The 57,671-nt window shown below is 47.0% G+C and carries 44 protein-coding genes and 3 pseudogenes (2 of these 47 cut by a window edge); 32 read left to right on the forward strand and 15 right to left on the reverse strand.

Going from position 1 to position 57,671, the window contains the following annotated elements; all coding sequences use genetic code 11:
* The 5 genes from uvsE to CZ379_RS03845 form a co-directional block, all read left to right on the forward strand.
* On the forward strand, positions 1-623 hold the 3' portion of the coding sequence (uvsE, locus tag CZ379_RS03825) for a UV DNA damage repair endonuclease UvsE (protein ID WP_110930396.1). The gene continues 379 nt to the left of window position 1, outside the view; the window shows 623 of its 1,002 coding nt (coding positions 380-1,002); the start codon falls outside the window, past its left edge; its stop codon occupies positions 621-623.
* A gap of 120 nt (positions 624-743) precedes the next feature.
* On the forward strand, positions 744-1,514 hold the full coding sequence (gene fabI, locus CZ379_RS03830) for an enoyl-ACP reductase FabI (protein WP_110930397.1): 771 nt from the start codon (positions 744-746) through the stop codon (positions 1,512-1,514).
* Between the two features lie 210 nt (positions 1,515-1,724).
* Positions 1,725-2,576: an inositol monophosphatase family protein gene (locus CZ379_RS03835; RefSeq protein ID WP_110930398.1), complete on the forward strand. Its 852-nt coding sequence runs from the start codon at positions 1,725-1,727 to the stop codon at positions 2,574-2,576.
* Positions 2,577-2,636: 60 nt separating this feature from the next.
* Positions 2,637-2,888, forward strand: coding sequence for a hypothetical protein (locus tag CZ379_RS03840; RefSeq protein WP_110930399.1), 252 nt, complete (start codon positions 2,637-2,639; stop codon positions 2,886-2,888).
* 88 nt (positions 2,889-2,976) lie between these two features.
* Positions 2,977-4,278 carry an SGNH/GDSL hydrolase family protein gene (locus tag CZ379_RS03845; RefSeq protein WP_110930400.1) on the forward strand — a complete coding sequence of 434 codons (1,302 nt, stop codon included), beginning with the start codon at positions 2,977-2,979 and terminating at the stop codon, positions 4,276-4,278.
* Between the two features lie 108 nt (positions 4,279-4,386).
* Here CZ379_RS03845 and CZ379_RS03850 read toward each other — a convergent pair whose 3' ends face one another.
* Both CZ379_RS03850 and CZ379_RS03855 read right to left on the reverse strand, forming a co-directional pair.
* The gene (locus tag CZ379_RS03850; RefSeq protein ID WP_110930401.1) at positions 4,387-5,700 is read right to left on the reverse strand and encodes a glutamate-1-semialdehyde 2,1-aminomutase; all 1,314 of its coding nucleotides are present in this window, start codon (positions 5,698-5,700) and stop codon (positions 4,387-4,389) included.
* A gap of 43 nt (positions 5,701-5,743) precedes the next feature.
* The gene (locus CZ379_RS03855; protein WP_110930402.1) at positions 5,744-6,865 is read right to left on the reverse strand and encodes an LCP family protein; all 1,122 of its coding nucleotides are present in this window, start codon (positions 6,863-6,865) and stop codon (positions 5,744-5,746) included.
* A gap of 132 nt (positions 6,866-6,997) precedes the next feature.
* On the opposite strand from CZ379_RS03855, the gene bcp reads away from it, so the two are divergent.
* The 6 genes from bcp to guaA all read left to right on the forward strand — a co-directional run bounded on the left by bcp (position 6,998) and on the right by guaA (position 15,248).
* Positions 6,998-7,483: a thioredoxin-dependent thiol peroxidase gene (gene bcp, locus CZ379_RS03860; protein WP_110930403.1), complete on the forward strand. Its 486-nt coding sequence runs from the start codon at positions 6,998-7,000 to the stop codon at positions 7,481-7,483.
* Between the two features lie 93 nt (positions 7,484-7,576).
* Positions 7,577-8,962 (forward strand): polysaccharide deacetylase family protein, encoded by a 1,386-nt coding sequence (locus CZ379_RS03865; RefSeq protein ID WP_234404797.1) that lies wholly within the window; start codon positions 7,577-7,579, stop codon positions 8,960-8,962.
* Positions 8,963-9,066: 104 nt separating this feature from the next.
* Positions 9,067-10,035, forward strand: a complete 969-nt coding sequence (locus tag CZ379_RS03870; RefSeq protein WP_110930404.1) for an AAA family ATPase — start codon at positions 9,067-9,069, stop codon at positions 10,033-10,035.
* Entirely contained in the window at positions 10,035-11,309 is a 1,275-nt protein-coding gene (locus CZ379_RS03875; protein ID WP_110930405.1) for a DUF58 domain-containing protein, read from the forward strand. The genes CZ379_RS03870 and CZ379_RS03875 overlap by 1 nt, the downstream gene beginning before the upstream one ends.
* The gene (locus tag CZ379_RS03880; RefSeq protein ID WP_199925436.1) at positions 11,296-13,632 is read left to right on the forward strand and encodes a DUF4129 domain-containing transglutaminase family protein; all 2,337 of its coding nucleotides are present in this window, start codon (positions 11,296-11,298) and stop codon (positions 13,630-13,632) included. The genes CZ379_RS03875 and CZ379_RS03880 overlap by 14 nt, the downstream gene beginning before the upstream one ends.
* Positions 13,633-13,709: 77 nt before the next feature.
* Positions 13,710-15,248, forward strand: a complete 1,539-nt coding sequence (gene guaA / locus CZ379_RS03885) for a glutamine-hydrolyzing GMP synthase (RefSeq protein ID WP_110930407.1) — start codon at positions 13,710-13,712, stop codon at positions 15,246-15,248.
* 662 nt (positions 15,249-15,910) lie between these two features.
* Here the strand turns inward: guaA and CZ379_RS03895 are convergent.
* Entirely contained in the window at positions 15,911-18,220 is a 2,310-nt protein-coding gene (locus CZ379_RS03895) for a GH36-type glycosyl hydrolase domain-containing protein (RefSeq protein WP_110930409.1), read from the reverse strand.
* Positions 18,221-18,295: 75 nt separating this feature from the next.
* On the reverse strand, positions 18,296-19,327 hold the full coding sequence (locus CZ379_RS03900; protein ID WP_199925437.1) for a LacI family DNA-binding transcriptional regulator: 1,032 nt from the start codon (positions 19,325-19,327) through the stop codon (positions 18,296-18,298).
* A 213-nt stretch (positions 19,328-19,540) separates the two neighbouring features.
* Between CZ379_RS03900 and CZ379_RS03905 the strand changes: the two genes are divergently transcribed.
* The 12 genes from CZ379_RS03905 (at position 19,541) to CZ379_RS03965 (ending at position 38,130) form a co-directional block, all read left to right on the forward strand.
* A complete protein-coding gene (locus CZ379_RS03905; RefSeq protein WP_234404798.1) occupies positions 19,541-20,485 on the forward strand; it encodes a carbohydrate ABC transporter permease in 945 nt (314 codons plus the stop codon).
* A 21-nt stretch (positions 20,486-20,506) separates the two neighbouring features.
* Positions 20,507-21,340, forward strand: coding sequence for a carbohydrate ABC transporter permease (locus CZ379_RS03910; RefSeq protein ID WP_110930411.1), 834 nt, complete (start codon positions 20,507-20,509; stop codon positions 21,338-21,340).
* 103 nt (positions 21,341-21,443) lie between these two features.
* Positions 21,444-23,162, forward strand: a complete 1,719-nt coding sequence (locus CZ379_RS03915) for a sensor histidine kinase (RefSeq protein ID WP_110930412.1) — start codon at positions 21,444-21,446, stop codon at positions 23,160-23,162.
* Between the two features lie 29 nt (positions 23,163-23,191).
* A complete protein-coding gene (locus CZ379_RS03920; RefSeq protein ID WP_110930413.1) occupies positions 23,192-24,802 on the forward strand; it encodes a response regulator transcription factor in 1,611 nt (536 codons plus the stop codon).
* Positions 24,803-24,814: 12 nt separating this feature from the next.
* Entirely contained in the window at positions 24,815-26,170 is a 1,356-nt protein-coding gene (locus CZ379_RS03925) for an FAD-dependent oxidoreductase (RefSeq protein ID WP_110930414.1), read from the forward strand.
* A 173-nt stretch (positions 26,171-26,343) separates the two neighbouring features.
* Entirely contained in the window at positions 26,344-27,699 is a 1,356-nt protein-coding gene (locus CZ379_RS03930; RefSeq protein WP_110930415.1) for an ABC transporter substrate-binding protein, read from the forward strand.
* 170 nt (positions 27,700-27,869) lie between these two features.
* Positions 27,870-34,280 (forward strand): S-layer homology domain-containing protein, encoded by a 6,411-nt coding sequence (locus CZ379_RS03935; protein ID WP_199925438.1) that lies wholly within the window; start codon positions 27,870-27,872, stop codon positions 34,278-34,280.
* Between the two features lie 25 nt (positions 34,281-34,305).
* Positions 34,306-34,914 carry an SGNH/GDSL hydrolase family protein gene (locus CZ379_RS03940; RefSeq protein WP_110930417.1) on the forward strand — a complete coding sequence of 203 codons (609 nt, stop codon included), beginning with the start codon at positions 34,306-34,308 and terminating at the stop codon, positions 34,912-34,914.
* Between the two features lie 248 nt (positions 34,915-35,162).
* A complete protein-coding gene (locus CZ379_RS03945) occupies positions 35,163-35,675 on the forward strand; it encodes a PQQ-binding-like beta-propeller repeat protein (protein ID WP_110930418.1) in 513 nt (170 codons plus the stop codon).
* 340 nt (positions 35,676-36,015) lie between these two features.
* Entirely contained in the window at positions 36,016-36,519 is a 504-nt protein-coding gene (locus tag CZ379_RS03950; RefSeq protein WP_110930419.1) for an Ig-like domain-containing protein, read from the forward strand.
* Between the two features lie 1,104 nt (positions 36,520-37,623).
* A complete protein-coding gene (locus tag CZ379_RS03960) occupies positions 37,624-37,881 on the forward strand; it encodes a hypothetical protein (RefSeq protein WP_110930421.1) in 258 nt (85 codons plus the stop codon).
* A gap of 45 nt (positions 37,882-37,926) precedes the next feature.
* Complete coding sequence (locus tag CZ379_RS03965; protein WP_267890467.1) at positions 37,927-38,130, forward strand: MerR family transcriptional regulator; 204 nt, start codon at positions 37,927-37,929, stop codon at positions 38,128-38,130.
* A gap of 161 nt (positions 38,131-38,291) precedes the next feature.
* On the opposite strand, the gene CZ379_RS03970 is transcribed toward CZ379_RS03965, so the two are convergent.
* On the reverse strand, positions 38,292-38,696 hold the full coding sequence (locus CZ379_RS03970; RefSeq protein WP_234404799.1) for a hypothetical protein: 405 nt from the start codon (positions 38,694-38,696) through the stop codon (positions 38,292-38,294).
* 611 nt (positions 38,697-39,307) lie between these two features.
* Here CZ379_RS03970 and CZ379_RS27120 point away from each other — a divergent pair.
* Positions 39,308-39,461, forward strand: a pseudogene (locus tag CZ379_RS27120) (transposase); the annotation flags it as partial.
* Between the two features lie 187 nt (positions 39,462-39,648).
* Here the strand turns inward: CZ379_RS27120 and CZ379_RS03980 are convergent.
* The gene (locus tag CZ379_RS03980; protein WP_110930423.1) at positions 39,649-41,250 is read right to left on the reverse strand and encodes a response regulator; all 1,602 of its coding nucleotides are present in this window, start codon (positions 41,248-41,250) and stop codon (positions 39,649-39,651) included.
* On the reverse strand, positions 41,243-43,060 hold the full coding sequence (locus CZ379_RS03985; RefSeq protein ID WP_110930424.1) for a sensor histidine kinase: 1,818 nt from the start codon (positions 43,058-43,060) through the stop codon (positions 41,243-41,245). Before CZ379_RS03985 ends, CZ379_RS03980 begins: the two co-directional genes overlap by 8 nt.
* A gap of 188 nt (positions 43,061-43,248) precedes the next feature.
* On the opposite strand from CZ379_RS03985, the gene CZ379_RS03990 reads away from it, so the two are divergent.
* The 6 genes from CZ379_RS03990 (at position 43,249) to CZ379_RS04015 (ending at position 51,164) form a co-directional block, all read left to right on the forward strand.
* Positions 43,249-44,589 carry an ABC transporter substrate-binding protein gene (locus CZ379_RS03990; protein WP_110930425.1) on the forward strand — a complete coding sequence of 447 codons (1,341 nt, stop codon included), beginning with the start codon at positions 43,249-43,251 and terminating at the stop codon, positions 44,587-44,589.
* Positions 44,590-44,661: 72 nt separating this feature from the next.
* On the forward strand, positions 44,662-45,552 hold the full coding sequence (locus CZ379_RS03995) for a carbohydrate ABC transporter permease (RefSeq protein ID WP_110930426.1): 891 nt from the start codon (positions 44,662-44,664) through the stop codon (positions 45,550-45,552).
* 10 nt (positions 45,553-45,562) lie between these two features.
* A complete protein-coding gene (locus CZ379_RS04000) occupies positions 45,563-46,387 on the forward strand; it encodes a carbohydrate ABC transporter permease (protein WP_110930427.1) in 825 nt (274 codons plus the stop codon).
* A gap of 154 nt (positions 46,388-46,541) precedes the next feature.
* Positions 46,542-48,548 (forward strand): beta-galactosidase, encoded by a 2,007-nt coding sequence (locus tag CZ379_RS04005; protein WP_110930487.1) that lies wholly within the window; start codon positions 46,542-46,544, stop codon positions 48,546-48,548.
* Positions 48,549-48,682: 134 nt separating this feature from the next.
* Positions 48,683-49,144, forward strand: a complete 462-nt coding sequence (locus CZ379_RS04010; protein ID WP_110930428.1) for a discoidin domain-containing protein — start codon at positions 48,683-48,685, stop codon at positions 49,142-49,144.
* 484 nt (positions 49,145-49,628) lie between these two features.
* Positions 49,629-51,164, forward strand: coding sequence for a GH35 family beta-galactosidase (locus tag CZ379_RS04015; protein ID WP_110930429.1), 1,536 nt, complete (start codon positions 49,629-49,631; stop codon positions 51,162-51,164).
* Positions 51,165-51,452: 288 nt separating this feature from the next.
* Here the strand turns inward: CZ379_RS04015 and CZ379_RS26570 are convergent, their stop codons facing one another.
* The 7 genes and pseudogenes from CZ379_RS26570 to CZ379_RS04045 form a co-directional block, all read right to left on the reverse strand.
* Complete coding sequence (locus CZ379_RS26570) at positions 51,453-51,788, reverse strand: hypothetical protein (protein ID WP_110930430.1); 336 nt, start codon at positions 51,786-51,788, stop codon at positions 51,453-51,455.
* A 6-nt stretch (positions 51,789-51,794) separates the two neighbouring features.
* Complete coding sequence (locus CZ379_RS04025; RefSeq protein WP_110930431.1) at positions 51,795-52,253, reverse strand: ExeA family protein; 459 nt, start codon at positions 52,251-52,253, stop codon at positions 51,795-51,797.
* Entirely contained in the window at positions 52,246-52,545 is a 300-nt protein-coding gene (locus tag CZ379_RS25905; protein ID WP_199925466.1) for a hypothetical protein, read from the reverse strand. Before CZ379_RS25905 ends, CZ379_RS04025 begins: the two co-directional genes overlap by 8 nt.
* Positions 52,428-52,818, reverse strand: a pseudogene (locus CZ379_RS04030) (AraC family transcriptional regulator). Before CZ379_RS04030 ends, CZ379_RS25905 begins: the two are co-directional and overlap by 118 nt.
* Before the next feature lie 244 nt (positions 52,819-53,062).
* A complete protein-coding gene (locus tag CZ379_RS04035) occupies positions 53,063-54,454 on the reverse strand; it encodes a DHA2 family efflux MFS transporter permease subunit (RefSeq protein ID WP_110930432.1) in 1,392 nt (463 codons plus the stop codon).
* 10 nt (positions 54,455-54,464) lie between these two features.
* The gene (locus tag CZ379_RS04040) at positions 54,465-55,055 is read right to left on the reverse strand and encodes a TetR/AcrR family transcriptional regulator (protein WP_199925440.1); all 591 of its coding nucleotides are present in this window, start codon (positions 55,053-55,055) and stop codon (positions 54,465-54,467) included.
* 331 nt (positions 55,056-55,386) lie between these two features.
* A complete protein-coding gene (locus CZ379_RS04045; protein ID WP_110930434.1) occupies positions 55,387-55,695 on the reverse strand; it encodes a YolD-like family protein in 309 nt (102 codons plus the stop codon).
* An 87-nt stretch (positions 55,696-55,782) separates the two neighbouring features.
* On the opposite strand from CZ379_RS04045, the pseudogene CZ379_RS27125 reads away from it, so the two are divergent.
* Positions 55,783-56,100 (forward strand): annotated as a pseudogene (locus tag CZ379_RS27125) (peptidoglycan-binding domain-containing protein); the annotation flags it as partial.
* 16 nt (positions 56,101-56,116) lie between these two features.
* Positions 56,117-56,269, forward strand: a complete 153-nt coding sequence (locus CZ379_RS25910) for a hypothetical protein (protein WP_199925441.1) — start codon at positions 56,117-56,119, stop codon at positions 56,267-56,269.
* Positions 56,270-57,166: 897 nt separating this feature from the next.
* Here the strand turns inward: CZ379_RS25910 and CZ379_RS04055 are convergent.
* Positions 57,167-57,671, reverse strand: partial view of a S8 family peptidase gene (locus tag CZ379_RS04055; RefSeq protein ID WP_110930436.1) — the 3' end only. Its footprint extends 998 nt past the window's final position; only the last 505 of its 1,503 coding nucleotides appear in the window; the start codon falls outside the window, past its right edge; the stop codon is at positions 57,167-57,169.

Raw genomic sequence — 57,671 nt, forward strand, 5'->3', positions numbered from 1 at the left:
TGCAGAACTCGATTCGCGATCTTCGGCATCATGTGGCGATGCTGGATGCCATGGGGTTGAATGGACGAACGAAGAATAATATTCATGTAGGCGGGGCCTACGGAGACAAGCCATCAGCCGCTACGCGGTTTCGGGAGAACGTCTCCGCGCTTTCGGACAGCATCAAGCAAAGGCTCATGTTCGAGAATGACGACAAGACGTTTAATGCTCCCGAGACGCTGGAGCTGTGCGAAGCCCTGGGCATTCCGATGGTGCTTGATATTCACCATCAATGGGTGAACAATGAGGGAGAGCAGCCCGGCGATCTATGGCCGCGCATAATGCGTACATGGCAATCGACGTATGCTCAGTCCGGTTCCTTGGGCACCGATCCATTGCCGCCAAAAATTCACGCTTCCAGTCCCAAAAGCGCGAGTGATCCAAGAGGACACGCTGATCACGTCAGCGCCCTGCCGCTGCTTGGCTTCCTCAGAGCCATCGCTCCTATGACAAAGCGGCTGGATGTAATGCTGGAGGCGAAGCTTAAGGACGGCGCATTATTTGCGCTCATGGAAGATTTGCGCAAGTATGAAGGCGATGGCGTTAAAATTCTGAATGAGGCAAGCGTGCAAATCATGCCTTAAAACTTGAAAATAACGCCGAAATAAGGTAAGTTGAACAAAAATAATCTGAACTAGATGATTTGAACCTGATGTTGTTGAAGTTACACCAAAATTAGCGTTTCGTTGGAGGTATGTTCTATTATGGGAGATTTACTCGCAGGAAAAAATATTATCGTAATGGGTGTGGCTAATGATCGCAGTATCGCCTGGGCCATCGCTCAAAGCTTGGCGGAGCAGGGGGCACGATTGGCCTTTACATACGAAAATGAGCGGGTGGAAGGCCGGGTACGCAAACTGGCCGAAACGATACCAAATTCGCTGATTCTTCCTTGTAATGTGACGGTTGATGAAGATATCGACAAGCTGGCTGATGCACTGAAGAGTGAGTTCGGCGTACTGCATGGCGTGGTGCACAGCATCGCATTTGCGAAAGCGGAGGACTTGGCCGGAGAATTCGCGGATACATCCCGGGAAGGCTTCGCGCTGGCGCATGACATTAGCGCTTACTCGCTGGTGGCTGTGTCGAAACGACTAGCTCCTCTGATGACAGAAGGCGGCAGCATTATGACAATGACGTACATGGGATCTGAGCGTGTTATGCGCAATTACAACGTCATGGGCGTTGCCAAGGCTGCACTGGAAGCCTCCGTTCGCTATTTGGCGAATGATCTCGGGCCGAAGAACATCCGCGTCAATGCGATTTCAGCGGGGCCGATCCGCACGCTTGCAGCGAAAGGCATTAGCGACTTCAACTCGATTCTGAAGCAAGTCGAAGAGAAGGCTCCTTTGCGGAGAACGACTGAAACGGCAGAAGTGGGCGACACTGCGATGTTCCTGATCAGTCATCTCTCCCGCGGCATAACCGGAGAGGTTATCTTTGTGGATGGCGGTTACAATATCGTCGGTGCATAATGTCACTTCATGTTGAAGAAAGTTCGTTTCCGGAGCAGGTACCGTACCTGCGCTGGTCACGGGCTTTTTCCATAAGGGAAGGCATATTTGGTCAAGCTGCCCGAATATAGCTCTAACTGGGGTAATGGATGCAACTTTACAGTACTCAGGACGTATAGTTTTAAAAGGCAAAGAATTACAAGATTAAGATAGAAAGTAGAGTGAAATCTAGTGGAACCAAACGACAACGTGGTGGGCAGTAAAAGTCCGACAGCTGTAGCGATCAACTCCGCCTCCAAAGCGGGTGAGTGGATTAAGAGCAGGCTTGGCATGTTCAAGCAATTAGATACGAAGCTATCGCCACAGGATTTGGTGACGGATGTAGATAAAGGTGCGGAGCTCATGATCCGCAAGCTGATACTTACTCATTTCCCGGATCACGATATTCTAGGGGAAGAAGGGGTGCCGCCAGGCGCGGCTGCTTCGGAAGCAGCTTTAGCCAAGGCGAGATCTTCAGAGTACTTATGGATCGTTGATCCGGTGGATGGTACAACGAATTTCGTCCATAGCTTTCCATTCTTCTGCGTATCGATCGCTTTGGCTTATCGTGGCGAGGTGGTCGTGGGCGTAATTTATGATCCGATTCGGGACGAATTGTTCGTAGCCGAGAAGGGAAAAGGGGCCTATGTGCACGGCAATCCGACTCTAGTCTCGGAGGATGCGGATTTATCGAGCAGCGTGCTGGCCGTCGGATTTAATCCGGACCGCGAGTTCGCATTGCCGGCGAATATGAAAGGCATCAATGCGCTGGCTCTGGAGACGCGCAGTATTAGAGCGGGAGGCTCCGCCGCGCTGCATCTTGCTTATGTGGCAGCAGGCCGCTTGAGCGGGTATTATGAAGTAGGGTTGAATGCTTGGGATGTGGCGGCGGGTGCCCTGCTTGTGAAAGAATCTGGAGGAATCGTAACGGATACGGCGGGGAATCCTTATGATCTCGGCGTTCGCCATCTAGTGGCAACCAACGGAAAAATTCACGATGAGCTGCTTCAATCTCTCGCAGCGGCGGACGCCACGGGCATCTAGCACATGATTTTCTATTCTGTAATTCCTTAACGTATTTTCAGGATGAAGGAGTGTATCAGGATGAGTGAAGATCGCGAGAAGTTGGAGAAGGAGCTAAGCGAATTGCTAAGCGAAGTCGAGGAGAAGAGTGAGAGGGAGCGGCTGGAGGAAACGCGAAGAAGCCTTCCGCATAAGTATGAAATCCGTATTCAGACAGAGTTGGATCCGATCGTGGAGGAAACGCTGAAATATCGCAGCATGGCTAAAGAAATCGATGGACGGTATGATGAGTATTTGAAGAAAACAGTGCGTGGCGACAAGGGCCCTGAGTAATTCGGGGCCTTAATTGCCCTAAAAGCACCTGTGTGGATTCTGATAGAACCTTACATGGGCTGGGCATATTGGGGAGTGAAATGGTAAATTGTTCTCACATAGATGGAGTATTCGATGTTTAACAGCCGCTTTGCTCGCGGTAGCAGTGCTGCTGTGTTTCCCGGTAAATTACTTGATTGCCGCCTCTCGATCCATTTCGGAGGGAAATGCTCTCGAACACGCTATCTCGATTCAGATGGAGGAGAAGGCATACCGCATTGTGGCTCTAGGTGATTCGATTAGCGCGGGGTATGAGCCAGGCATGAATGAGAGCAGTGTTCCCTATGGCTATGTTGAACGACTTAGAGAGCAAGGCTTGTATCATGGCCGGACTAAAGTATACAATTACGGAATTCTCGGGCTGACCAGCAGCGGGCTGAAAAATTACGTCTCTGCCATTCAAGAAGGAGTAGCGGTAAAGCCCGAAACGATCCAGCGAGGCTTGCCTGATCCGCGCATCTCCGCCTTTGCGGCAGGGATAGTCGATGCTCGGGCTGCTCTGGAGCAGGCAGATTTGATTACCATTACGATCGGCGGCAACGACCTGTACAGTCTGATCTCGGAGATAGAGAACTATAGCTCGGTCGAGATCGAGGCGAAAGGCCGGGAGTTGATGAATGCTTATACGCTGAACGTGCGGGAGATTATCGATGATTTAACGGCGATGAACCCTCATGCGGAAATCATATTGATGGATCAATACCAGCCGGTGCCAAAAATCATCATCGGCTCGGCGTACAGCTACTTGCAGAGCGCGGCAGATACATTTACGACAGCGGTTGAAGGGCTTGCCGGCGAATATGCTAGGCAGGGCAAGCACGTCAAAGCTGTGCATGTGGCCCAGGTATTTAAGGGCCGGGAAATCGCGTTGACGCATATTTTTCCCAGGGGAGACATCCACCCGAACCAGGCTGGGTACGAGATGATCGCCAAGGTCGTTGCCGAAGAGGTATGGGGAGCCTATCAGGAGAATGAGGCTTTGCAGGAAGGCGTTCCGGTTCAAGTTGTCGTGAAAGGCAAGAGGGTGCAATCTCCCTATGCCCCGGTGCTTCGCCAAGGTCAGACCTTTCTGGCACTAAAGGATATTACAGAGGCTATTGGAGCTTCATCCTCATGGGACAGCCGCAACAGCACGGCTTTTGTAACCTACAATGGACGGAAGGTGAGCATTCCCATCGGCTCCAGTAAAATTATTGCTAATGGTGAAGAGATCCCCACGAACAGTCCGGCTTTTCTGAACAAGGTCGGGCAAGAATCCAAAACCTATGTTCCGCTGGCCCTGCTTGCTCACGGGCTGGGTCTGGATGTGCAGTATATAGAGAAGAGCAAAACGGTATTCATTAATTTATAGTTCTTAGCTTTAGCCATTATAGATAGAGAAGGGCGGCCCTCGCTGATCATTATGCGGGGGCCGCCCTTTGTGCACGCTATATATATCTGCTATAGAAAGAATGATGCCCTAACGGCCGCTGATTTCCCGGAAGGAGGCTTCCGCCGCTTCAAGGGTGAAATCAATATCTTCGTCCGTATGGGCCGTAGTTAGAAACCAGGCCTCATATTTGGAAGGAGCCAGGTTGACGCCTCGATTCAGCATAGCCCGGAAGAAGGCCGCGAACATGTCGCTGTCGGTATCCTGCGCTTCATCATAGTTCGTCACTGGATGATCGCAGAAATGCGTCGAGAATGCTCCGGCAATGCGATTGATGGTTAACGGAACCCCGCAGCGCTGTGCGGAATCCGCCAGTCCGTTCGTTAGCTTGACGGCCAGGCGCTCCATTTCCGGATAGACGCCATCCTCCTGCAGTACTTCCAGGCAGGCGATGCCTGCGGAGATAGAGGCCGGGTTACCAGCCATCGTTCCGGCCTGATATGTCGGACCGAGCGGAGCGACCTGCTCCATCACTTCCTTGCTGCCGCCGTAAGCGCCGATCGGCAGCCCGCCGCCGATGATTTTGCCTAGCGCGGTCAAATCCGGACGGATCGCTTCATGATTGGCCAAACCATTGAAGGTTTGGGCTGATCCGTAATGGAGGCGGAAGGCGGTGATGACCTCGTCATAGATGACGAGCGCGCCATATTGCCGGGCAAGTCTGCAGAGATCTTCGAGGAAGCCCTCCTTCGGCATGACCATGCCGAAGTTGCCGACAATCGGCTCGACCATTACCGCGGCTACATCGTCGCCCCATTTGTTCAGGGCAGCCTGAAGCGCTTCAGCGTCATTAAACGGCACGGTGATCACCTCATGGGCGATGCTGGTCGGGATGCCGGCGCTGTCCGGAATGCCCAGCGTGGAGGGCCCTGAACCCGCGGCAACCAGCACGAGGTCGGAATGGCCGTGGTAGCAGCCGGCAAATTTAATGATTTTATTGCGCTTCGTATAGGCGCGGGCTACGCGAATGGTCGTCATGATCGCTTCCGTCCCGGAATTGACAAAACGGACTTTGTCCATGGAGGGAATCGCGCTCTTCAGCATTTTTGCCAGCGTGATTTCCAGCTCGGTTGGCGTGCCATACAGGGTGCCGTTCGCGGCCGCTTCTTGAATGGCGCGGGTGACGTGCGGATGCGCATGTCCTGTTATAATGGGACCGTAAGCTCCCAAATAATCGACATAACGGTTGCCGTCCACGTCCCAGAAATGGGAGCCCGCCGCTTTGTTCATAAAAACGGGCGCCCCGCCCCCAACCGCTTTGAAAGAGCGGGAGGGGCTGTTGACGCCGCCAACAATATGCTTGAGAGCTTCTTCGTATAAATGTTCTGATTGAATCCGGTTCATGAGGGTACATCTTCCTTTCGAGTGGTGTTTAGCGATTTAATGATTAATTCCGGTACGCCTCCGTAGCAGGGGGAGACCCGGAACTGGAGCCGGTGTTCTTGCTCGTTCCGGAGCCTGTGCTTGTAGCTTCTCCAGCGCTCGTCTCGTTGCTTGCGTCTACGGATTCCGCCGGATCGCTACTCCCATCGGTTGCATCCCCCGGCTCCTCCGGCGAGGTGAGCACATCCTGCACAAATTGCTTCAATTCATCATCATCGCGGACGCCAAGCACCTCGGAGCCTCCGATATTTTTCTCTACAAGCAGCTTCATCGGAGGAATTTGCTCGCTGCCAGACATCTTGCTATCATAGGCAACGGTAGCCAGCTTCCACATGTCATTGATCGTTAAGTTCGTATCGATATAAGGATTCACTTTCTCCAAAATCGACGGGAGCTTCATGATCGATGTCGTCGATATCATTTTCTCGGCAACAGCCTTGAGGAAATTACGCTGGCGCTCAGTTCGCGTATAGTCGGACAGGGCATCATGCCGAAAACGAACATATTGCAGTGCAGAATTGCCGTCGAGGTGCTGCTGTCCTTTTTTCAAATTAATATCGTATTCATGGTTATCCGCCTTACTGGTGTAGCGCATATCCTTCTCTACATAGAAGTCAACGCCCCCGATGGCGTCGACAAGCTCGATAAAGCCCTGAAAGTCGGTATAGACGTAATATTGAATCGGGATGCCAAGCAGCTCGGAGACCGTTTCCATTGCCTTGTTGGGGCCGTAGGTAATGGCCGCATTGATGCGATCCGAGCCGTGGCCTGGTATTTTAATATAAGTATCACGCATAATAGAGAACAGATAGGCCTTCTTCTCTACGGGATCAACGGAGGCGACCATCATCGTGTCGGATCTGGGGATTTCCCCCTTCTTGAGTCCGCGGGCGTCCACGCCCATCAGCAGGATATTGACCCGCTCGGTGCCCTCCCATTTCGGGGGCTCGGCTTCCTTCTTGGTCTCAACCGGCTGAACATTGTAGAAGGGCGATTCCTCGCCTTTCTTCTGGAATTTATCAACTTGATTGTAAATGGCGATAAAATAATAAGCCGCGACGGCGGCAATGGCGACCAGAACCCCAGTGATGGACCAGATGATCGTCCGTTTTGTGCGTTTCGTCATAATGTTCGTTCCTTTCGGTGGATAACGATGAGAACCGTTGTATTGGATGTTTCACATACCCATCCATTATAATTTCTTTTGTAGGTACAATCAATTTTCGTATTTGTGAATGCAGAAAGGGGATTTAAAAACATGGTTGATGTTCAAGTACAGGTAGGTCAGCTTGTTCCCGATTTTCGGCTGCCCGCGGACGGGGGAGAAGAAATCGTATTGAGCCAATATCGCGGCCGCAAGGTCATAATATATTTCTATCCGAGAGATATGACACCGGCTTGCACGAAGCAGGCCTGCGATTTTCGGGATCAGAGCGAAGTGCTGATGGAGCAGGGAGCCGTCGTGCTCGGCGTTAGCGGAGATTCAGTGAAATCGCATGATAAATTCAAAGCCAAGCACGGGCTGTCTTTTCCGCTGCTTGCGGATGAGGATCATCAGGTCAGCCGCCTGTTCGGCGTATGGCAGCTCAAGAAAATGTATGGCCGTGAATATGAAGGAATCGTGCGCTCCACGTTCCTGATCGACGAGGCTGGCAGACTGCTGCAAGAGTGGCGAGGCGTCAGAGTGGCTGGACATGTCGATAAGGTGTTGGAGGCTTTGCAGGAGCATACGAGCTCCAAATAAGGATATGTGCCGTATAGTCTTTTTTTTATAGTGCGTTCATATAATCTACCAGAAACCTAATCAATTGATATAATCGGCGGAGGTAGATTGAATATGAGTAAAAAAAGGCTCGCAGGACTACTGTTGTTTCGTATGGTTACCGTTATAGTGGCTATCGTTCTTATCGTTACGATGATCCCGTATTCCGAAAGCCAGACAATTATGCCTGAGGCTGCCGCTCAGTCTTCTAAGAGTGCAGCGGCTGCCTCCATGGCATCACATGCTGTATCATCCGTTTTTTTAGAATCCTCCGTAAATATAACCTCACCAGCTGCATCAAAAATCTCATCACTAGCTGCGGCGCCAATCAGAACGGTCAAGCCGGAATCATCCTCTAAATCCAGTTTCGAATCTAAGCCTGAAGAAGCAAACAAATCAGCAAAAAAGGTAGTGTACCTTACTTTTGACGACGGACCTAGCAAATGGACTGACGACGTATTGGACATATTGAAAAACGCTGATGTGCCGGCTACGTTCTTTCTGCTCGGTGAGCAGGCCAAGCGTTACCCGGAGATCGTCCATCGGATTGACGAGGCAGGACATGCGATCGGCAACCATACATACAATCATAAATATGATGAGCTGTACAGCAGCTTTGGTATGTTCTGGTCTCAAATCAAGGAGACGGAGGAAGTGCTCAGAGGCATTACGGGAACGCGTACTCCGCTTGTCAGAGCTCCTGGCGGCACGTACGGCCATTTCGATGCAAACTATTTCAAGCTTCTGGAGCAAGGTGGCTATAAAGTATTCGATTGGAATTTGGACAGCGGGGACTCTAAACGAAAAGGGGTGCCAGCCTCTGAAATTGTGGAGAACGTGACCTCGGCCAAGCAGGGGAGCTCCATGAACGTATTAATGCACGACGGCGGCGGTCATGAGGAGACTGTTAAGGCTCTGCCTAAAATTATTGAATATTATAAATCGCTGGGATATGAATTTCGCGCAATTACTCCAGAGGACACTCCCGTTCAATTTACCGTCTCCCCCAAGATGAAAAGCAGTAAGCGTCCACTACCCTCAAGCGCATGGGTTCAGGCTCATATCGTTCCTAACGCCGTGCTGTTTGGCCCCGATGCACCGCTCTATATCGAGGCCGGGGGAGTAGAAACAAGGCTTGCAGCAGGTGAATACGAGCTAAGGAACGGACAATACCAGGTTCCGCTTCGGACGGTCATGGAGCGGCTGGGAGCAGAGGTTCGTTGGAATGATAAGGATCAAACCGCGGTTATCTCCTGGAGAGATGCCAGGATTACTATTCATTCGGCGAGCAAAACGTTAGCCGTGGAAGCGCCGGGGGAGGCTCCAGTAGAATATGCTGTTGATATTGACAGGAAGAGTGGATTGATGTGGCTGCCCTTGCGTACGCTGCTTGAGGTGGCGGGACATGACATTTTGACGGTAACCTCCAATCCGGAAGAACGCAGGGTACGAGCGTCATGAATGATGATTGGCGGCAGAATCTCCCGCCTACGTCTATTTTCGGTAGGTTCTGGCCACAATGTTGGTAGAATGGCGACCGGAAATGGAATGGAGGTAGCACAGTTATGATAGATCATTATTCAGCAGATTTGCTCGCGAAGCTAGTAAACCGGGTAGATAGTGTAATTATAGGAAAAAGAAAGGAAATTGAGCTTGCTGTCGTCTGTATGCTGCATGGGGGACATATTCTGCTTGAGGATGTGCCCGGAGTAGGCAAGACACTGCTGGTACGCACGCTCGCAGCCTGCCTCGGCGGCTCGTTCGGCCGAATTCAGTTTACTTCGGATTTGATGCCGTCCGATGTAACTGGTGTGTCGGTATATCATCCCCATACGGGGGAGTTCGAGTTCCGCTCTGGGCCGATCATGGCTCATGTTGTGCTTGCCGACGAAATTAACCGCGCGGCTCCGCGAACCCAATCCGCTCTGCTTGAGGCGATGGAGGAGCGCAAAGTGACAGTGGACGGAGTGACTCATCCGCTGCCGAAGCCCTTTTTGCTGCTAGCCACGCAGAACCCTTTGGATTATGAAGGAACCTACAGATTGCCGGAAGCTCAGCTTGATCGATTTTTGATGCGTGTTGCCCTTGGTTATCCGCAGCCAGAGCAAGAGTTGGAAATGCTTGACCGTATGCAGGAGAGGCTGTCTATAGAGGATATGCGTCCAGTGCTTCTGCTTGAAGAGATGGTGCAAATGCAGCGACAAGTCAGAAAGGTACTCGTTGATGAACGGATTAAACAATATTTAGTAGAGATTGCCGATGCATCCCGTAGTCATCCCCAGCTTGCGCTTGGAATCAGTCCACGAGGAACCTTGGCCTGGATGGGGGCGGCTCAGGCTATGGCCTATTATAAGGGACGTTCGTATGTGATTCCTGATGACGTTAAGGCGGTGAGCGCAGCGGTTTTGGCTCACAGGCTGATGTTAAAGCCCGAGGCGAAATTAGCGGGAATGAATGGGAAAGGTGTGGTTGAGGAGTTATTGGCGCAGGGGAAGATACCGGTGTTTTTCCAGCAGCGGGGAGCATCGTCGTGATGAATAGCAGCATTCGATCGTGGATTGCAACCGTACCGCTCGTTGGCTTTCTCGGTGCCTTATATGTCTGGAAAGGGGGGGGAGCTTCGTTATTCCTCTTTCTGCTGGCACTGTCCATTGCAATCGTGGGGGCCGTTATACAGCTTTGCGGGCCAAGAAGAGTCGTTGTGCAGCGTACCTGGTCGCCGCTATCCCCTTATGACGGAGAGGAAATCGAAGTCACGATTCATGTGCAGTTAGTCGGCGGGATTCCTCCGCTCTGGGTGCAGATTGAAGATTATTTCACTGATGGTGAGGAGGAGAGCGGCAAACTGCTGTTCACCGGATTCAAACGCAGCTATAGCGGCACATACCGTTTAAGTGAACTGTCGAGGGGAGTTTACAGGGAAGGAATTACAAGGGTTGCTTGGGGCGATATTTTTGGATGGTTTAAGCGCTGCCTATTTGTTGAGGGAAAAGATAAGCTTATCGTCCAGCCGCTTCCCCTTCGTATTTTTTCATCTGACGGGTTTAAGGGACGGTATGAGGAGGGCATTGGCGAGCTATCAACAGAAGCAGCGGGTTATTTGCCAATTTGGGGCAGCCGCTTAAGAGCATATGCACCTGGGGATCCGCTCAAGATCATCCATTGGAAAAGCTCGGCTCGCCGTGGCGAACTAATATCCCGTGCACCGGAAGAAATATATGAGCCACCCTCCTGCCTGCTTCTTTATACTGATGAGAAGTCTTATTTCGGTAAACAGGAGTTTGGACATGATAGGCAGGAAATGTTCGAAATTGCCGTCTCTGCTGCGGCGGCCTGGCTGCATCGAGAGAGCGAAGCAGCAGAAGAGTTTTACTTCCGGCTATGGCCGGGGGACTATACATTTCAGCTGAGCGGCCGGGAAGGGTTGTACAAGGGGCTTGAGGTTTTGGCACAAGCTCAGCCTGCGACGGAACCCTCCGTATCCTTTGCTCATGCTGGGGAACCGTGGAGTAGTCGGACTGTCCGTGGGCGGCGAGTCACGGTGATTACTGGTTGCCTGACTTCATCGCTTGTTGCCGACCTGCTGCAAATGGCTGAGTCTGGAGCCGGGTTGGAATTGTGGTGTGCTGCTGATAATGCATTTGATAAAGCTTCTGATAAAGCGCTGATGACGGAGGGAACGAGCGATGTCTCCGATCACTTGGTAGCAGAGCTGAGAGGGCATGGCATTCATATTGTACCGCTTCCGAATTATGCATGCCCGGAGAGGACGCTGGAGATCGGGGGGACAGAGCATGTCATCGCCTAGTTTGGAATATCCCTCCGTTAATGCCTCCGTTCGTCTAACTAAAGACGAGCCTGCTCGGCTGCGATTGCACAGAAGTCTGGTATCTCTGCTCTTGCTTGCCCTTTTTGGGGAATGCCTGTATCCACTCTACTCTATTGTGGTCGAATATGAGAGGGCGGTTATCGATGTTTTCTTATGTTTAACAGGCGCCCTGCTGCTTGTTGGCAGTCTGCAGCTCGTCTCATGGCTGCAAGCCGCGCTTCAATTGCTGCTAATTGGGGGGGCATTGTTTTATTTATTTGGTTTGAATGAGGGAATCGCTTGGTTTAATGGATATGGGGAAATGGTCGTTCAAGATATTGCGGCAATAATTCAAACCGGGAGGCTCAGTGAGGCAAGTTCGGAGTCAAGAATGCTTTTATTACTCATCGGGTGGAGCCTGCTGGTCGTTTCCGTTCAGATGCTGGCGATAGGCCGTCAAACGATACTGCTCTTTCTGTTCATAACTATCATATATTTGTTTATCATTGAGATGATATTTGATTCGCCGATATTTTACAATCTGGTACGAGCGGTAGGTATCGGCCTTTGGATACAGTGCTACACGTTTATCATGCAGCTTCGCGAGAAGGGTTACATCAAGAGGAAGGAGCCAAGTCCAGTCAGAAAAAAACGAAGTGGACGAGCGTATGCAATCGCTGCTCCTCTAACGGTTTTGGGGCATGTCCTTTTCGCCGGCGCGCTGTGTTTCCTGCTTCCGGTTCTGCCGAATCAGCAGCAGCCTTGGCAGGATTTGATGAAGGGTCTGCAAAGCTGGTATGAAGGAGAGGGCAGAGCCGGCGCGAGCAAGGCTGCCTCCTCCAGTGTATCGGGGTACGGGCGCGATGATGATGAGCTGGGGGCGCCGTTGGAGCTGCGCTGGGATACTTATTTTACAGCGGAATCGCCTGTGCCCGCCTATTGGCGCGGTGAAAGCAAGAGTGTGTACACTGGTCGCGGCTGGCTGCAGCCCGCAAGCAGGGATACTTCTCAGGAGTTTTACGAGAATGGATCAACGCTTCTGCCCCAGGATGATGTAGTGGCGAGTACGGGCAAGATCAGACAAACGATCACGTTTCAAAAACCGGTCTCCGGGAGGCTGCCGCTTTTCAGCGGGGGCATTCCTGTACAAATTGATCGCGTCTTCGCCAAAGATTACCGCAGCGTTCCATTCCAGGCCAGTTTAAATCAAAGCACCGGCGCTATTTATTTGAAAGAGGCAGATCAGGCTGGGCGAGCCATCTTCGTAGAAGGCGTTCAGGGTTATGAGTTGACGGCCAGCAAGCTTCCGGATGCAGGCGGGCATTTGCGGGAGCGGCAGGGCGATGATCCAGCAATCATCAAGGAGCAGTATGTCCAGCTTCCAGACAGTTTGCCGTCGCGCGTTCGCGAACTGGGCAAATCGCTGGTTCAAGACAGCGATAATCGTTATGATGCGACAATGGCCGTCGCTAGATATTTGAAGCAGCATTATGCCTACGACCTGAATTCGGCAATTCCGCCGGAGGATGAGGATTTCGTCGATCGCTTTCTGTTTATCGACCGCCAGGGCTATTGTGATCATTTCTCCACGGCTATGGTCGTGCTGCTGCGCAGCAACGAGATTCCCGCGCGCTGGGTTAAGGGGTTTGCGCCCGGAGAGCGGAACAAGGATGAGGCTGATTCGTACACGATCACTTATGCGGATGCCCATGCCTGGGTAGAGGTCTACTTTCCGGGACATGGCTGGGTTCCCTTCGATCCGACACCCGGCTATGAATCTGTCATGTCGGCCGCAAGCGGGGCGGGCGGTCAATGGCTTCTTCCTTCGTGGCTCTGGGAAACGGTGCAAAGAGTAAAGGGGCTTCCCATCGCGATGAAATCCATTACGGATCAAGGCTTGCTTATTCTAAGGAAATCCTTGGTTGCAGCGCCGCTCATCTGGACTGCTGCATTGCTTGCAGTCGTTCCTTCGGCTTGGTTCGTAATTTGGTCTGTCGGAAATGCTTTTATGTGGCGCAATTTATTTGCATTGTGGTGGATTATCGTTCGGCCTCGAAGCAGCTTTCCTGATCAAAGGCTGCTGCTGCACGCTGCAGACAGAGTCTGGCGGCAGTTGTATCAGGTTCATGGAAATAAACCGGAGGGGATGACCGCAAGAGAATATGTGGACTCGCTTGCTGCAAAGCAAGTAGAGGATTTCAACAAATTGGAGGAGTTTGTCCGGGATTGGGAAACATTATATTATGGAGGATCAAGGCCGGATCGGACAAATAGCCGAAATTTTCTGGAGTTATGCCGAAATTTGGCTTTACGCCGGGGATAAGATGTCTACCGAACTTTCTTGACGACTTCTTTTGTCGTTTCGTATAATTAGTTTCATGAATTGAGGGAGGCTCGGTAATGAATAAGCCAAATGAATTGATTGTCGTTCTTGATTTTGGAGGGCAGTACAATCAGCTGATAGCAAGAAGAATTCGCGATCTAGGAGTGTATAGCGAATTGCTGCCATACAATACTTCAGCAGAGCGGCTGCGGGAAATGGCCCCGAAGGGCATCGTTTTCTCCGGCGGCCCTTCTAGTGTGTATGCAGAGAATGCGCCGCAAATTGATCCTGCTGTGTATGATATCGGTGTGCCGATTTTCGGGATTTGTTACGGAATGCAATTGATGGCGCATCAGCTCGGCGGAAAGGTAGAACGTGCGGCTAAGCGGGAATACGGGAAGGCGGACGTAAACTTCGCTGAGCATTCGGCGTTAACGAAAGGCCTGGAGTCGAAGCAAACGGTATGGATGAGCCATGGCGACCATGTCGTGGAGCTGCCGGAGGGCTTCGTCGTCGATGCCTCTACGGAGCACGCTCCAATCGCTGGATTCGTGAATAAGGAGCGCCGAATGTACGGCGTACAATTCCATCCGGAGGTACGGCACTCTGTGAATGGAAACGAAATGATCCGCAACTTCCTGTACGAAGTGTGCGGATGTGCAGGCAACTGGAGCATGGAGACGTTCATCGAGGATGCGATTCAGGATATTCGGACGCAGGTCGGCGATAAGAAGGTATTGTGTGCGCTGAGCGGCGGCGTTGATTCCTCCGTTGTAGCGATGCTTATCCACAAGGCGGTAGGCGATCAATTGACTTGTATGTTCATCGATCATGGGCTGCTGCGCAAAGGCGAGGCCGAGAGCGTAATGGAGACATTTGTTGGCAAGTTCGATATGAAGGTTGTCAAAATTGATGCCCGCGAACGCTTCCTGTCCAAGCTGGCAGGCGTCGATGATCCGGAGCAAAAACGGAAAATCATCGGTAATGAGTTTATCTATGTGTTTGAGGAAGAGTCCAAACAGTTTGACGATTTTGCATTTTTAGCGCAAGGCACGCTGTATACCGATATCGTGGAGAGCGGCACGGCGACTGCTCAAACTATCAAATCTCACCACAACGTTGGCGGGCTGCCGGAGGATATGAAATTCGAATTGATCGAGCCGCTGAAGGCGCTGTTCAAGGATGAGGTTCGTAAAGTCGGCGAGGAATGCGGCTTGCCTGCGGAAATCGTCTGGAGACAACCGTTCCCTGGTCCAGGACTGGCGATCCGCGTATTGGGCGAAGTCACGGAGGACAAGCTGAAAATCGTTCGCGATTCCGACTACATTCTGCGCGAAGAAATCGCCAAAGCGGGCCTTGATCGTGAAATTTGGCAGTACTTCACAGCGCTCCCTAACATGAAGAGCGTTGGAGTCATGGGCGATGCTCGGACATACTCCTACACCGTCGGCATTCGCGCGGTAACCTCCATCGACGGGATGACCGCTGACTGGGCGCGTATTCCTTGGGACGTGCTTGAGAAAATCTCGGTACGCATCGTTAACGAAGTGGAGAACGTGAACCGGATCGTTTATGATGTGACTTCGAAACCACCTGCTACGATCGAGTGGGAATAATTCACTAAGAGCATTTGAAGTGAAAACGTTGATTTGACTGTGTTTTGAAAGTACGTAAAATGTATAAAGCAATAAATAAGCTCTCCGCTAAAATCTCGCCAGAGGAAACGGAGGAAATGAGAGATACTGTGTAAAAGCAGTATCTCTATTTTTTATTTCCTATTTATTTTGAAGTCACTAAATTTTTGATTAATACATCTAAGCGTTCTTGAGGATTATCTCACTTTGCTGAAAGTACAGTTTTAGTTGTCAACAATCTCGGTAATTGTTCCTCCCAAGACTGCATTTCCTTTTTCAGAAACCGCTACCTCTAAAAACCGGGGTAATTCTGTACTTTTAATTGGATCTAGTTGTTGTATAAAAGTAATACTTCTATTTTCACCATGAATATTTTTACTAAATTTGCAATTTGAGAAGAAAATCCTTTTTTGTTGTAGTAGAAGAGAGCCATGTTCAAATTCCTCAAGATTTTTATATGGAATCGCGGATACGATAAAGAAGGAATGAATTACGTGTTTGAGATTACAAACGAGTTTAAAGAGAAGAGAATTTTATTAAGAATAATCAAGAGATATTCAAACACATTGAAAATAAATATTACTAAAAAAGATGCTATAAAGAGGGGATGAAACAATTTCTCATCCCCTCATCATTGCCTTTATTTATCCTAATTCAACTATAATCTGGTGTGTCTTGCCATCCCCGGCAATGGGTATTGAATGGCCTTCTACGGGCTGACCGTCCATGACGATGCTTTTGATTCCGGATTGCACTCCAGACGGATTAAAGATGGATATATCATAGAGATCCCCTCGGAAATTCCGCTGAATCCGGCATTCCTTCCAGTCAGCTGGAATGACCGGATTAATGGTGAAGCTCGTATACCCGGGATGGAATCCTAGCATATATTGGGTCGCTGAACGAAAGATCCATCCTGCCGTTCCAGTCACCCACGCGAACATGGTTTGTCCAGCCCGGGGATTATCAGGGCCAAAATACATATTGGTCAAGGCGTACGGCTCGCAGCCGGAATGCTCGGATGGATTGCCTTCGCTGTTTGGCATAATTTTCAACATTGTCTGATACGCTTCATTGCCTCTGCCAAGACAGCAGTCGGCAACGATCTTAAAGGATCCGCCATGGCAGTACGGAGCTCCATTCTCCCAAATACCGGGCACAAAGCCTGTAAGACGGCCGATCTCCGGTTTATAGCTTGTATACGTAGGAGAGAGGGTTAACGGCCCATAGGGTGAATCCAGCCGTTCATCAATGGCTTTCAGGCATGGTTGAATGCGCTCGTCCGGGGCAATTCCAGACATCAGCGCCCAGGTCTGACTATTCAGATAAATGCTTCCTTCTGTCTCTGTATGAGTACCGACTTTTTCTCCGGCGTCATTATATCCCGCAAGGTACCATTCTCCGTCCCATCCTGTATCATTGACGGCATGCTTGATGCGCTCAGCTCGCTCCATCAACTCTTGTACAAGCTCTTGATCCTGCAGAATCTCTGCTGCGATTTCAGCGGTTTGATTCAGGGCATAGTACAGGGCAATGGATGTCCAGACGCTCTCTCCCTTCCCGCCAATGCCAATTCCATTCAGGGAATCATTCCAATCGCCATCATGGGCCAGTACGAGCCCGCGCTCCCCGGTATCTTCGGATGAATACCGTACTGCTGTAAGCATATGCTCCCATACTGTTGCTTCGCCTTCATCCAGATAAGGAACCTTGATATCAAGAAACTGGTTGTCCCCCGTCTCCTTCAAATAGGCGTTAACCGTCGGCGCGATCCAGGTTGGGCCATCCGAATAAATATGAGGGTCAAGCGGCAGCCAGCCTCTTACGCAGCTCCCATCGGAATACTGATAACGCAAGGTTTCAAGAATTTTGTCCTTGGCCAGGCTGGGATTGAAGGAAGCAATCGCCCAGGCATCCTGCAGCTGGTCACGGAAGCCTTTACCGGTATCGCGTCCTGCCTCAGCGCATAGCTGTACCTGCTGCTTGATCCAGGAGTTGACGAGATTGTTCACCTTCTCATCGGGTGTGTCGATCCGAATCGTGTTCATGATGTCCTGTCTGGATTTCAACACCGCTGTGAATTCTCGTTCGATTGCCCCGGGAGCAAACAGCTTGGCAGTCATGCCACGGGCCCGCTCCAAAGAATCAGTCGCGCCGATCAGCACATGGAAGCTGCGGGCCTCTCCCGGCTGAAGTGTAATCGCATTCTGAAGCACGCCGACCATATCTTCATTGGAGGCTAACGTGTTGGAACAATTTCCGGACACCACTGCTTGTGGCGCGTTTAAGTGCCCGTAAGTACCTAAGAAGGCTTTTCGCGAGGAATCGAATCGCTCAATCGTTTCACTTGAAGCAATAAACCCGTTGAACCATTCATGCGTACGGTCTTGAGTTGTATTGTAGGCTATAAGTAAATTATGATCTTCATCAAATTCGGAGAATAGATTGGAGTAATAGTTGCTGTATACTTTATACCCGCTTAACGAGAATTCTACAAAAGAGAAGACCTTCATTTTGCGCTCGCGGCTGGAGTTGTTCTCCAAGGTAATTGTCCAAATCTCCGCAGGATCCTCTTGATTAATAAACACCCTGGCTTCGGCTGTGATTTGTTGATAGGTCCCTTTGATTTTTGAGTAGCCAAGCCCATGTGTGCAAGAGTACGAATCGAGCTCTCGATTAACAGGATACCAGCCCGGATTCCAGAACTCGCCGTTCTCTTCATCGAGTAGGTAGAAGTAGCGGTTGCCATTCTTAATAATGACGGCCCGTCCTCTGCCCTCCTGGTCAATATAAGCTGCAGCGCGGTCCCCATACGCGCCTGTCCCGCCGCCTAGCTGGTTCACACCGGATAATATATAGGGATTCCATAAGTAATTCAACATCGGTCTAGGTGTGCGCGGAGTGGTAAAGATGAATTCAGAACCGTCATTCGAGAAATGTCCAAACTTTGTCATATGTGGCTCCTCCTTGGATGGGGAACGTTCCCCATTATGATTAAAAAAGAGATCTCGCGCAAAAACGCTTGATCGTTATGAAGCATCCGGTTCCCGTCTTTTGCATGTATTTCCTTCCTGGAGTACGGGTTTGAATTGCTGAGTTATCGGTTCGGGTGTCTGTCCTGAAATAAGTGATAATATCATTTCTATTGTGGCTCTAGCCATCTCCCCGAGAGGCTGTCCCATGGAAGTCAAATTATGAATTCCAGGCTTGAAGCTAAGCAGTCCGACTAGATGGTCGAAGCCTATTACCGAGATGTCCTCTGGAATACGCAGCCCGGCAAGGTGCAGGCTGTCTATCATTTCGTAGGCGATGAGATCATTGAATACGAACAAGGCGGTAGGACGATCCGGCTTCTCAAGCAGTGCTTGGGCTGCAACAGGCCCGCAGCCAATTGAACCATCGGTGTAAATAAAGTGGTCAGAAGTCGGTTCATGCCCCGATGCAAGCATCGCTTGTTTGAACCCGAGGTAGCGGTCCACCGCCACCCGATGCCGTAAGTTTCCTGTAACATGGACAATATGGCGGTGTCCCAGGTCATGCAAATACCGGACAGCCTGCTCGGCGCCGCCAACATTATCAACAAGGACATTCGGGATCTGCAGTTCCTCATAATAGTTCTCGATAACAACGAAGGGAAAATTCACGGCCATCAGCCGTTCAATTACAGCGGAATCATCCTCAGCGCTTCCGAACAGGATCACTCCGTCTGCAGCACCACCCATGAAATACTGAATATAGTGAATCTTAGATGCTTGTTGCTGATTACAGCTGCAGAATACCAAGTGAACGCCCATCTTGCGTGCCCACTTTTCCAGCTCGCCAGCTAGTTCCGAGTAAATCGGCGACTTGAAGGAGTCGTATACGACTCCGATTACGCCAGTTTTGCTAGTAACGAGGGTCCTGGCGGCGATATTCGGCGTATAATGCAGCGCCTTTGCGGCTTCCCAAACCTTGTTTCGAGTCTCTTCACGAACGCCGTATTGATGGTTCAATACTTTGGATACGGTTGTTTTGGAAACGCCAGCGAGCCTTGCAATATCCAGTATGCTTGCGATGATCACCCCTCCTTTCCTTTCTTTCTGCTCCGTATAGGGAACGTTCCCCAAATGTATCTTAGCTTAAACCCCGGCAAAGAACAATAGTGAATCTGAAGAGAATCTGAAGAGTTATCCCAAGGTAAAAATATTACACGGTGATAAGTAGAATTTATCAACCGTTTTATAATTTTCCCTGCTCTATAATAAGGGGGACGCATACAGAAAGGAGAGTTTGCTTTGAGAGAAACGATAGAGCTTCGAGAAGCGCCATTGCCTGCCCCGCCTAAAAAAAGCTATTGGAATCAAAAAAGAAGAGAGAACTTGGCCGGCTGGCTGTTTGTTGCCCCGGAAGTGATCGGCATGCTGCTGGTTTCCGTTTTTCCACTTGTCTTTAGTCTGTTCCTGAGCTTTACGAAATGGAACTTGGTAGGTGGCTTGTCCGATATAGAATTCATTGGATTCGACAATTTCAAAGCCTTGTTCAGTGACAGCCAGTTTCTGAAAGCCCTGAAGAACAACGTGATGTTCACAGCGCTTGTTGTTCCGGGGGGAATTATCATTTCATTGATTATGGCGGCCTTGATTCATTCCAGGGTTTATTTGAAATCATATTTCAAAATCGCCTTCTTTATCCCTTATATCTGCTCTACGGTGGCTATTGCCGCGATCTGGTCTGCGTTATTTCATCCTTCGAAAGGGCCGATCAATCAGACCTTAATGCAGCTGGGGATCATGGATCCTCCTAAATGGCTAGTGGATACCACCTATGCGATTTTTGCCATCATGATTATTTATGTCTGGCAGATTGTCGGATATAAAATAATAATCTTTATTTCGGGCCTGGCCGGTATTTCCAATGAACTGTATGAATCCGCAAATATTGATGGTGCTGGTGAATTAAAGCAGTTCTGGTATATTACGATTCCGCTTCTTGGGCCGACTACGTTCTTTTTGACCATTACGAGTATTATTACCTCCTTCAAAGTGTTTGATATTATCAAGTTCTTGACCGATGGCGGACCGAACTATGCAAGTACGGTGATCGTTTACCAGATTTATCTGGAGGGCTTCCAAAGATTCAATATGGGCTATGCTTCCGCCATGTCTTTAGTCCTCTTTGTCATGATCGTACTGGTGACTTCGGTGACCTGGATTTTTCAAAGCAAGAAAAGCCATAATTAACGATTGGAGGTAAATGCGGATATGAGTATGAAGATCAACTGGGGAAAGCTGATTACCACTGTGCTAATGGGATTGCTTTCACTGTGCTTCCTTCTCCCCCTAGTATGGATGCTCTCTGCAGCCAGTAAGGTTGAGAAGGATGTATGGACATTCCCGATCCAGTGGATTCCCGAAACCTGGAATTTCGTCAACAATTTTAAGGAGGTCTGGATGGGCAAAGTCCCGTTCTATATGTTCTACTTGAATTCGATCAAAATTGCCTTGATCGCCACGCTGGCCACGCTGATTATTTCTTCTATGGCGGGATACGCGTTTTCGAAGATTGACTTCAAGGGAAAGCATTTGTTGTTTGGACTGTTATTATCATTCATGATGATTCCCGAGCAATCGACACTTGTACCCAGATATCTGCTTATCAAGTGGCTGGGACTTTATAATACACATAGCGCTATCATTTTGCTGCTGATGTTTTCTATTTATTTCACGTTTCTGTTCAGACAATATATGATGGGCATTCATAATGATCTGCTGGAGGCTGCGCAGCTGGATGGAGCCGGATATTTCCGGATTTATCGGCAAATTATGATTCCTCTTTGCAAGCCCATTATAGCTACGGTGGGGATCATTAAATTCATTTGGACATGGAATGATTACCAGACACCGCTGATTTTCTTAATGTCCAAAGAGAAATTCCCGATTCCGCTGGGCATCCAATTTTTTAAGGAGGAATTTGCCACGAATATATCCGTTATGATGATGGCTTCGTTGTCTGCAATCATTCCACTTATTATTATCTTTTTGATTCTGCAGAAGCAGGTCATCGAAGGAATTGCGCTCGGAGGGGTAAAAGGGTGAATTCCGCACATTCCCGCAATATTGCAAGTTGACATTCCGAACAGGGCATCGACAATAGAGTTAAGATGTATCGGAGGAATTAAACTAAAAGGATTGTGGGCACATGCTGCGTAAAAAACTGAATCAGATTTCTCTTTATCAAAGGATACAACTTTCTTTCATTATCTTCATTCTGTTGCCGTTCGTAGTCATTACGTATAATTCCTATACATCTATTCGCGACAACGTAGCGAGAAATGTGAAGGAAGCCAGTATCAATACCGTTGATGTAACAGCAGATCATCTTAATAAGACGGTTGAAAGTATTCTGTTTGCTTCGTTGTATTTCTCGGAGCTTAAGGATACGGAGATGCTGGAGAGTTTAAGGATATTAAGTGAAGCGACCCGCTTCTCTGACTATGAGGAGTTTCGACGCTTTCGAAGATTAAACGAAATGTCGAGCGTATTGATGGCCCAAACGATCGATGCGGATCTTAGGATGTTCATGTTGAATGCCGGCAATCGGGTCATTATGGGGAATATTGATCTTCCCATGTTCTCGGTTTACTCGAACGAGTCTTTTCAAGAGGCCGCCCGCCTCAGCTCAGATGAGGCTTCGCACTTGCATTGGTTTCAATGGCAGGAGGATAACAAGCTCTATTATTATGCCGCCAAGAATATTAAGGATCCCGTAACCCAGATCCATTTGGCGACATTATTCATGGGCATTCCTGAATCCTATTTTAATAAGCTGTTTGATACGTTGGACAACGGTTCAATGATGTTGTTAGATCAAGATGGAAATAGGATAGTAAGCAGCTTGAATGCTGACTATGATCCGAAGAAATGGATTCGAACCGAGAAAGTGATCAACAATCTTGGATGGAAGCTAGTATATGTAACCCCGGTTTCTCAAGAAGAGACGCTGGTGTCACGGGAGTTTCTGTTTTCTTTTTTGACTATCAGTGCATTTTTTGTCGTATTCCTTATTTTTTCTGTTTATCTCGCACGCAGAATTACAACGCCCATTTATCATTTGCGCAACACAGCAAAACGTTATGTAGGCGGTGACCGCAGTGTCAGGATGCAGGTGCAGGGCAAAGATGAGATGGCGCTTCTTGGGAATGTATTCAATCGTATGCTGGACGATATTAACCGGTTAATTGAACAGGTTGAGGTAGAGCAAGAGGAAAAAAGGGAGATGGAGATGCAGGCCTTATTTTCCCAAATTCGTCCGCATTTTTTGTTGAACACACTGAACTCAATAAAAGTAGAGCTCGTGATGGCGGGCGACATGGCACACAGCCAGATCATCGCTTCTCTAATCTCATTGCTTCGGGCTTATATCCGTCCTAATGAAATGGCGACACTTGAAGAAGAATGCAGACTTTTGGAGAATTACTTGAAAATTATGCATGTCCGAAATAAGATGGACTTTCATTTCAATTGTTGCTTGGAGGAAGAGACGAAAGATTTTCAAATTCCCCGCTTGCTGCTTCAGCCGATTATTGAGAATGCAGTTATCCATGGGTTTGCCTTGCATCCAGAGCATGCGACAATTCAATTGAATGCCACCTGGACGAGGCAGTTGCTAACCATCGAAATCGCTGATAACGGCAGGGGAATGGCGGAGGACAAGCTGCAAGCTTTAAGCGTAAAATTGAATTCACAACAGGAAGATGACCATTCCTCGAGTCACGGTGTCGGCCTGATCAATGTTTCCCGAAGGCTGAAGCTGGCCTACGGGGAAGGAGCAGCATTGAAGGTGCGATCGAATGAAGACGGCGGACTGACATTCCTGCTTGAGATTCCTTATCATCAAACCTCCATAGGTCATTCATAACGGCGTGAAGCCGAAAAGGGGGGGCAGCTATGTATAAAGTGCTTATTATTGACGATGATGTGCCGATGCTGCAGTATTTGGAAAAAATGATGGACTGGCCTGCGTTGCAAATAGAAATTGTCGGCAAATGCTTTTCCAGTGAAATTGCGATCGAGGTCTTTCGAGATACACAACCGGACATAGTTATTACGGATATTGGATTGCCGATCATAGATGGCATTCAATTAGCCTGGACTTTTCGCGAGTTGGATCCGGATGTCCGTATTATTTTTCTGACGTGCTACGAGGAGATATATTATTTAAAACAAGCCTTCCAATTGGATGCGGATGATTACCTGATCAAAGACGAGCTAACGAGTCAAAAACTAATTGACAGTGTGGAGAAAGCACTTAAGTGGATCAAAGCAAGGGATAAGTCTCAGGAGCGCCTGGCCCTTAAACAGGACATTCAGCGCAATAAGGTGGTCTTAAAGGAGCAGTTTCTTGACGCAGTCTTCAAAGGAAACAGCGATAAAAACATAAGAAAATTCGGGGAACGATTGAATGTTGGACTGGCGAAGCCAGGTTTTCGGCTGGCTCTGCTCTATCTGGACACAAGCTCGATGCTGGAGGCTTATGCCATTAAGGATCATACTTTACTGCAGTATGCGATATATAACATAGCCGGGGAGCTTCGAGCGGATAGCAGCAAGACAATTACTCCTTTTCTTTATCATGATGAAGGTGTTTACCTGCTTTTTAATGTTGACCCCAGTGCAGAGGAGCTGCATTCGCAGCAGGATGTATTTCTGGATTTCATTGAGGATGTTAGGCAGAGTGTGAAACGTTTTTTAAAAATGAAGGTATGGGTCTATTATTGCCACGAAACGGTGGAGTTGAATCGTCTTGGCGCTGCGTACCGGCAAATTTCCCGTTATATCGAACAAGCTTACTATTCCGGCCAAGATTTGGTCCAGGCCACATCCGGTGTTGATTATTCCAATTCGTTGGATCCTAGCGCGTTTGACAAGGAGTTGGAGTTGGCCCAGCATGCTTTTGACACCGAGAATCCTCAATTGATTGATCTGATGCTGAGTAACTTGCGCAAGAAGGCAATGAATCATCGCATGCAGCCCTCTATGGTTAGGGAGATGTTTGAAAACGTAGTTCGCTCCGTTGCCCTGGAACGCCATGTCTCGGTGCTGGAGCCCTTCTATTCCTTACTCAAAAGAAGCGCTCGTGCGGAAGAAACGGAGCAGTTGGCTAAGACAGCCTTGAAAAGGCATCTCCAGCTTACATTAAACGTGAAGCCCGAAAAGGTTAAAAATTCCGAGCTGGCAAAAATCAATCAGTACATTGATGACCATGTTTGCGAAACTGTAACGAGCGTCAATATAGCCAATTATTTGCATTTGAACCCCAGTTACTTTTCCAGGTACTTTAAGAAACGATACGGAAGGAATTTTACCGATTACGTCCATCTGTACAAGATGGAACTGGCTAAAAATTTGCTGAATAATCCGAATGAAACGATGGAGAATGCGGCCTATTTGCTAGGGTATTCGGATCGGGCTTATTTCTCAAAAATTTTCAAGAAATATGTTGGGATGTCGCCGAGCGACTACAAGCACAAGCTAAGCAAAGAGAAGTTGACAGACTAGGAGGAAATTGAAATGAACAACCAACAGCAGAAGGAATTTTTACACTTGCCGGAACGGCAAATCCCCGTCAGCAAGGAAGTTGATGTGCTCGTCTGCGGGGGCGGGCCTGCCGGAGTAGGAGCGGCACTTGCTGCTGCAAGGAACGGTGCATCTGTTCTATTGATTGAGCAGCGTGGATATTTGGGGGGCATGGCCACGGTAGCGAATGTTCCGGCATTCTGTCCATATACGGATCACGTTAAACCAGTCATCCGGGGGATTGGTCTGGAAATCCTGGAGGATATGAAAGCCAGAATGGAGGCGGGTTTTCAGGAGGAATGGAAGGGTGAGCTGGACTGGGTACCGATTCATGCAGAAATCTTGAAGCTGCTGCTGGATGAGAAGATGCAAGAGGCTAAAGTGTCGATATTATATCATACTTTCATTGGAGATGTGCTTGAGGAGAATGGTGTTGTAAACGCGGTGATCATTCACAATAAAACGGGTACACAAGCTGTGAAGGCGAAGATTTACATTGATGCGACAAGCGACGCCGACCTGGTGTATCATGCCGGTGGGCAGCTTGTCCAAGGTGGCGATGAAGGGGAAATGCAGCCGGGGACGATGTGTTTTATGCTTCACAATTTGGATCGCAATCGCTTCTTAGCCCGTGTCGATGAATATGGCGTCGATCTAAAGCATGCCATCAACAAGGCCAAGAGTGAAGGCAAGCTGAATGTCGTCCGGGATTGGGCAGGGATATCCTGGCTGAACGATCAGACCGCCGGCTTTAATTTTGGACATATTTTTGGCATCGATGGATCCAAGGCGGAAGATCTGACGCATGGCGCAATAGCTGGCCGTGCGCTTGTCCATCATATTACGGATTGGCTTCGCGAGAATATTGCCGGTTTTGAGCATGCGTTCTTATCCTTGACAGGCGAGCAAATCGGAATTCGCGAGACAAGAAGAATTGTCGGGGATTATATTCTCACCTCCGATGATTTTCAAAGCTGTCGTTCCTTCGCTGACGATATCGCGCGCAACGCCTATTATATTGATCTGCACATGGCCAATGCACAAAGCGGCATGACCATGGTTCATCTGCCGCCGGGGCAATCTCACGGAATTCCTTATAGATCGCTGCTTCCAGTGGGAATTGAGAATGTAATTACCGCGGGTAAATGTATCTCTACAGATAGAGCAACCCAAGGGGCGACTCGGGTGATGCCGAATTGCTTTGCTATGGGAGAAGCTGCCGGAACAGCAGGGGCGATACTTAGCTCGAAGGGCTTGAATCGTACGCGGAGTATCGACATCAAGGAACTGCAGCAACAGCTTGTAAGGCAAGGGGCCTGGCTTGGCGAAGACATCAACGGTGCCCAATAATTCTAGAAAGAAGTTGAAGGCAATGGGTGAACATGCCTTCAGCTTCTTCTGTGAGGGACGGAGCCGAGGTCAAAAATTTACACACCAGAAACACGAGTAGTTACACGGGCTTGTGAAAAGAAGTCATTTATAATGAACATGAAATTAACTCAAATACGTGGAGGTAAACAATTATGAAAAAGGGTTTGTCATTCCTTATTGTACTGTGTCTGATCTTCACCATGATCGGATGTTCGAGCAGCAACCCGGGGTCAGCGGACAGCAATGCTGCGAATAACCAAGCCGCCAATAAGGGGAATGAGGGGGCCGCGGAATCGAATGAGCCCGTAACAATCAAATTCTATACCTATAAGACGAAAAGGGATGAAGAGCCTTACGTCATTGCTGTAAACGCCTTCAACGAAGCTCATCCGAATATTCAAGTGGAATATGTCGATCTTGTGCAAAACAATGACACGGTTGAGTTCCTGAATAAACTGGATGTATTGATGGCCGGCGGCGAATCCGTCGACGTGTTCCACACCGGCAATTTTGAGCAATTAATTGAAAGGGCTGCCCGGGGCGTAGTTGCTCCGCTCGATGAGTTCTATGCCAATGAGAATGTAGATCCGCAGGAAGAATATGTGCTTAACCCGACCTATGACGGCAAAACATACGGAATTATCGCCAATTCCTCCCAATGGATGGTTGTATTTAATAAGGATCATCTGGAAGAAGCGGGATTGCCCATTCCAGAGATGGGCTGGACATGGGATGATTACCGGGAATACGCCAAGAAGCTGACAACGCCGGAACACTACGGAACATATTTTCACACTTGGGGGGAATACCCGAATATTATCGCCTATACTGAATTGCCTCATCCGCAATTGAAAGAAGATCTGACATTGAACTTTGATGACCCTTCATTTAAATACTTCTTCGAGCTTCGCAGAGCCATGGAAGAGGAGGATAAGAGCGTAGAGCCTTATGCGGATGTGCTGGCATCAGACTATCATGTCCTGCAGCAGTTCTTCGCTGGCAAAGCTAGCATGCTAGCCACCGCTTCCTTCGTAGTGAATGCCGGTACCTTGCTGGATCGCTTCCCACATGATTTCCAAATGGTTTATGCACCTGTTCCACGCTCTTCAGAAGACGCTGATATGGGATTAACGAACGTATCGGGCAGCTTCCTTGGAGTTGGTGAGAAGTCTAAGCATAAAGAAGCTGCATACACCTTTGCAAGATGGCTGACGACCGAAGGTGCACAATATCTGCAAGATATTCCGGGCTGGAAGAAGGTTGACGGCAACGCTCTTCTCGAACAATTTTATGGGGACAAACAGGATCTAATTGATCTTAAATCCTTGTCCAGTACGCTATTCGACCCAAGAGTAAAAATGAACTCAGCAGGCATTGCTGTTCCTTATGGCAGTGAGTTAAAGACAATTGTAGAGAATGGATTCAGCCAATACATGTTGAACAATATCACGTTTGAAGAAGCACAGAAGTTCATGATGACGGAAGGGGAAAGGCTGATAGAAAAATAACGATCATCGTATTAGCAAAAGGATTGGAGACTAAGAGAAGGGAGTAGGTTGTTTTGCTGCTGTTTAATTGCAAAATGAAGGTTATCCAAAAATGGTTTCTGATAGCCGTTATGCTGTGTTCAAGCTTTATGTCTCAGCTGGCCACCACAAATGCGGCGGGAGCAAATTCAATGAACACAGGTGAAGGATCATCCTCAGCTCTAGTAGCTGGGGATAACCCTACATCCTCCGGAGATGCCTACGTTCGCTACGAAGAGGGCGATTTCGGGAAAGTATGGACGTTCGGCACCAGTCAGATCGAGAAGGTGGTCAGACTCCAGGATGGGAAGTTCCAAATGACAAGCCTTGTCAATAAGCTGGCAGGGGGCCAGACCGGGAAGGAGTATTTGAGTCCTGGCGATGCAGCTGATGAATTCGCTATTAAAACCGTTAACGAAGGCAATACGAACGGTTCTGTAGTCAGCGGCAGCAGCGAGAACTGGAACTTGGAGAATTACTCGACATTTCTAGGCTCGCAGCAGGAGCTGATTCTCAGCGTGTCGCTGACGAGTCCGACGATGCGGGTAACGCGAAACTATCAGATCCTTCCGGATACCGGGGTGATCGAGGAGTGGACGTTATTTACCAACCTGGGAGACAATGAAGCGACCTATGCTGAACCGAGATTTATACTTAGCAGGGTCATGTCCGACGCGGCGGCAGACAATGTCATCGTATACCATATGGTTGGCGATAAAGTAAGCAGTATTCCTAAGCATACGCTGGTACAAGAGCAGGTCAATATGAACGGCTTAAAAACTATCGAAGGCTCGGGCGCCGATGTGAGCCACCCTTTCGTGGCGCTTCAATATAAGGATACGCAAGACGGAGTATTCTTTACTTGGGATTATACTGGGAAATGGCAGGCCAAGGTTGGCAATAGCTCCGGGGTGACCTTCATTCAGGCAGCGGCTTACAATCGTTTGGATGAGGAAAATTGGACCTTTTCTCTAAAGCAGAATGAGACCGTTTCCATGCCAATGTCTAGAGTAGGCGTGTTCGTTGGGGATACGGATGATATGGGGAACGCCATAACGGACTACCAATATAAATACAAATGGAATCATACGAACGATGACTTCATGAATCTCATTCGCTTCGGAGGATATGGCTCTGATCCGGAGTTTATCTTTCAGAAGGTGAACAGCAACCGATATATCGGCGGAGACATGGTATGGATCGACGATGGCTGGCAGACCAACCTTGGCGATTGGGAATGGAAAGAGGGCATGCCGATTGAGAAGTATCAGGAATATATCGCCAGAAACAATCAAGTTCTGGGGCTTTGGATGCCGCCATGGGGCGCGGAGCAGCATTCGCAGCTTATGACCGAGCATCCGGACTGGTACATCGAATATAAGACGGGAATGGACGCTAGGAAGACAGGGCTTGATACATCCAATCCCGAGGTTGTGGACTATATCCGCAGCAAGGTGAATGAGGTACAGTCCGCCCTTGGCGGATTTATGCTTAAAACAGATTTCAACCAGTATAAGGACGGATTTTTGCGGGCTCAAGGCGTAATGAAGATCATGGAAAATTTCAAGCTGGATCATCCGGATCAAGGCCTGCATATTTGCAGTGACGGCTCGGGTGTACTTAATCCAGGCAGCGCAGCACTAAGCGAGCTTATTCTGCTTCAGGACGGTACACCGGATTACAGTGACGGTTACTATGCGTCAATGCTGTACCCGATCGACAAGATTATGACGAGCAGAGGCAGGGGAGACATTGGTTCGTACAGCAAGTCGAACCGGGCCATGCTGAGCTATGCCATGACAGTCGCTGGCAAAACCAATGGTACGATGGAGGAATTGGAGCCGGTCCGAAAGGATATGGATCTGTACCGCTATCTAAAGGGTCAGGGCGTAATGGGCCGGTATGTGAAGGTGTACCGCCCGTCTCACACGTCAGAGGCCGACCGCTATTATTTCGTGCAAAAGATGAATAAAGACGGGGATAAGGGCTATATCACCGTGCGTTTCGATCCCAGCTTTGCAGGGGAGAATGTAACCTTAACTCCGAAAGGTTTGAATCCCTCATCAGTCTATACGATATCCACGCTGGAAGGCGGCATGGCGACTGCAACCAAGACCGGCGTAGAGTGGATGAGTGAAGGGATTGCCTTAACCCCCCTGCAGCTTGGCGAAGTGATTTTTCTGAACCTTGAGAACAGACCGGGATCCGCCAACGATCAGATCGTTCCTTTACCTCCAGTGAATGTGTCTGTAAGCAATGCAAGATATATGGATCGCAGTGGAGTAGAGCTTACTTGGGGCGAAGGCTCGGACAATAACTGGATTTCCTATTATGAGGTTTTTAAGAACGGAGAAGCCTATGATAAAGTGTCAAAAGGCACGTACTATTTTGACGCTAATGGTACGCTAAACGACCAATACAGCATTCGTACCGTGGATGGTGACGGTAATGTATCTGGTGAAGTAGCGGCTGTGCAGAATGCGCCGTCGATCCAGCCCAATGTGGCTGAGTTTGACAAAGCGCCTAATCTCCAAGCAGATATAATAACCGAGATTACCTGGAACAACGCTACGAAAGTGAAGGATATCAAGCTGAATGGGGCTAGTATCGGTTTCGATGCTTATGCTATAGGGCAGACAGAAGGCGGTCAGGCAGCTCTGACGATCAAGAAGGAATTGTTAGCTGTGCAGGATGTGGGAAGCTTGGAGCTGATGGTCGAGTTTGACCAGGGCTATAAGCAATTGCTGATTGTACAAATCGTTGACAAATCCGGCGCGACATCGGGAGATGCCTATGTAAGCTTTGAAGATATGGGGAATGAGAAAATTTGGACGATGGGCACAGATCAGATTGAGAAGGTCGTGCGGATTCAGAACAGCAAGTTTATCATGACGAGCCTCGTTAATAAGCTGGCGCCAAACGGCGGCAAGGAATACTCTACGCATCCGGAGACTATTTCTGATGAATTTGCGATTAAGCCCGTTGTTCCTGGCAATACAAGTGCACCCATCGTCACGGGAAATGACAGTGTATGGACGTATGAATCCCATTCCATTACGAAGGGCGATCAAGGTGAATTGATTCTTAGCGTGTCGGTAACAGGCAAGTCGATGAGAGTAACGAGGAATTATCAAATCTTGCCTGATACCGGGGTAATCGAAGAATGGACGGATTTTACGAACCTCAAGCAAGCTCCGGCTATATTCAGCGAACCGCGTCTAATCCGTTATCGCTTGATGCCGGATGCAGGCGACAAAGTTGATCTTTATCATGTCAATGTCAACAAGAACGGCGGGGCTACCGAGCATGTTCTTGTCAAACAACCGGTGAACAAAACCTCGCTGACTACTATTGAAGGCTCAGATACCGAGATCAATCATCCGTTCTTCGCTATGCAATACAGGGACGATCAGGATGGCCTGTTCTTCACCTGGGATTACTCTGGGAAATGGACGACGAAAGTCGGGAATAACTCGGGCATGACCTTTGTCCAGGTAGCAGTATATAACAGATTGGATACCGAAAACTGGATATTTACCGTAGATCCTGATGAGACATTCTCTTCACCTGTATCCAGAGTGGGTGTATTCCGGGGCGATGTTGATGATCTGGGCAATGCCATAACAGATTACCAGTACAAGTATAAGTGGTCTGACACTAACGATGCCTACTTGAATCTGATTCAATACGAGGGGGCCGGTACCGATCCGGATACAGTGTTCGAGAGAATCAGCAACAACCGGTATATTGGCGGTGATTTGATCTGGCTTGAAGAGGGGTGGCAGACCAGCGTGGGCGATTGGAGCTGGAAAGCGGCGATGCCCATCGATCAGTACCAGCAATATGCCAGCATGAGCGGCCAATCTTTGGGACTTTGGCTCCCGCCTTGGGGTGCAGAGCAAGGCTCTCAGTTACAGAATGAACATCCGGATTGGTTGATTGAATACAAAGCAGGGATGGATCCTAGACAAACCGGGCTGGATACCTCCAAACCAGAGGTTGTCCAGTATATTCAAAATAAGGTCAGCTCTCTGCAGAATGAATTCGGCGGATTTACGTTAAAAACAGATCATAATCTGTATAAGGACGGGTTCTTAAGAGCGCAGGGCGTGATGCAGACTTTGGAGCAGTACAAGCATAACCATCCGGACAAAGGGCTTCATATTAGCAGCAACGGATCGGACCTGCTCCATCCGGGCAGCGCGGCTTACAGTGAGTTTATCACTCCGCAAGAGGGTGCTGCCGGACTGAGCGAAGGCTACTATACCTCCCTGCTGTATCCGATCGACAAGCTGGTTTCAACCCATGGCAGAGGAGAGCAGGGCACCTATTCGAAAGCTAACCGGGCTGTGCTCAGCTATCAAATGACGGTGGCAGGGGGAGCGGCTGCGCAGGAAGATCTGGAGCAGCTCAGACAAGATGCCGATTTATATCGTTATTTGAAGGCGCAGGGCGTTATGGGGAGATATGTAAAGGTGTACCGACCTGTAACGAATGCGAATGGACAGTATTATTTTGTACAGAAGATTAGCCAAGACGGAAGCAAGAGCTATATAACAGTGCGCTTCGATTCGGCACTTGAAGGAACGGACGTGACAGTATACCCGAAGGGGCTGAAGGAGGATCAGGCATACACAGTTTCTACACTGGAAGGCGGGATGATTACCACAACGAAAACAGGAGCTCAGTGGATGAGCGAGGGTATTCCCTTGACCCCCTTAAGGACGGGCGAAATCATCTTCCTGAATCTCGAGGGAAGGCCAGGCTCTGGATTGGATCAGACTGCGCCTGATGCACCAGAATTGATCTCGGTCGACAGTGCCGAATACATGGGCAACAGGGGGATGGAAGTGGTCTGGAAGGAGGGATTCGATGACAATTGGATCTCTTACTATGAGATTGAGAAGAACGGAGCGCCTTATGATAAAGTGTCGAAGGGAACCCGCTATTTTGATGCTGGCGGTCTTTCAACCGATCGCTATCGTATTCGCACTGTAGACGGGGATGGCAATGCTTCGGAATATGTTCCTGAGGAAGCGGACTCGTCTGAGCCATCGCTTAGCCCCAACAATGCCAGCTTTGACAAGAATCCCGAGAAGCAGGCAGACGTCGTGATCGGCATAGCCTGGAACTCAGCGTCCGAAGTGGCGGCGATCCGCCATGGAGATGTAACGGTCACACAAGATGTCTATTATACTGTGACCGGGGACTGGCTCACAATTAAGAAAGAATACTTGAACATGCAAGCGGTTGGCGAGGTGGAGCTCACAGTAGTATTTGACACCGGTCAGGAAGCTGAACTGAGAATCACGATTACTGATACCTCCGCCGGTACTACAGAACCGCCAATCGTGGATAAGTCCAGGCTGCAGGCTGCATTAGCTGAGGCGCGCTCCAAGCTGGACAGCGCTGAGATCGGCGATCAGCCGGGTCAATATCCGGAAGCGGCCTTTGATGCCTTAAGCACTGCGATAGCAATCGCGAATGAAATAATGAGTCAAGAGGCCGCGCAGGACGCTCTGGACTCTGCGCTGATGGATCTCATTCGGGCTATTTCTGAATTTGAAGCTGCCAAGCTGCCAACACAGGAGCCAGCGGATGAAATCGCTCCGGTATGGCCCAAGGATAAGTCCATGAGAGCTCTTAATGTTGGCAAGACAAGCCTTGACCTATCCTGGACAGCTGCGATTGACGACACATCAGTAACTAATTATAAGGTTTATATGAATGGAGGCGAACTCGTCACGGTGACAGGTGATGTATACAGTCATACGGTTACGGGATTGACCTCGAACACGAGCTATTTATTTAAAGTGGAGGCGGGCGATGCGGCAGGAAATTGGAGCACGGGAGGACCGAGTGTATATGTAACGACCCAAGCCGATGCTTGGAACAGCGGTTGGACGACGATGCCGAGCCCTGTTCCGGAAAATCCTGTGTCGCCAGAACCGGAAAAGGAGCCAGAGCCGGAACCCACAGTACCGACAGATTCAATTGTGCCTGCGGAACCGAAGCTTCCTGCAATAGAGCTGGCTGATATTTCGGGGCATTGGGCGAGAGCAGCCATTGTACAATCCGTGGAGCTCGGTTTTGTAACAGGATACGGGGATGGCTCATTTAAGCCGAATGCTCGGGTAACCCGCGCTGAAATTGCAGCAATGTTAGCAAGAGCAATGAAGCTGGAGCCCGGCGATTCTTACTTGCATTTTGTTGATAAAGACGTCACTCCGAAATGGGCACAGCCGTTTATCCAGGCTATTACTGAAGCAGGTATTGTATCTGGATACGAGGATGGAACCTTCCGGGCAAACAAGGAAATCACGCGTGCGGAAATGGCAGTTATCATTGTTCGGGCATTAGGTCTGGAGGTAACTCCCGATGTCAAGCCGGCCTTTGAGGATGCCGGACAAGTGCCTGCTTGGGCTAAGCCTTTTGTAGCGACAGCTGCGGAGAAGGGACTTATAAAAGGGGATGGCAGCGGCAGATTTCACCCGAATTCCTCTTTAACCAGAGCGGAAGCCGTCACAATGATTCTGGCGATGTTGAATTATGAGAGAGGTTGATTTCACAGAATAGAGGAGAGAAGCCATGAAGGAGTGGCATGGACGAAGCTGGGGAACGCTGGGAGACAGCATTACTGCAGCGAACGGCTACCAGCCGCTGGTTAGTGCGGCTTTAGGCTTTGCCACAGTGCATAATTATGGCCGTAGTGGCTGCCCAATGACCTCAGGCGGAGCTACCGATGAGGGAGCCACGGTGAAGGTAGGCTACGAGATTGAGGTAGGGCTGGACTGTGTTTCAATATTTGCCGGTACGAATGATTACCGGCTAAGCAAGCCGCTTGGCACTCCAGACAGACAGGATCCGCTGACGTTCATTGGTTCGTATACGACGCTAATTGAGCATATTCTGTCAGTGAATCCATCATGTCGATTGAATTTGTGGACTCCGCTTCAACGCGACAAGGATGTTTATGACATCGAACGACCTAACGAGGAAGGTTATCGTTTGCGTGATTATGTGGAGGCAGTAATCGGCCTAGGCAGACGCTATGGGTTGCCGGTGCTGGATTTGTATGCAGAGAGCGGGTTTAACAAACTGACGCTCCCGTTCTTTACGGAGGATGGTTTACACCCCAATCAGCATGGCCACCAGAGAATTGCATCAATGGCTATTGCATTTTTGGAGCGGCTGTAATCGGCTAAACAAGTGCCTCCACATCAACGCCTTTGGGTTACCCATGCTCAAATGATAAACATTCCAATCAGTTCAGCTAACACGCCCAAGCTCTAGGATTCTAAAGCTTGGGCGTTTCATATTTTTCACCCGAATTCTCTCCACCTTCAGCATAAGGTGATGCGGAGGGTTAATCCCCAAAGTGTCGGAAATGTGTATAATCGCCCTGGATGGGCTTGTAACAAATAAAAGGGGAGGGGGTGTATGAGATGAATCGGAGTAAGAAGGCCTGTCTTTTGATAATGACGATTTGGCTCGGGTTGGCGGGACTGTTCCCAGCTGCGAGTGCAAGAGCCGCCGATTTGCCGCTTACTCAAGGAGCAGGCTATGCGCCAGGCGCTTATGATTATGAGGCGGCCCAGCCGACAGCTTATAATTGGACAAGGCAGTCCAGGTTTATGGGGAACCCGGATCATGATGTGAAGTGGTCGTTTGCAGCAGGGGACAAGATATATTCCACCCCTGCGATTGGGCAGGACGGCACGTTTTATATCGGTTCATCGGATGGGTTGTTATACGCACTGGATCCTGATGCTGTTGATGAAGACAAACGGGAGAGGTGGTCGTTCGATACATCGATAAGGACTTGGAGTATGATCGTCTCATCGCCTGTGGTGGGAGCAGACGGTACGGTCTATATTGCTGCGGTAGGCTGGTATGGGGATGGAACGTTATATGCGTTGGATCCGAATGTTGAGAATGACAACGAGCGGGTGAAATGATCCTTTGCAGCAGAGAAGAAAATACGCTCATCCCCTGTGATCGGCCCGGACGGCACGATATACATCGGAGCTGATGATTATAAGCTCTACGCGATTGGAACGAGGTCGTTCATAGCCGCTCCAGAGCAGATTGCAGCCGAACCTGGCGAAAGTGCTGTAAAGCTTTTGCATGGGAGGCTGTTGACAGAGCTGCTGGCTATAGGGTCTATCATTAGTTCAAGCCGACCAGTGGGAGCTCATCAACGGGGATCAGCTTATTACCGAAACAGATTATACTATAAAAAATCTGACGGCAGGCGAGTTGTACTAGTTCACAGTACAGGCGGTTAATCATGAAGGAATGGAAAGCGACTTATCCGCATCCGCATCTGCAACACCCTACACCAATGTAGCTGAAGTGCTAGCCTTTGCACCAATTCAAGTCGCCAAGGGCACGAAGCTGGAGGAGTTGTCTTTGCCTGCTGAAGTGCAGGCTCGCCTGACCGATGGTTCTGAGCAGGAGTTCCCTGTACGCTGGGATTTAGTGAACACAGACTATGACCCAGGGCAGGCTGGAGCTTACGCAGTCACCGGGGAGCTGCAGTTGCCTGGATATATTCGCAATCCCCATCACTTGCATGCGGAACTGACCGTAAGCGTGCTGCCGGACAACGATGCGAAGCTCCGTAACATTCAATTGAACGGAGAACAGTTGCAGGGCTTCAAACCTGAAATCTATACCTACAGCGTGCGCTTCCCCTATACAACAGAGCAGATTACGGTAACGGCCGTAACGTATGAGCCAGGAGCGACCTTCGAGATCGTCGGAGGAAATTCGCAGCGATTGCAGTTGGTAGTAACCTGATTGAAAATTATCGTCACTGCGGAGAATAGAGACCTACAGCGGTATACGCATACTGTGAATAGAGAACCGGACAGGGCGGACCCCGTCTGGCCGCCCGGCAGTGAACAGATCCTCTCAGACATCCTGGGTTAAGCAGGACAGTTGCGACACTCCCTCCTTCATCCCTTGGTGGCGGTGGTTCGGGCAGTTGGGGAGGCGGCTCGTATTTATCCAGCAACGCCAGTCTGAAGAAGCTGGAGGTATGGGCGGACGGCCGACGTGTAGCTTTAGAGCCATCGTTTACAGCAAACACCTTGTCTTATGCAGTCAGGACGGAGGCGAAGCATATCGAGGTGAAAGCCTCTACCGAGCACTCCGCGGCCAAAGTGATATGGCTAAATCAAGCGTTGGGCAATGGCATTAAAATCGACTTGCAGGAAGGGGAAAATGTCATATCGCTGCAGGTTCAGCGGAGGACGGCACCCGCAAGACGTATACACTTTCCATTGTCCGGGAATTACCTCCACTTGCTGAACCGGAAATGCCTGTGATCTCGTTTACCGATATCGCTGAACACTGGGCGGAAGGCTATATCAGAAACGCAGTATTATTTTAAAATCCTTGGCCCGCCGAGATGTTAAGAAAACATGGGATTTGAAGGATTGGCTGAAAAATTCCTCTAAATTTCCCGGATTAAAGTTAAAAAGATTATAACGAGCTGTATCCGACACTCTTCAGGAATTGGGCTGCTTGATGAAATTCCCCATCTTTTGGGATGTGATTTGTATTTTCATTCTGCAGGCGTTGATATCAAAGAATATCGCAACGATATTTAGGAATATTCCAGCATTTCAGAGGGGATCCGGGCAGAAATTCTGTGAGGATCGCCCGGTAAGGGATCAAACGATTTGTATGCTCTGGCTTCTTCGCGAGAGCGGTTGCATGCGTGATTTTTTTCGCGGAATGAGCTGGACATAGTAAGTGCCCGAAAGTATAAATTGTATCAAGGTGCTCCGCTGGCTAAAGCCTTGTATCCCATCCGCATCCATCGTGGCATTGAATTAGCAGCGAAACAATTTTTCCGTATGAAAAAATGGGGCAGTAAAGACACAAGTGGGTGGCGGTTTGAACTTTTTACATCCCATTTTGGAACGCTCGCAGGCTGTTTTTATCGATATGGAGGCGATGTTCTCCAATCCAGCTGCAAGATTGCATGATGTAAAGCAGCGATTGGAATCCAAAGGCCATACGGTTGCGGTGCTGAAGGAAGGTCAGATTCCGACAATTAAGATAGATAATATTGTTTATGAAGCGATTCCGCATGCCATACACGGGAGAGTGCCGATCCATGGTGTGCGTCTAATCCCGAAGCCCCTATTTTAAAGGAGTCTTGAATCATGTCCCAGACAGCGTTCTATTGAGGCCATATTGGCCTCTGAGTTCGTAACTATAGGTGAATTAGTACGGTTTACGGATTTTCGCTATAGTACATTGAAATTTTACCCAGAAGAGGGTATGCTGCCCTTCACACAGGCGGAGGAAAATCTGACTCGCAGATCTACAAGAGAGGAAACCGTCGCGCGCATTCATTTTATTAAGGAACTGAGAGCAAGTGGCTTATCGATCCAGTAAATTAAAGAAGCTCTTAATAAGAGTCAACAAGTACACTGTAGACCCGGTATATAAGATAAGAGCTATCCAGCGATTCTATAGGAGAGAGAAGTAGCTGCGAATACAACACGCGCTTGGGTCTTACGCCTTCTGGCCGTTAGATGTATAATCATGGAAGGAACTCAGACAACGAATGGGAGTTCCTCCACCGCATGGTACTGCCTCATTCTCTTAGCCATAGGGATTCCATATTCCATTCTCAAGCCTCGCACATAATTTCGAACCGTACTTTCTGCAACCTCTAATCCTCCATAACGTTCCTTGAGCCAATCCATCACTTGAGCTGCGGAGAGATCCGTATATTTGCGCAACCAGCTAACGATCTCTGCTTCGAACGCTTCCAACTTCTTAGACCTTGTCTCGAGTCTCTCCAAGAACTCTTTGTACTCGTTAACCGTTAGATCCCAGAACTTGATCACTGTATTCCTAGATATTTCTAGGTTTCTGGCTACTTGCGACTTTCCCAAACCTAGCCTTTTCTGTTCCTGAATTGCGAAGTACATAGGCCACCTCTCTTCTTTCTTCAATACCCCTTCCTCCTGGTGTTAGAATTTCCAGTTCTATGATACCTTAATAGGAAGGGTATGGAAGGTTTTGTTCATTCTTATTTAGCGGAATCCGTTAAGTCTAGTTTAGCGGTTACAGTTGGCCTACAAGCCGCTGGCAGTTGTATCTTATATCGGATACTCCTAACTTGTCACAGGTGCTAAGCCGTAAGCCCTGAAAGCTATTTTTCATGGGTGTTCAAAAAAAGGTCACAGTATTCGTGTCTCTATTGCTGGTTCAGATATCCCTAACTTTGGAATATTACCGCAACTAAGTCCGACAAATAACCCTGCTGACCCGACGAATAATATCGTACCGGTTATCACAGTTCGCAGTGAGGAATATCCTTCTGGAATTACACTGCCGATTATCCCACGATAACGGGAAGGCTACGCAGGACATTAACCATTTTGTCCAAGTTCATCCTTGCTGTTAAGTATAGCAGATATCTCCGAGCAAGCTGCAGTTGCCCAGGAGAATGCTTCAATGCAAGAAGTGGCATCAGCAGCCGAGTTACTAAGCAAAGATGGCGTCAGAAATATAAGAATCGATAGGAGGACTAAAGTGTATTAAGGATCCGCCGGATATCTGAAAGCTCATTTTTACAACGAACATAACTGATAGCTACCACCGCCAGCTCCGCAAGGTGACAAAAGGCAAGAACATCTTTCGCGACGAAAGAGGCCCTCCTAAAGATACTGTTTTTGGTCATCATGGATGTCACGCGAAAATGGACAGGATGTATTTAAAACAGGGGGAAAATGCTGCTGCAGCTCTCAGTCTACTTTCCTGAGCGTATCGGCCAGCATCCATCGCGAGGTCGATCTCCCCCATGGGGGAGATTCTCTATAAACGACTTTACGCTAAATTTATTGACAGACCCAATCACCTTGATCGACTTATTAGATACAGAAGTTTACGACTTTTACTCGATCATCGTCTTGTTAAACTATTCCGATATTGATTCGGGGTTAACCCTGTGTACTTTCTGAAAACTTGAGAGAAATATTTTTCATCCTGATAACCGACTTGATAGGCGATCGCACTAATTTTGATCCCTGGATTAGAGAGCAATTCAGTTGCATGGTCGATTCGTATTTGATGCAAATACTCCAAAAATCCCATGTTTAATTTCTGCTTAAAAAGAATGCCTAGATAACCAGGAGTTATGAAAATTTCTCTTGCTACTGTGTTTCGGCTAATATCTTTGTTGTAATTTTGGTTTATATAAGCCAGAGCTTCTTGAAATATTCTATTATTGTTTTTGGAGGAGTTCATATGATCATTTATTCTGAACATAATTCCTGTTATTACATTTTTAATCACATCTATACTTGAACTAGTGAGGATCTTTGGCAGCTTCGAGAAATCTTCTTCAAAGATTTCATCGGTATTTATGTTTTTTTCAATACAAAAGTGAAACAAACTAAAAGCTAGAGCCAGCATGGAGTTGTGAACATGGCTTCTCGAACTACTTTCGGGCTTTAATGCATCATGAAATACATTAAACTTCTCAACCATTACTTCCTGGTTACCTGAGATAATGGCTTGAATAATAGCTTTCTCTTCAGATAGGGGATATGAAGTAGCTTCCTCTGTATCCTCCTCCATGTAATTTACGATTTTTTGTGAGCCTTTAAGAAACCGCTTTTCTAGTGCATTTACAGATTCACGATAAGATGTATGGAGGTGTGATATCCCTTTGTCGAGACTTCCTACGCCTATCGAAACTGTTAGTGGAAGATATTGACTAACTCTCATTTGTAACTTCGTCATAATCTCTTGGGATTTTTTAGTATCAATCCACTGATCTGTGTTCAGAATCGATATAATGGTATCTTGATGTTCAAAGGCAGCACAGACGAGCGTATGAGAGAGCACTTCTTCCGTAATATTTTTAATTGCAAACTTAAACAGTTCAATTTCCTCATAATCATATTTTTGCTCCAATGTATAGAAATTATCAATTTCAAGTACCAGAACACCGAATAGCATCTTTGGAAATGTAATATTGTTGAGGCCTAGCATCAACTCAAGACGATCAGTTGGGAGACGCTCTGATAATAGTACCAGTCGATTTAATGTTCGTTCCCTTAATAAAGGCAAGCTATTCTGAAAACCCACACGTAATTTCTCCATAGCCTCATTTTGCTTTTTATCCTCGTTAATATTGATTGCTTGTTTCTTGACAATTTCCAGAATCTCATCTGGACGACTAGGTTTTAATAAATATTCGCAAGTGCCGAAAGTCATAGCTTTTTGAGCATAAACAAAATCATCGTAACCACTATAAATAATGTTACGAATGCTAGGGTATAATCTCGATACTTCCTTTATTAAATCAAGGCCGTCCATAACGGGCATTCGAATGTCCGTGATAATGATGTCGACTGAATTTTGTTCAAGAATTTTCAGTGCTTCGCTCCCATCGCAAGCTTCACCTGCAATTTGGATATCATGCGCATTCCAGTCAATCACATTTCGTATTCCTTCACGAGCACGTCTTTCATCGTCAACAATTAATAGGCTAATCATTGATGTTCACCCTCTCCTGCTTTAATGGAACTCGAAGAAATACTTTTGTACCGACACCAATTTGACTTTCTATTCTAAGCGTAAATTGATCATTGTAAAAGTGCTTTAAACGTGAAAATACATTGTGAATTCCGTAACCGCTGGTATCGCTGGAAAGATTGGAATTACTCTGTGGGACGTAATCCATAATCTTATATATTGTTGATTCATCCATCCCGACTCCATTGTCTTCTATTATAAATTCAAGATTGTTGTCTGCTAGATGACAAGAAACTTTAACTATACCGCCTTCATGCCTTTTTTCAATTCCATGGGTTATTGCGTTCTCAATAAAAGGTTGAAGGATCAGTTTTAGAATGACGTATTGGTCCAGCTCAGTCGGAATTTCAATTTGATAATGCAGCTTTTCCTCAAATCTCATCCTCTGAAGCGCAAGATAATGGCCGATAAGTTCTTTTTCCTTCGCTACACTTGTGAGACTGCTGCCACGGTTTAAGTTAAGCCTAAATAACCGCGAAAGGCTAATAATCATATCGGAAATTTTTTTGTTCTCTGAAGTCTGAGCTTCCCAAAAGATTGTATCTAACATGTTATAGAGAAAATGGGGGTTTATTTGAGCTTGCAATGCTTTAAGCTCCGCCTCTTTTTCACTAATTTTTAGCATGTACACATCATTTACTAATGTACTGATCCTTGAAACCATACTGTTAAATCCCCTGCCAAGTTCACCGATCTCATCCCGGTATTTAATATCCACCCGTTCCTTAAAATTACCATTTTGGAATCGCTTCATAGATCGCTGCAAAGTTTTAATCGGTGCTGTAAGAAAGATTGTGCTCACCAGCATTATTGGCAAGCTAAGGATTAAGCAGACAACAATTAAGATGAGTACAAATTCTTTTATTGTGCTCAACTCATTGGTGAGAAAAGCAAAAGGAACCGTGTAAAAAATACGCCATCCCAGGGAATCCATCGTGCTATAAGTGACTAACAGCTTTGCTCCATTAATCGAAACGATTTTAGTCCCTGTTTTCGTTTGAATATCTATATCGCTTAAGATTTTAAAGAATTTATCCGTCTGATATTGTGGCATTCCTGCTTGCAATAGTGGTGTGCCATTCTGATCTAGCATGACGATACCATGTTCATTATCATAAAGATTTTCAAGGTAAATTTTTCGAACCGTGTCCGAATGAATGCCGACAAATAACAGTCCGATATGATCACCGTTGTAAACATTACGTACAATTCTGCTCATGCCAATCATTTCACTCGGGTTGTGGTGGAAAAAAATATCTTGATTGTCGGTTGAAGAAAACCAATAGGGCGCGCCATTTTTCTGCTTTATTTCTGAATAAATGGAACTATCATGAATATTAGAAAGTGGGTAGGGAATGCCGCCGTAACCAGTGGATTCGCTGAATAAAGGACTATCTGCAGTCCCGTACAGAGATAAGTAATCAAAAATGCTGGTAGTCAGCATGTAAGCCATAATGGAGGCTGTTGGCCCATCATATAGAGTACTTTCAAGTGATTGACCGGAGCTTCCTTTTTGAGAAAGTTTGGATTGAACAGGCTGAGAGGAAATAAATATGGTTGCCCAGTCCTCAATTTGTTTTCGCATGGCAGAAATACCGTTCCCGATCTGTGCGATCATCCCGATGTTAGTCACGCTTACTTTATCGATAATTTCTTTTTTGACAGTCTGGTAAGAATAAATACCAATCGATAGTGTGATAAGAGTAATAACCGAATAAAAAGTAATGAAAATTTTTAGACGAATGCTTAAATCTAAGAAGAGTCTTTTCACTGGTTTACAGTCCTTCCTTATCAAGTGTCACAAAATCAATTATAAACACGTATTTGGAGCAGGAACAATGAGAGTAGTGTTATAGTTGCGAAACTTCAACCTTACTGTCTTTTTCTCGACTGACTCTTCAAGATGTGCATGATAAGATTGCTCACATAGCGAGATATTAAACTTCAAGGGGGATTAAAATGATTAGAAGGGCTACAGTTAAGTTGCTACTCACAACCTTGGTAATGGTAATTTTGTTGGCTGCTTGCGGCAGTAATGACAATGGCAATTCAGGTTCTAACTCGGCTACAGATTCTGCAGAGCAAGCAAAAAAAGTTACACTGCGTTTCTTCTCGAACCTGCCGGATCGGAAAACTGGACAAGGTCTGGCTGAACAAACGATTATTGATAACTTCATGAAAGAAAATCCGAATGTGAAAATCGAGGTCGAAGCACTAGGGGGAGAAGCTCAGGGGAACAAGCTTAGAACTTATATGGCGTCAAATGAACCGATTGATATCACCATGGTAACTGGTGGAGCAAATCTGGACACGCTAAGACAGGCTGGATATGTAAAAGAACTGAACCCAGCAGATTACAGCGGTGATGAATTTGGTTTCCTTCCGGGTTCGTTTCAGAATTTTACGTTTGATGGCAAACTGTATGCTTTGCCTAGGAACAGTGACTTTGAAATCATTTATTACAATAAAAAACTATTTGAGGATAATGGTATACAAGTACCGACAACGATTGACGAACTGATTGCTTCTGCGAAAGAATTCCGTGCGAAGGGAATCATTCCGATGTCCATGTTTGGTAAGGATCTGTGGAATTTGGGGGAAATGTACCAAAATATTGTTGCGCGGGTAAGCGGTGATCAGCAAGCCATTCTGGATGCAGTTGAAGGCAAATTGTCTTTCAAAGATGATCCCGCTTTCCTAGAAGGTGCGAAAATCTTCAAGCAGTTAGTGGATGCAGGTCTGTTTCAAGATGGCTTTATGACAGCGGATTACGGAATGTCTCAAAATTTGTTTACACAAGGAAGAGCTGCAATGTGGTATTCGGGCTCTTGGGAAGCCGGAATGGCGACCAATAATGACCTTTCCGAAGAGTTCCGTGCGAACCTTAATGTTGCGAGCTTCCCGGTCGTAGAAGGCGGAAAAGGAAAAGCTACCGACCTGCAAGCTTGGAATGGTGGGGGTCTTGCTTTGGTCGCGGCTTCCAAGCATCCTGAAGAAGCCAAGAAATTTTTTGACTACATGATGAGTGCCCAACAATGGCCAAAATATGGTTGGGAACTTGGGGGGCTATTCCCGGCGCAAAAGTTTGAATTAACAGGTGATGAACCCGAGGTACAAAGAAAAATGAATGATATGCTAGGAAATGCAACCTCCACTCCTGGGAGTTCCTGGATTGATCATGGTACTGCGGCCTTCAAAGACGATACCAATAACTTATTCGGTGCATTCGCAAGCGGCTCAATTACACCTGAACAGCTGATCGACAAGTTGCAGGAAGTGTCCGAAAAACAAAGAAAATAGGTTGCACCAAGTATAGGGTAGGACGAGGCCTATCCCATATACTTTCATTAACAACTCGAGGTGGAGCATCACATGCAGAAAATACTCGGTAATAAACTTTCAATATTTATATTTGTGCTACCTGGCATATTACTATTTATACTAATGTTACTTGCCCCGATCGTTTTGAGTGGTTTTTATTCTTTCACAGAAACGATGGGGCCAGGTACGAAGATTGCAATGGTTGGATGGGATAACTACCGGAATTTGCTTTTTCACGACCCGCGTTTTTGGATTTCGTTGAGGAATGCTCTTTTACTCGGGCTCGGCTTTATATTTGTTCAACATCCGCTTTGTATCTTGTTTGCACTATTGCTGGATCGGATCGGAGGCAAGGGAGAGAAAGCATTCAGAACTATTTTCTTTATCCCCTGTGTCATTTCGATAGTCGTAATCTCCAAAATGTGGCTGTCTATTCTTGATCCTAGTTTTGGTGTATTCAATAAGTTTCTTACTTCAATCGGGTTAGGATCATTGAATCATGCCTGGTTGGCGGATCCAAACACGGCGCTTTGGTCTTTGCTTCTAATCTTAATCTGGTGGGGATTCGGTTGGGGACTGCTGTATTATTATGCCGGTGTCAAGGGGATTCCAGAGGATGTGTATGAAGCTGCACGTATAGATGGTGCTTCCGGAATCAAACTTCATTGGAAAATCACGATTCCTCTCTTATCCCCAATGATTTCGGTTCAGGTCACACTGGCAATTGTCATGGCTTTAAAGCAAATGGAGGGTGTGTATTTAACTACAGGTGGCGGTCCTGGAGATGCAACGCAATTTTTAGGTGTTTATTTATATACAAAGGCATTCACAGCCAACGAATTCGGATATGCTAACGCGATATCTATCATGTTTGTTATTATCTGTCTAATTGCTTCTTATATCAGTAATAAAATCACGAGTCGCAACTCTGTGGAATATTAGGGGTGGCAGGATGAAATCATTTAAGAAGACGTGCATATGGGTATTTTTTATCCTTGCTGCTGTCGTGCAGTTGTTCCCGCTTATTTGGTTGGTTAATTACTCTTTCCTGGATACCAACCAATTTTTTTCAGACGAATTGATAAAGTGGCCAACCTCGCCCAAGTGGGAAAATTACGTAAATGCGTGGGTGGATGGAAAATTTTTAAAATACTTGTTAAACAGTATCGTTGTCTCAGGAGTCTCGATTCTTCTTACGATTGTAATATCAGTGATGCTGTCATTCGCTTTCACTCGAATGAAGTGGAAATTACGAGGGCTCTTTTTCGGAATTATTCTGCTGGGTATAATGATTCCGGTTCATGCAACATTGCTGCCTAACTTTGTCATTCTCAAGAAATTAGCGTTAACGGATACTTACTGGGCATTAATTCTGCCATATACGGCGGTGAATGTACCACTAGGAATGTTCATGCTTTCCGGATTTATGCGTTCTATTCCGGGCGCGCTTGAGGAATCGGCGGTCATTGACGGGTCCGGGATTTTTAGGCTCGTATTTCAAATTGTTCTCCCAATGATGAAGCCTGCCGTTGTCACGGTTGGAATTAACTCCTTTTTATTTTGTTGGAATGAATTCATTCTGGCATCAACGTTCTTAAGCAGGGATACTTATAAAACCCTACCGTTTGCTGTTCAGAACTTCACAGGTATGTACTCATCGGATTATGGATCCCAGTTTGCCGTAATGGTGTTGATATCGATACCGGCAATAATTATTTACGCGCTATTTAATGAGCAGATTACGAAGGGAATTACGGCAGGTGCGGTAAAAGGATAAATTTATATGCCATACCGCAACTCCATGGATGGCGATTTGACCGAAGCGAAGTTCGTTGTACTCTCAAGTGCTCGACCAAGCACTCCATCTTGGCCACTTATTAATTAAATTCGTTGAAATGCGTATCATTAGCAAAAGGAGCTACTAAGAAATGATTAGAAAACTTCTATATGGTGTTGCCTATTATGATGAATATATGCCCTGCGACAGACTGGATGAAGATATTCGATTAATGAAGAAAGCCGGTATTAATGTGATTCGTATCGCGGAATCGACATGGAGTACTCACGAACCGCAGAACGGCGTATTTGATTTCCGTTCTGTGGATCGTGTCCTTGACGCGATGCATGCCGCAGACATAAGTGTGATTGTTGGAACTCCAACATACGCGGTTCCCACTTGGATGGTAAAGGAGCATCCTGAAGTCCTTGCCGTAACGCCGCTGGGGCCGGGGAAATATGGTGCCAGGCAAATTATGGACATTACAAACCCGGTGTATCTATTTTATGCGGAGCGGATTATCCGTATGCTGATCTCGAGAGTAGCTGGTCATCCTGCCGTCATCGGCTTTCAGACAGATAACGAAACGAAGCACTACAACACGGCAGGTCCAAACGTACAGCTTCAATTTGTCAAATACTTGCGAGAGAAATTTGGATCACTTGATGAGATCAATCGGCGGTTTGGCCTGGACTATTGGAGCAATCGCATCAACAGTTGGGAGGACTTCCCCTCTGTCATTGGCACGATTAACGGCAGCTTAGGTGCAGAATTTGCGCGTTTTCAGAGGAAACTTGTCACAAACTTTCTTGCATGGCAGGTTGCCATCGTTAACGAATATAAACAACCTCACCAGTTCGTAACGCAAAACTTCGACTTCGATTGGCGAGGTCATTCTTACGGCATACAGCCGTCGGTGGATCACTTTGAAGCCGTGAAACCATTCGACATTGCCGGTGTTGATATCTACCATCCGTCGCAAAGCGAACTGACCGGTATCGAGGTATCGTTTGGCGGAGATATGGCACGTTCGTTGAAACGATCGAACTATCTTGTTCTTGAAACACAGGCACAAGCATTTCCAAACTGGACGCCATACCCCGGCCAACTCCGGTTGCTTGCATTCAGTCATATAGCGTCTGGCGCTTCCATGGTTGCTTATTGGCATTGGCACTCGATCCATAACTCATTCGAGACTTATTGGAAAGGCTTGTTGAGTCACGATCTACAGCCCAATCCCGTTTATAACGAAGCCGTTACGATAGGGCGCGATTTTGCCAGGCTATCGGGTGCATTGCTCGGATTGAAAAAAACGAATCATGTGGCCGTCATGGTTAGTAACGAAGCGTTAACGGCGATGGAATGGTTTAAGCTTCCTGACGGCCGAACGTATAACGATGTCGTTCGCCGGATGTACGATGAGCTTTATAAAATGAATGTGTCCTGCGACTTTATTCAACCGAATTTCGATAATTTGGACGAATACAAACTGATCGTCGTGCCTGCGCTTTACGCCGTGACGGACGAAGCTTTGGAGCGATTGAATGCTTATACGGCAAAAGGTGGCCATGTCGTCTACTCCTTCAAGAGTGGCTTTGCAGACGATATGGTGAAGGTGAGGACAACAAGTCAGCCGGGCATCATCTCCGAAGCCTGTGGTGTAACGTACAATATGTTCGTTGAACCCAAAGGAGTAGGACTTGCCGGTCCGATGTTTAACGACGAAACGGCACGGGTCGGAACTGTCGAAAGCTTTATGGAATTGCTGACTCCTGTCTCGGAAGAGGTGGAGGTACTCGCTACCTACGTGCATCAGCATTGGGGACAATATGTGGCGGCGACTCGTAATCGTTACGGCAAAGGTTTGGCGACTTACATCGGTGGCCTGTTCGATGCTTCTTCAATGCGTCGCATCCTACAGGAAGCTGTCAAGGCGGCAGGTTTATGGGGGACAGATCAACAATTGGCGTTCCCTCTTATTGTAAAGACGGGCGAAAGTATAGAAGGAGATACTGTACGTTTCTTTTTTAACTACTCCGACGATACGCAAACTTTTATCTATCCTTACAAAAACGGTACGGAGTTGTTGTCTAGTGAAGAAATGAAACAAGGCGAAGAAGTCGAAATTGAGCCTTGGGGAATGCGTATAGTTAAATGTTAATTACATTAGGGGGAGGTGTAAATCATAATTTCGAGAGAAGGATAGGTTTGTGGCCAGCAGGGTTTGATTAGGATGGGGAGCTCTTCTGCAACCAGCGTTATGGCGACTGGCTGCTTAAAATCGAACAGGCCGCTATGAATCCTTGGCGCGACCCGGATTGGATGCTCCTCTCGTATGGCAAACCGGCTACATCATCTTCTTGTATAGAAGGAAGAGAAGCGTCCAAGGCTACTGATGAAAACGTTCAAACCTGGTGGAGGGCGGCAACTAATAAACCTGGCGAATGGGTTGAAGTCGACCTCTTATATGAATGTGATGTATTTGCAGTTCATGTTAACTTTGCAGACGATACATTGACCACTTCACCACCTGAAGGTGCTGAATTTTTTGGAGATGTTCCTGTACGGCGTTACATTGATCGACATCAACATTATACAAGATGGCTTTTAGAAGGATCGGTAGATGGGCGTGAGTACTTTATCATCGAGGATGTTGATACAGACTTATCGCATGATCTGAACGTAAGAGAAAACGGGATTAAAGCCCGGTACATTCGATGTATGGTTAATGAACTACCTTATAACCAAGCGGCGTGAGTCTCCGGCCTACGGGTATTTGGCATAGGTGAGGGCTAACTTCCTGAGAGGGCAACCGGAATTCAGACCAACCTAGTAAGTGAACTTGACCTTGTCGTCAGTTGGAATCAAGGAGATGCCGTTGGTTACAATGTGTTGTGGGGCTTTGCGCAAGATAAACTGTACCATAGTTATATGGTATTGGGCCGTAATGAAGTCGCGATCGGTGCATTAATTAAAGGTGAGCCGTTATATATCAGGGTTGATGCCTTTAATGAAAAGGGGATCACCGAGGGGGAAGTCTTTGCAGTAATCGAGTAAAAACACAATATCGAGCATGATCAAGCGGGCGAGAGAAGGACCAATGTAGTGATTCTGGTGAAAATTAGCCGGTTAGGATTGAGCCCGTATCCTTTGCGAAAACGTCCGGCCAGCGGTGCCATTCGACGTAGTTCATGTCATCTGGTATTGGTCTTGAAATAAAATATCAGGAGGAGATAGCTAAATGAAACCTATACCCCACTTAAGAAATGAAGCAGGCGTTACTAGGCTTTACGTGGATGGAAAACCATATATAGCTCTGGGCGGAGAAGTTCATAATTCCAGCGCATCTAATCTTCGTTACATGGACGAGAAAGTGTGGCCTTATTTAAGGGGACTACATCTTAACACGGTTATTGTACCGGTTTATTGGGAGTTGCTTGAGCCTGTGGAAGGGACATTCGACTTTGAACTCGTTGACGGCATTATTACCCGTGCTAGAGAGGAACGAGTACGCATTGTGCTTCTTTGGTTCGGACTTTGGAAAAATGGACTTTCAAGTTACGTCCCTTCTTGGGTGAAGAGAGATCATCTAACCTATTTTCGTGCAAAATATCCAGGTAAAATAGCGTCGGAAACAATTTCCCCACTGTGTCAAGCGGCCGTCGAAGCTGATGCCCGAGCATTCCAGCGTCTTATGTCTCATTTGAGGGAAGTGGATGGTGAAGAACATACGGTCATTATGATGCAAGTTGAGAATGAAATTGGATTTTTGGGTGCTACGCGAGACTTTTCCGAAGAAGCGGACAACTTGTTCAGTGGTCAAGTTCCGGAATGTTTGTCTAATGCGTTTGGAGTGGAAGGAACTTGGAGTGAAGCATTCGGCGAGGATGCTGATGAGACCTTTATGGCTTATCATTATGCTTGCGCAGTGGAAAGGATAGCGAGTGCAGGTCAACAGGTCTATCCACTCCCTATGATGGTAAATGCTTGGCTGGAACAGTTTCCGTGGATACCGGGCTCGTATCCTAGCGGAGGACCAATAGCGAAAATGATGAAAGTCTGGAAGGTAGCTGCGCCCACAATTTCCATTTACGCCCCCGATATTTATTTACCTAACTTTAATGAGATTTGCGAGGAATACACTATCAATGGGAACCCGCTATTCATTCCGGAGGCGAGAAGAGATCTGGTTTCGGCCGCTAATGTGTTTTATGCACTGGGCCAGCATGATGCTATTGGGTTCTCTCCATTTGGAATTGAGGATTTCCTTGCAGAACATGTGGACGAGGCGGATGCCTCCCTTATGTCGGCGCTAAATATTGAGCAATCCGGTTTTATATTAAATGGAACGGGGCCCTATCTCGCTAAGAGTTATAGGCTGCTCGGCAATATGCTAGGATTGATTCAGCGCTATAACGGTACTGGAGCAATGAAAGGATTCGTGCAGAATAGAGAAAAAGGTTGCTTGTTATCCTTTAATAAATATGACATTAAAATCACATTTGATACGCCTGAAGTGGGAAGGCCTGTTGCGGGAGGTATCGTCATTGAGACAGGTGAGAATGAATTCTTTCTGGCAGGCTATGGCTATACCGTAAACTTCTTACCTAAGCGTAACGAATGCAAACAAGCAGGCATTATTCGAATTGAAGAAGGTGAGTTTGAAAATGATAGTTGGCAGAGAGGTAGGGTTTTGAACGGGGATGAAGGTGCGTATCACGTCAAGCTTGGCAATGACCCTGAAATTCATCGAGTGGAACTTTATCAATATGAATAAGAAAATAGATCGCTGAGACCGACGTGACTTTGCCCAGATACGACTAAAGCGTAAGATAGCTAGAGGCGAGAATCATATAAAGGGGCTTCAGGTTGGGGAAACACGGTCTTAAACAAAAAAATATATAACAGCGATCTATAGACACGGTTTGATCCGGCATGGATCGCTTTTTTTTTATACAGACAGGAATAGTGTTACTGCTAGTGCATAATGTCCGGAGATTGACGGTGTAAGCTGTCCTGCTATAGATGGTTAACCTGACCACTTCTGGGTATAAGACAGGGAGAATTATGACAATTCTCCCTGGATGACGCGTTTAACCATATGATCGTCAATGATTCGGTGTTTGTTCTGTGCGCCGTAGAGCAAACAATGAGTGCATACTTTGTTGATTAGCCTAGCTGCTCCGCTAGAGAAACGATAGATGTCGTCGATAGCTCCATCGGTGAAGATGTCCCGTTCCGCACCCGCGTAAGCCATGTGCCTCTCGATGTAAGCTCCAGTCTGGGCTCGGTCGTAATGAGGAAGTTTACATTGCAGATCGATCCGTTGGCGAATCGCGGCATAGGCTTGCAAATTGAAGCGATCCCAAAGTTCGCTTTGCCCGACAAGGATGAGAGCCATTGGGCTCTAAGCATTCATCTTGATATTTAGTAGAAAGCGAACTTCCTCTAGCATCTCGCGGTCCAAAAGATGACTTTCATCCACCACCACAACGGGTTGCAATCCATGAATTCCCCGCATGAGCTCAATCTCCCGATGCAACTGACGCTTCGCATCCCCGCGATAAAACTTCGACTCGCAACCGAGTTGTTCCAGCAGCCCCTTGTAGAAGTGCCGAGGTGTCAGCTTTGAATCCGACAGATAGAGCACCTTGAACTTCGCAGGATCCAGTTCTTCTGCAAACCACCGAATCGTTGTTGTCTTTCCGGTACCGCAGTCACCGGTAACGACCGCAAACCATTGCCGCTCTGCCGCATATTCTAAACGTCCCAGCGTCTCCTCCAAAATGACCGACTCATATAACTCACTAGGCGGGATGTCCCTGGAGAACGGTGAACGGCTAAGCTCGTAGAATGTCTCAAACATCGCCATTCACCTTACCTTTCTTACGGTAACTAACGGCCGGCACTTGCACGGCGCGGCGGTGATGACTCTGTACTTCGGCAGCACTTAGCAGCCTTGACGATTCCGCTGGTACTGGCTGAAGATGGTCTGGAAGTGGAGGACGCTTTCCGGCACGTTCTCCGATTGCAAGCTCCTTTACCCTCCACGGTTCGTGACCCTCGTAAATATTCCCCGCGCGTACCGTTCTAAAATCGGATTGCTGCTGTCTATTTGGTATCCTCTGCTGTGCAATGCAGGGAAAATTTCCTGCCATGTTCTTTCAATCTCTTCGGCAGTATACTTGATTCTGCACTGACATATTCCCAGCCAGAAAGCTCACCTTTTTGAACAGAGTCATCGTTAGGTAAATCCTTGGAAATGACAATACATCATATCTGCAGCTGTCCGGAGGCGTTGTTTCAGGGTTATCCTGCGGAATTCCGAATAATATTGCGGATTCGGTGAGCAGATCCTTTGCTTTGGCCCATTTCTTTAGCCTTTCCATAGCTTGAATATTCGCAGGGCCATATGACCCCACTTGCCGCATATAGGCTAGGCGTTATTTCGGGAAAGTTAGCGGTATCTACAGCAAGGGGAAGCTTATAGCCGAACCACTTGACCTTTTTAGCAAAGGAATCAAACTTAGCGCCCCCTATTACAGCAAACCATTGAGGGTAGAAGCATTTGCGGACTATATGGAAACTGCTCATGAAGCATCATAGAGTTTGAACTAAAATTGATGGCTATCCCCCAGGTTGTTTCTTACCGGAGGATAGTCATCTCACGTTAAATTAACGTGCATTTCTGGGTGCTTCTTTATAAACCAGCGCTAACACAAATCCTCCTAAACTTAAAAGACCTGCAGCGACAAAGGCCATGCGTATCCCATACAACATGGATTCTGTAAGTGGCAGCTTTTCGTAGAGATTCATAACACTGCTCATAATGGTTACGAGCAAAGCCGATACAATCGCACCTGCAACCATACGAAGCGTACTGCTCACCGCAGTGCCATGCGCCATTAAATGTATAGGCAAAGCATTCATGCCAGCAGTTGTTAAAGGCATCATGATCATAGAAACTCCGAGTGAAATTAAACTGAACAGGAATGCGATGAACCATATAGAAGTATCCATCGAGAGAAATACGTAGGCTGGGGTTCCGATTAAAATTAAGCCAAATCCAATGATCGCTAACCATTTCCCTCCGAATTTATCAAAAATCTTGCCGGCCTGCGGCGAGAAGAAGCCCATAACTAACGCACCTGGTAGAAGCATAAATCCGGTTTCTAAAGCTGACATTTGTCGAACATTTTGAACATAGAAAGTTAATAAAATTTGAGAACCAATCATTAACACATAGACCAAGGCAGACAACAAAGTCGATATTGTAAAAACTTTAGATTGAAACACCCGAAACTCTAGTATAGGCTTGTCCATGTTCAATTGCCTGTAAATGAACGCGCCTAGAGAGATCGAACCAATGACAAGCGACACCCATACAATGGTATCCCCAAATCCTGCTGAACCGGCAACGCTGAACCCGTATAACAAACCGCCCCAACCGAACGATGATAAGATGACTGACAATGTGTCAAATTGTCCGGGTTGTTTCTTCGTTACATTTTTCATCATAAATAGAGCCATAATCAGAACAACAATAGATACGGGAATCATCGTATAAAATAAATAACGCCATGTGAATTGTTCGATCAGCCATCCTGACAACGTCGGTCCTATCGCAGGTGCAAAGCCTGTCACCAGTCCAGCCATGCCCATGACAGCGCCGCGATTCTCTTTAGGATACATAGTCAGCAAAACTGTCTGCATGAGCGGCATAATAATGCCCGCGCCAGCCGCTTGAATGACACGCGCAACCAGTAAAACAGTGTAGTTTGAAGCGAAGGCTCCGAGGAGGGTTCCCACGCTAAATAAAGCCAGTGCGACTGACAACAACGCTTTATTGGAAAACCTCCCAATTAAAAATGCCGTAATCGGTATCAAAATCCCATTCGTCAGCAAATAAATAGTGGTAAGCCATTGCGCTTCACTGGCTTTGATTTTGAAATCTGCCATAATTGGCGGCATTGCGATCATTAATAATGTCTGATTCAAGATCGATATAAATGCGGCCGACAACAAGATCGTGACTACTAGTTTCCGTTGTGTTGTTGAAATATCCATGTTCGTTCTCCTATTCGTTAGTCGCCGTTAAGCAAATCCCATTTAGAAACGTGTCAATCACACTTTCGATAAAGGCTTCTTCTCGATCGTGCAGAAAATGATTTTCCCACAATGTAATAGAAGCGAAGAAACCAAATAGCGTAGTGAGAAAATCTATAGCTTTCTCCTGAGCGTTAACAGACCTCAACTTCCCAGCTATCATAAGCTGTTCAAAATACTGAGCGAGTAAACCTTGCAGTTGCTGTGTGTTCTGTTTGGATATGCTGTCCAGTAACTCCGGAAGGTTCCCACGTTCTTGCACAGCAATCAAAAAAATCGGCTTGTTCTTATGCATATAGCTCAAATACACGCGTGCAATTTTCTCCAGATCCTTCTCGATATCCCCCGTCAATTCATTTTTGAACATATTATCAAAAAAAGGAATATATGAATATGCGGTGACGAGCTCTTGCAAAATACCCAGTTTCGTTTTGAATTGTCTAAACACGGTCATTTCGCTGCAACCGGCTCGATCGGCAATTTCTTTGACCGTCACATTCTGATAACCTCTTTCTGCCATCATTATGCAGGCAGCGTGCAATATTCGATCCTTTGTTCGCATGGCCATTATAACTCCCTTAAAAATGTTAGTTGCGACTAACATTAATGTATCTCAATGAAGTGATAATGTCAATCTTTGCACCTAACGATAGTTCCGAATTGTCATTGTAAATATGGGGCAACAGCTAACGTTCTTCCTATAATCACCACCTGCTGCTTTAACAATACATACAATTGTATAATTTGAATATTATAGCTTCAGAAATATGTGAATGCGGTCAGGTGGAATATAATGAAATCCATTAAGAGAATCGTCATATTTCTATCTGCAATTGGAGTGATATTTTTCCTTTTTTCAAGTTAATAGACAGAAATGATGCTCCTCCGGAACGTCATAACACGGAATTTTCCAAATATCCTGGGGTCGAAATCATCTTAGAAACATTCGATGATAAAACGTACCAGTCACCATTCACTTTAAATCGCGCGGATCTGCTGTCTAAATGTTCGATAAGGCCAATAACGTGAACATCTTCATAAGGGTCATACATTTGCAGATTAACCAGCTGCCGGTTTACATGAGCATAGGTAATAAAACGTGCTATCTGCTCTTTTTGTTGATCATCGTGTTCAATACGTTTGCGCTTAATAATTTCCTTCCCATGCTTTTGTATAGCTTCTCGGTGCTCTGGAATAATCATTCGAGATGACTCCCAAAAAACATTGCCCCTGCATAGGATTTCAGTGGCTTCCCTACGGTTCAATCTCGCTCTAGTGGAGGTTATGTAAGAGCGCTACAGGCTAATCTCTGGGTTTCTGGATACCAGACAACGGTAGGAACTATCGATGGAAGCTTTGGATCGGGCACTACATCAGGAGTGAAAAAAAATCAAGAACGTGAAAATCTTACTGCTGATGGCAAGGCGGGGTCAGCTACATGGGGCAAGATGAGTTACTATGTTGTAAACGAAACAGCTGCTTCATTCTATTACCAGCAGGGTAGTACAACCTATTCGGCCAATTATTTTGCTACAGATTCGTCTATGACCTATTCCGTGTACTATCTTCCTATGTTCAGTAAAGTTTCTTCAGGTACAGTCTATTAATTAGGGAGGCTAACAAATGAAAAAGCAAATTGTTATTGCAACTCTTGCAGGTGCCCTTATCTTAGGAGCTGGTGGGTTTGTGTTGAACTCTTATGCGCAGCAGACTGAATTTGATGTTGAGCCAGCTGTTGTAGAGCAACAAATAGTAGAAGCTGAAGATCCGGTTTAAGAGGTGATACCAGCTCCTGCTGTAGAAGAAAATGTTGATCCTTTTAAAGATGTAAACGTTCCGGTAGAAGAAAACTTTGTTCCGAATTTGGTTGGAAATGAGGTAGCTGCTTTTAGAGCATCTTCCTCCACTCTTAATGTTATAGAACAAAAAGAGACAGTTGCTCAGAAGCTACCAAAATGATAATCTTAGACTTTTTACAATTTACACTCTTCAAGATGGTACGGAGGTTAATTTCTCCCAAAATGATTTAGATCAACCGACGCAGATCAAGGTGTAGAAGTTTTCACGTCTTTACTGATAAACACATTTTTACAATTGCTGCTGTTGGCGAGGAGAATAGCAAAAACTTTGAGCCTTAAGTAGAAATTGCTAAGAAAATCCAAGAATAAGCTAGTCTAAAGCAGCTTATCCAGGGCTGCTTTTTTTGTCTCAAATATGCTTGAGCCAAGACGTGAAGTTTAAAAAGAGAAATAAAAAAGAATTATAATCCTGCGGTTCATCGTTGCTAAATCCCAAGCTAACAACGCCCCTAAGACATGCTTCAGCACGTTTAGGGGCGTTGTTCCCATGGGTTTCTTTCGAGACTAGTAAGGAGAAAAAAACCATTATTTTTTCTCTCGATGTTTAAAAATTTGATCTTAAAGGCTGCCATCAAGTCGATGTCATAAATGATACAAGGGAAAACCCTGCAAATGATCAGCATGTTGATGGTAGTGACAGGTCAGGCGCCAACCGTGTTCCGTCCACCTTTTGGTGCGATGAATGATGCTATAAGCAGCACAGCTGATACGCCTGTGATCCTATGGACCGTTGATACATTAGATTGGAAAGCACGTGACCCAAAAGCTATAATCGACTCAGTGATTCATGATGTAGCGGATGGTTCCATTATCCTTATGCACGATATTCATAATCCTCTATCTGTAACAAGACAAAATTAGAAATTAACTGTAAAGCTTCTGAGCAGTTTAGCTCTTCCCCCAACGCATAATTTCCATTTCCTCTGCCTTTCACGATGTTATGATTGACTAAGAATGTTATCATGGACTGATCTTGCCCAGCTTGTCCATATAAATATTGATACATGTTGTACATCAACTGGAAGGCATCCTGTCTCACCATAGGTTGATCAAGATTTAATGACATGGAGCCCGTCAGCAATTTATTAATATCGATAACTCCAAATTGTTTTATAATCATATCACTGAAATCGGTTACAGTAAGATTTTCCTCTAATTGCTTGGTTCTTTCTAGATCAACGACACCTTGATTGTACATATCGATCACTGTATCTTTATACCATTTGTTCTCAAGGTGTTTAAACTTGTGTTCTTGTTTAGCTGGTTTAGGGGTCATCTTCAAAGCCTTGCCAATGTTAAGTCTGCCATTGCCGTATACC

Origin of the sequence: Paenibacillus bouchesdurhonensis (assembly GCF_900155685.1) — a bacterium.
GTDB classification, from domain to species: Bacteria; Bacillota; Bacilli; order Paenibacillales; family Paenibacillaceae; genus Fontibacillus; species Fontibacillus bouchesdurhonensis.

Coding starts and splice junctions, on each gene's coding strand:
- CZ379_RS25905 (WP_199925466.1), bottom strand. CDS start 52,545: ATGGCAGGAAATTTTCCCTGCATTGCACAGCAGAGGATACCAAATAGA.
- CZ379_RS03875 (WP_110930405.1), top strand. CDS start 10,035: ATGAATAGCAGCATTCGATCGTGGATTGCAACCGTACCGCTCGTTGGC.
- bcp (WP_110930403.1), top strand. CDS start 6,998: ATGGTTGATGTTCAAGTACAGGTAGGTCAGCTTGTTCCCGATTTTCGG.
- CZ379_RS03995 (WP_110930426.1), top strand. CDS start 44,662: ATGCAGAAAATACTCGGTAATAAACTTTCAATATTTATATTTGTGCTA.
- CZ379_RS25910 (WP_199925441.1), top strand. CDS start 56,117: ATGAAAAAGCAAATTGTTATTGCAACTCTTGCAGGTGCCCTTATCTTA.
- CZ379_RS03870 (WP_110930404.1), top strand. CDS start 9,067: ATGATAGATCATTATTCAGCAGATTTGCTCGCGAAGCTAGTAAACCGG.
- CZ379_RS03930 (WP_110930415.1), top strand. CDS start 26,344: ATGAAAAAGGGTTTGTCATTCCTTATTGTACTGTGTCTGATCTTCACC.
- CZ379_RS03915 (WP_110930412.1), top strand. CDS start 21,444: ATGCTGCGTAAAAAACTGAATCAGATTTCTCTTTATCAAAGGATACAA.
- CZ379_RS03865 (WP_234404797.1), top strand. CDS start 7,577: ATGAGTAAAAAAAGGCTCGCAGGACTACTGTTGTTTCGTATGGTTACC.
- CZ379_RS04025 (WP_110930431.1), bottom strand. CDS start 52,253: ATGTTTGAGACATTCTACGAGCTTAGCCGTTCACCGTTCTCCAGGGAC.
- CZ379_RS04010 (WP_110930428.1), top strand. CDS start 48,683: ATGAATCCTTGGCGCGACCCGGATTGGATGCTCCTCTCGTATGGCAAA.
- CZ379_RS03925 (WP_110930414.1), top strand. CDS start 24,815: ATGAACAACCAACAGCAGAAGGAATTTTTACACTTGCCGGAACGGCAA.
- CZ379_RS03990 (WP_110930425.1), top strand. CDS start 43,249: ATGATTAGAAGGGCTACAGTTAAGTTGCTACTCACAACCTTGGTAATG.
- CZ379_RS04045 (WP_110930434.1), bottom strand. CDS start 55,695: ATGATTATTCCAGAGCACCGAGAAGCTATACAAAAGCATGGGAAGGAA.
- fabI (WP_110930397.1), top strand. CDS start 744: ATGGGAGATTTACTCGCAGGAAAAAATATTATCGTAATGGGTGTGGCT.
- CZ379_RS03855 (WP_110930402.1), bottom strand. CDS start 6,865: ATGACGAAACGCACAAAACGGACGATCATCTGGTCCATCACTGGGGTT.
- CZ379_RS03940 (WP_110930417.1), top strand. CDS start 34,306: ATGAAGGAGTGGCATGGACGAAGCTGGGGAACGCTGGGAGACAGCATT.
- CZ379_RS03935 (WP_199925438.1), top strand. CDS start 27,870: ATGAACACAGGTGAAGGATCATCCTCAGCTCTAGTAGCTGGGGATAAC.
- CZ379_RS03850 (WP_110930401.1), bottom strand. CDS start 5,700: ATGAACCGGATTCAATCAGAACATTTATACGAAGAAGCTCTCAAGCAT.
- CZ379_RS03920 (WP_110930413.1), top strand. CDS start 23,192: ATGTATAAAGTGCTTATTATTGACGATGATGTGCCGATGCTGCAGTAT.
- CZ379_RS03895 (WP_110930409.1), bottom strand. CDS start 18,220: ATGACAAAGTTTGGACATTTCTCGAATGACGGTTCTGAATTCATCTTT.
- guaA (WP_110930407.1), top strand. CDS start 13,710: ATGAATAAGCCAAATGAATTGATTGTCGTTCTTGATTTTGGAGGGCAG.
- CZ379_RS03910 (WP_110930411.1), top strand. CDS start 20,507: ATGAGTATGAAGATCAACTGGGGAAAGCTGATTACCACTGTGCTAATG.
- CZ379_RS03880 (WP_199925436.1), top strand. CDS start 11,296: ATGTCATCGCCTAGTTTGGAATATCCCTCCGTTAATGCCTCCGTTCGT.
- CZ379_RS03980 (WP_110930423.1), bottom strand. CDS start 41,250: ATGATTAGCCTATTAATTGTTGACGATGAAAGACGTGCTCGTGAAGGA.
- CZ379_RS04035 (WP_110930432.1), bottom strand. CDS start 54,454: ATGGATATTTCAACAACACAACGGAAACTAGTAGTCACGATCTTGTTG.
- CZ379_RS04015 (WP_110930429.1), top strand. CDS start 49,629: ATGAAACCTATACCCCACTTAAGAAATGAAGCAGGCGTTACTAGGCTT.
- CZ379_RS03950 (WP_110930419.1), top strand. CDS start 36,016: ATGGAAAGCGACTTATCCGCATCCGCATCTGCAACACCCTACACCAAT.
- CZ379_RS26570 (WP_110930430.1), bottom strand. CDS start 51,788: ATGGCTCTCATCCTTGTCGGGCAAAGCGAACTTTGGGATCGCTTCAAT.
- CZ379_RS04040 (WP_199925440.1), bottom strand. CDS start 55,055: ATGCGAACAAAGGATCGAATATTGCACGCTGCCTGCATAATGATGGCA.
- CZ379_RS03945 (WP_110930418.1), top strand. CDS start 35,163: ATGAATCGGAGTAAGAAGGCCTGTCTTTTGATAATGACGATTTGGCTC.
- CZ379_RS04000 (WP_110930427.1), top strand. CDS start 45,563: ATGAAATCATTTAAGAAGACGTGCATATGGGTATTTTTTATCCTTGCT.
- CZ379_RS03840 (WP_110930399.1), top strand. CDS start 2,637: ATGAGTGAAGATCGCGAGAAGTTGGAGAAGGAGCTAAGCGAATTGCTA.